The 56,816-nt window shown below is 68.8% G+C and carries 55 protein-coding genes (2 of these 55 running past the window's edge); 21 read left to right on the forward strand and 34 right to left on the reverse strand.

Annotation, left to right across the window (positions count from 1 at the left end; genetic code table 11):
* A protein-coding gene (locus E6J58_07660; protein TMB39283.1) for an HD domain-containing protein crosses the window boundary here: on the forward strand, positions 1 to 329 show its end. Its footprint begins 427 nt before the window's first position; 329 of the gene's 756 nt are visible here — the last part of the coding sequence; its start codon lies off the left edge, out of view; the stop codon is at positions 327 to 329.
* Positions 329 to 1,057 carry an HAD family hydrolase gene (locus E6J58_07665; GenBank protein ID TMB39284.1) on the forward strand — a complete coding sequence of 243 codons (729 nt, stop codon included), beginning with the start codon at positions 329 to 331 and terminating at the stop codon, positions 1,055 to 1,057. Before E6J58_07660 ends, E6J58_07665 begins: the two co-directional genes overlap by 1 nt.
* Before the next feature lie 29 nt (positions 1,058 to 1,086).
* Here the strand turns inward: E6J58_07665 and E6J58_07670 are convergent, their stop codons facing one another.
* From E6J58_07670 to holB, 6 genes are all read right to left on the reverse strand, one after another.
* Entirely contained in the window at positions 1,087 to 1,359 is a 273-nt protein-coding gene (locus E6J58_07670; protein TMB39285.1) for a mercuric transport protein periplasmic component, read from the reverse strand.
* A 43-nt stretch (positions 1,360 to 1,402) separates the two neighbouring features.
* The gene (locus E6J58_07675; protein TMB39286.1) at positions 1,403 to 2,188 is read right to left on the reverse strand and encodes a TatD family deoxyribonuclease; all 786 of its coding nucleotides are present in this window, start codon (positions 2,186 to 2,188) and stop codon (positions 1,403 to 1,405) included.
* Positions 2,178 to 3,215 (reverse strand): hypothetical protein, encoded by a 1,038-nt coding sequence (locus E6J58_07680; GenBank protein ID TMB39287.1) that lies wholly within the window; start codon positions 3,213 to 3,215, stop codon positions 2,178 to 2,180. Before E6J58_07680 ends, E6J58_07675 begins: the two co-directional genes overlap by 11 nt.
* The gene (metG, locus tag E6J58_07685) at positions 3,215 to 5,215 is read right to left on the reverse strand and encodes a methionine--tRNA ligase (protein ID TMB39288.1); all 2,001 of its coding nucleotides are present in this window, start codon (positions 5,213 to 5,215) and stop codon (positions 3,215 to 3,217) included. The genes E6J58_07680 and metG overlap by 1 nt, the downstream gene beginning before the upstream one ends.
* Positions 5,216 to 5,286: 71 nt before the next feature.
* Positions 5,287 to 6,618 carry a hypothetical protein gene (locus tag E6J58_07690; GenBank protein TMB39289.1) on the reverse strand — a complete coding sequence of 444 codons (1,332 nt, stop codon included), beginning with the start codon at positions 6,616 to 6,618 and terminating at the stop codon, positions 5,287 to 5,289.
* A complete protein-coding gene (gene holB, locus E6J58_07695; GenBank protein ID TMB39290.1) occupies positions 6,611 to 7,630 on the reverse strand; it encodes a DNA polymerase III subunit delta' in 1,020 nt (339 codons plus the stop codon). The genes E6J58_07690 and holB overlap by 8 nt, the downstream gene beginning before the upstream one ends.
* On the opposite strand from holB, the gene E6J58_07700 reads away from it, so the two are divergent.
* Complete coding sequence (locus tag E6J58_07700; GenBank protein ID TMB39291.1) at positions 7,614 to 8,327, forward strand: hypothetical protein; 714 nt, start codon at positions 7,614 to 7,616, stop codon at positions 8,325 to 8,327. The two genes, holB and E6J58_07700, sit on opposite strands and share 17 nt — an antisense overlap.
* A 49-nt stretch (positions 8,328 to 8,376) precedes the next feature.
* Complete coding sequence (locus E6J58_07705; GenBank protein ID TMB39292.1) at positions 8,377 to 9,075, forward strand: succinate dehydrogenase; 699 nt, start codon at positions 8,377 to 8,379, stop codon at positions 9,073 to 9,075.
* On the opposite strand, the gene E6J58_07710 is transcribed toward E6J58_07705, so the two are convergent.
* From E6J58_07710 to E6J58_07740, 7 genes are read right to left on the reverse strand one after another with little or no spacing between them, the layout of a single operon-like run.
* Positions 9,030 to 9,503 carry a DUF2127 domain-containing protein gene (locus E6J58_07710; protein TMB39293.1) on the reverse strand — a complete coding sequence of 158 codons (474 nt, stop codon included), beginning with the start codon at positions 9,501 to 9,503 and terminating at the stop codon, positions 9,030 to 9,032. The two genes, E6J58_07705 and E6J58_07710, sit on opposite strands and share 46 nt — an antisense overlap.
* Positions 9,500 to 9,937 carry a response regulator gene (locus E6J58_07715; GenBank protein TMB39294.1) on the reverse strand — a complete coding sequence of 146 codons (438 nt, stop codon included), beginning with the start codon at positions 9,935 to 9,937 and terminating at the stop codon, positions 9,500 to 9,502. The genes E6J58_07710 and E6J58_07715 overlap by 4 nt, the downstream gene beginning before the upstream one ends.
* A complete protein-coding gene (locus tag E6J58_07720) occupies positions 9,876 to 10,604 on the reverse strand; it encodes a uroporphyrinogen-III synthase (protein ID TMB39295.1) in 729 nt (242 codons plus the stop codon). Before E6J58_07720 ends, E6J58_07715 begins: the two co-directional genes overlap by 62 nt.
* Positions 10,601 to 11,605 (reverse strand): hydroxymethylbilane synthase, encoded by a 1,005-nt coding sequence (hemC, locus tag E6J58_07725; protein TMB39296.1) that lies wholly within the window; start codon positions 11,603 to 11,605, stop codon positions 10,601 to 10,603. The genes E6J58_07720 and hemC overlap by 4 nt, the downstream gene beginning before the upstream one ends.
* Positions 11,602 to 12,924, reverse strand: a complete 1,323-nt coding sequence (locus E6J58_07730; protein ID TMB39297.1) for a glutamyl-tRNA reductase — start codon at positions 12,922 to 12,924, stop codon at positions 11,602 to 11,604. The genes hemC and E6J58_07730 overlap by 4 nt, the downstream gene beginning before the upstream one ends.
* Positions 12,921 to 13,751 (reverse strand): cytochrome C biogenesis protein, encoded by an 831-nt coding sequence (locus tag E6J58_07735; GenBank protein ID TMB39298.1) that lies wholly within the window; start codon positions 13,749 to 13,751, stop codon positions 12,921 to 12,923. The genes E6J58_07730 and E6J58_07735 overlap by 4 nt, the downstream gene beginning before the upstream one ends.
* A gap of 9 nt (positions 13,752 to 13,760) precedes the next feature.
* Entirely contained in the window at positions 13,761 to 14,213 is a 453-nt protein-coding gene (locus E6J58_07740) for a hypothetical protein (GenBank protein ID TMB39299.1), read from the reverse strand.
* 152 nt (positions 14,214 to 14,365) lie between these two features.
* On the opposite strand from E6J58_07740, the gene trxA reads away from it, so the two are divergent.
* A complete protein-coding gene (gene trxA, locus E6J58_07745; GenBank protein ID TMB39300.1) occupies positions 14,366 to 14,695 on the forward strand; it encodes a thioredoxin in 330 nt (109 codons plus the stop codon).
* A complete protein-coding gene (locus E6J58_07750; protein TMB39301.1) occupies positions 14,695 to 15,012 on the forward strand; it encodes a hypothetical protein in 318 nt (105 codons plus the stop codon). The genes trxA and E6J58_07750 overlap by 1 nt, the downstream gene beginning before the upstream one ends.
* A 130-nt stretch (positions 15,013 to 15,142) precedes the next feature.
* On the opposite strand, the gene rodA is transcribed toward E6J58_07750, so the two are convergent.
* Genes rodA through mreC form a run of 4 tightly spaced genes read right to left on the reverse strand, consistent with a single transcriptional unit; the run spans position 15,143 to position 19,569 of the window.
* On the reverse strand, positions 15,143 to 16,252 hold the full coding sequence (gene rodA / locus E6J58_07755; GenBank protein TMB39302.1) for a rod shape-determining protein RodA: 1,110 nt from the start codon (positions 16,250 to 16,252) through the stop codon (positions 15,143 to 15,145).
* A gap of 1 nt (position 16,253) precedes the next feature.
* Positions 16,254 to 18,188, reverse strand: coding sequence for a penicillin-binding protein 2 (mrdA, locus tag E6J58_07760; protein TMB39303.1), 1,935 nt, complete (start codon positions 18,186 to 18,188; stop codon positions 16,254 to 16,256).
* Positions 18,185 to 18,697, reverse strand: a complete 513-nt coding sequence (gene mreD / locus E6J58_07765; GenBank protein ID TMB39304.1) for a rod shape-determining protein MreD — start codon at positions 18,695 to 18,697, stop codon at positions 18,185 to 18,187. The genes mrdA and mreD overlap by 4 nt, the downstream gene beginning before the upstream one ends.
* A complete protein-coding gene (mreC, locus tag E6J58_07770; GenBank protein ID TMB39305.1) occupies positions 18,694 to 19,569 on the reverse strand; it encodes a rod shape-determining protein MreC in 876 nt (291 codons plus the stop codon). The genes mreD and mreC overlap by 4 nt, the downstream gene beginning before the upstream one ends.
* A gap of 154 nt (positions 19,570 to 19,723) precedes the next feature.
* On the opposite strand from mreC, the gene E6J58_07775 reads away from it, so the two are divergent.
* Positions 19,724 to 21,331, forward strand: a complete 1,608-nt coding sequence (locus E6J58_07775; protein TMB39306.1) for a hypothetical protein — start codon at positions 19,724 to 19,726, stop codon at positions 21,329 to 21,331.
* 116 nt (positions 21,332 to 21,447) lie between these two features.
* Positions 21,448 to 21,864, forward strand: a complete 417-nt coding sequence (locus E6J58_07780) for a hypothetical protein (GenBank protein TMB39307.1) — start codon at positions 21,448 to 21,450, stop codon at positions 21,862 to 21,864.
* A gap of 6 nt (positions 21,865 to 21,870) precedes the next feature.
* Here the strand turns inward: E6J58_07780 and E6J58_07785 are convergent, their stop codons facing one another.
* From E6J58_07785 to maf, 8 genes are all read right to left on the reverse strand, one after another.
* The gene (locus tag E6J58_07785; protein TMB39308.1) at positions 21,871 to 22,248 is read right to left on the reverse strand and encodes an SMI1/KNR4 family protein; all 378 of its coding nucleotides are present in this window, start codon (positions 22,246 to 22,248) and stop codon (positions 21,871 to 21,873) included.
* Between the two features lie 7 nt (positions 22,249 to 22,255).
* Entirely contained in the window at positions 22,256 to 23,083 is an 828-nt protein-coding gene (gene proC, locus E6J58_07790) for a pyrroline-5-carboxylate reductase (GenBank protein TMB39309.1), read from the reverse strand.
* 70 nt (positions 23,084 to 23,153) lie between these two features.
* Positions 23,154 to 24,647 carry an FAD-dependent oxidoreductase gene (locus E6J58_07795; protein TMB39381.1) on the reverse strand — a complete coding sequence of 498 codons (1,494 nt, stop codon included), beginning with the start codon at positions 24,645 to 24,647 and terminating at the stop codon, positions 23,154 to 23,156.
* Positions 24,644 to 25,822, reverse strand: a complete 1,179-nt coding sequence (locus E6J58_07800; GenBank protein TMB39310.1) for a pyridine nucleotide-disulfide oxidoreductase — start codon at positions 25,820 to 25,822, stop codon at positions 24,644 to 24,646. The genes E6J58_07795 and E6J58_07800 overlap by 4 nt, the downstream gene beginning before the upstream one ends.
* Positions 25,823 to 26,782, reverse strand: a complete 960-nt coding sequence (locus E6J58_07805) for an aldehyde dehydrogenase (protein ID TMB39311.1) — start codon at positions 26,780 to 26,782, stop codon at positions 25,823 to 25,825. It abuts the gene before it with no gap.
* A complete protein-coding gene (locus E6J58_07810) occupies positions 26,422 to 27,504 on the reverse strand; it encodes an aldehyde dehydrogenase family protein (protein TMB39312.1) in 1,083 nt (360 codons plus the stop codon). Before E6J58_07810 ends, E6J58_07805 begins: the two co-directional genes overlap by 361 nt.
* An 8-nt stretch (positions 27,505 to 27,512) precedes the next feature.
* Positions 27,513 to 28,193: a YggS family pyridoxal phosphate-dependent enzyme gene (locus E6J58_07815; GenBank protein ID TMB39313.1), complete on the reverse strand. Its 681-nt coding sequence runs from the start codon at positions 28,191 to 28,193 to the stop codon at positions 27,513 to 27,515.
* Positions 28,184 to 28,738, reverse strand: coding sequence for a septum formation protein Maf (maf, locus tag E6J58_07820; protein ID TMB39314.1), 555 nt, complete (start codon positions 28,736 to 28,738; stop codon positions 28,184 to 28,186). The genes E6J58_07815 and maf overlap by 10 nt, the downstream gene beginning before the upstream one ends.
* Before the next feature lie 56 nt (positions 28,739 to 28,794).
* Between maf and E6J58_07825 the strand changes: the two genes are divergently transcribed.
* The 3 genes from E6J58_07825 to E6J58_07835 all read left to right on the forward strand — a co-directional run bounded on the left by E6J58_07825 (position 28,795) and on the right by E6J58_07835 (position 31,293).
* A complete protein-coding gene (locus E6J58_07825; protein ID TMB39315.1) occupies positions 28,795 to 29,898 on the forward strand; it encodes a sensor domain-containing diguanylate cyclase in 1,104 nt (367 codons plus the stop codon).
* The gene (locus tag E6J58_07830; protein ID TMB39316.1) at positions 29,895 to 30,416 is read left to right on the forward strand and encodes a DivIVA domain-containing protein; all 522 of its coding nucleotides are present in this window, start codon (positions 29,895 to 29,897) and stop codon (positions 30,414 to 30,416) included. Before E6J58_07825 ends, E6J58_07830 begins: the two co-directional genes overlap by 4 nt.
* Before the next feature lie 259 nt (positions 30,417 to 30,675).
* Entirely contained in the window at positions 30,676 to 31,293 is a 618-nt protein-coding gene (locus E6J58_07835) for a hypothetical protein (GenBank protein ID TMB39317.1), read from the forward strand.
* An 18-nt stretch (positions 31,294 to 31,311) separates the two neighbouring features.
* On the opposite strand, the gene E6J58_07840 is transcribed toward E6J58_07835, so the two are convergent.
* Positions 31,312 to 32,694, reverse strand: a complete 1,383-nt coding sequence (locus tag E6J58_07840) for a hypothetical protein (protein TMB39318.1) — start codon at positions 32,692 to 32,694, stop codon at positions 31,312 to 31,314.
* 87 nt (positions 32,695 to 32,781) lie between these two features.
* On the reverse strand, positions 32,782 to 33,507 hold the full coding sequence (locus E6J58_07845) for a hypothetical protein (GenBank protein ID TMB39319.1): 726 nt from the start codon (positions 33,505 to 33,507) through the stop codon (positions 32,782 to 32,784).
* Positions 33,508 to 33,692: 185 nt separating this feature from the next.
* Here E6J58_07845 and glyQ point away from each other — a divergent pair, with 185 nt between their 5' ends.
* Genes glyQ through polA form a run of 10 tightly spaced genes read left to right on the forward strand, consistent with a single transcriptional unit; the run spans position 33,693 to position 48,913 of the window.
* Entirely contained in the window at positions 33,693 to 34,688 is a 996-nt protein-coding gene (gene glyQ, locus E6J58_07850; protein ID TMB39320.1) for a glycine--tRNA ligase subunit alpha, read from the forward strand.
* A 1-nt stretch (position 34,689) separates the two neighbouring features.
* Positions 34,690 to 36,777, forward strand: a complete 2,088-nt coding sequence (locus tag E6J58_07855; GenBank protein TMB39321.1) for a glycine--tRNA ligase subunit beta — start codon at positions 34,690 to 34,692, stop codon at positions 36,775 to 36,777.
* A 35-nt stretch (positions 36,778 to 36,812) separates the two neighbouring features.
* Complete coding sequence (locus E6J58_07860) at positions 36,813 to 38,243, forward strand: hypothetical protein (protein TMB39322.1); 1,431 nt, start codon at positions 36,813 to 36,815, stop codon at positions 38,241 to 38,243.
* Positions 38,240 to 40,543, forward strand: coding sequence for a hypothetical protein (locus E6J58_07865; GenBank protein TMB39323.1), 2,304 nt, complete (start codon positions 38,240 to 38,242; stop codon positions 40,541 to 40,543). The genes E6J58_07860 and E6J58_07865 overlap by 4 nt, the downstream gene beginning before the upstream one ends.
* A gap of 40 nt (positions 40,544 to 40,583) precedes the next feature.
* Complete coding sequence (locus tag E6J58_07870; protein TMB39324.1) at positions 40,584 to 41,300, forward strand: FHA domain-containing protein; 717 nt, start codon at positions 40,584 to 40,586, stop codon at positions 41,298 to 41,300.
* Positions 41,260 to 41,823 carry a prepilin peptidase gene (locus E6J58_07875; GenBank protein TMB39325.1) on the forward strand — a complete coding sequence of 188 codons (564 nt, stop codon included), beginning with the start codon at positions 41,260 to 41,262 and terminating at the stop codon, positions 41,821 to 41,823. The genes E6J58_07870 and E6J58_07875 overlap by 41 nt, the downstream gene beginning before the upstream one ends.
* A 43-nt stretch (positions 41,824 to 41,866) precedes the next feature.
* Positions 41,867 to 43,312, forward strand: coding sequence for a secretin (locus E6J58_07880; GenBank protein ID TMB39326.1), 1,446 nt, complete (start codon positions 41,867 to 41,869; stop codon positions 43,310 to 43,312).
* Positions 43,312 to 44,409 (forward strand): hypothetical protein, encoded by a 1,098-nt coding sequence (locus tag E6J58_07885; GenBank protein TMB39327.1) that lies wholly within the window; start codon positions 43,312 to 43,314, stop codon positions 44,407 to 44,409. Before E6J58_07880 ends, E6J58_07885 begins: the two co-directional genes overlap by 1 nt.
* Positions 44,410 to 44,442: 33 nt before the next feature.
* Positions 44,443 to 46,188, forward strand: coding sequence for an FHA domain-containing protein (locus tag E6J58_07890; GenBank protein TMB39328.1), 1,746 nt, complete (start codon positions 44,443 to 44,445; stop codon positions 46,186 to 46,188).
* 40 nt (positions 46,189 to 46,228) lie between these two features.
* Positions 46,229 to 48,913, forward strand: a complete 2,685-nt coding sequence (polA, locus tag E6J58_07895) for a DNA polymerase I (protein TMB39329.1) — start codon at positions 46,229 to 46,231, stop codon at positions 48,911 to 48,913.
* Between the two features lie 71 nt (positions 48,914 to 48,984).
* Here polA and E6J58_07900 read toward each other — a convergent pair whose 3' ends face one another.
* The 7 genes from E6J58_07900 to aspS form a co-directional block, all read right to left on the reverse strand.
* The gene (locus E6J58_07900; GenBank protein ID TMB39330.1) at positions 48,985 to 49,842 is read right to left on the reverse strand and encodes a hypothetical protein; all 858 of its coding nucleotides are present in this window, start codon (positions 49,840 to 49,842) and stop codon (positions 48,985 to 48,987) included.
* A gap of 61 nt (positions 49,843 to 49,903) precedes the next feature.
* Positions 49,904 to 50,842 carry a YegS/Rv2252/BmrU family lipid kinase gene (locus E6J58_07905; GenBank protein ID TMB39331.1) on the reverse strand — a complete coding sequence of 313 codons (939 nt, stop codon included), beginning with the start codon at positions 50,840 to 50,842 and terminating at the stop codon, positions 49,904 to 49,906.
* Complete coding sequence (locus E6J58_07910) at positions 50,839 to 51,960, reverse strand: (Fe-S)-binding protein (GenBank protein ID TMB39332.1); 1,122 nt, start codon at positions 51,958 to 51,960, stop codon at positions 50,839 to 50,841. Before E6J58_07910 ends, E6J58_07905 begins: the two co-directional genes overlap by 4 nt.
* On the reverse strand, positions 51,894 to 52,997 hold the full coding sequence (locus tag E6J58_07915; GenBank protein TMB39333.1) for an FAD-binding oxidoreductase: 1,104 nt from the start codon (positions 52,995 to 52,997) through the stop codon (positions 51,894 to 51,896). The genes E6J58_07910 and E6J58_07915 overlap by 67 nt, the downstream gene beginning before the upstream one ends.
* Positions 52,994 to 54,556 (reverse strand): FAD-binding oxidoreductase, encoded by a 1,563-nt coding sequence (locus E6J58_07920; protein ID TMB39334.1) that lies wholly within the window; start codon positions 54,554 to 54,556, stop codon positions 52,994 to 52,996. Before E6J58_07920 ends, E6J58_07915 begins: the two co-directional genes overlap by 4 nt.
* Positions 54,557 to 54,607: 51 nt before the next feature.
* Positions 54,608 to 55,135 carry a hypothetical protein gene (locus E6J58_07925; protein TMB39335.1) on the reverse strand — a complete coding sequence of 176 codons (528 nt, stop codon included), beginning with the start codon at positions 55,133 to 55,135 and terminating at the stop codon, positions 54,608 to 54,610.
* Positions 55,132 to 56,816 carry the 3' portion of an aspartate--tRNA ligase gene (aspS, locus tag E6J58_07930; protein ID TMB39336.1) on the reverse strand. The gene runs 310 nt beyond the window's last position, so only the last 1,685 of its 1,995 coding nucleotides appear in the window; its start codon lies off the right edge, out of view; its stop codon occupies positions 55,132 to 55,134. Before aspS ends, E6J58_07925 begins: the two co-directional genes overlap by 4 nt.

Raw genomic sequence — 56,816 nt, forward strand, 5'->3', positions numbered from 1 at the left:
TCACCTGCCAGCTCGTTCGCGAGAAGGCAGCGCGCATTCCGGGATTTCCGCGCGAGCTGGAATGGCGGGTCACTCACCTGATCGCAGCCCACCACGGCCGGCACGAGTACGGCAGCCCGAAGGAACCGGCCACGCTGGAGGCGATGGTTGTCCACGCCGTCGACGAGCTGGACACGCGGACGAGCTCGTTCGCGCAGCTCTTTGCCGCCGCCGAGGGCCCCTGGACGGACCGGAAGAACCTCTACGGGAGGCAACTTCTGGTACCTGCCGCTCCGGTCGAGGACGACCGCCGGCTCGAAGGCGCGGGCCTCTACCGAGAGGTGGAGTGATGCAGCCGTTCCAGCGCACCGCCGCGGTCTTCGACATCGACGACTCGCTGCTGGACGGCAACGCGGGAACCATCTTCACCTGGTTCCTCTATTCGAACCGGGAGATGGTGCCGTCGGTCCGCTCGCAGGTGCCGCGCGCGCTCTACGAGTACGCCCGCAAGCGGCTGAGCGAGGCCGACATGGTGGCTCTCGGATCGCGCTGCCAGCAGGGAATCCGCGCGGACCGCCTGCGCGACCTCGCCCGCCGGTGCTTCGACCGGCACGTGAAGAAGCGCGTGACCCAGCAGGGTCTGCGCACGGTGCGCCGTCACCTGTTGATGGGCCACCTGATCCTCGTCGCCTCCGGCTCGCCGCAGTTCATCATCGACGAGCTGGGCCGCTTCCTTCACGCGCACGAGGCAGTGGGAACGCGCGCCGTGATCCGGGGAGGCCTCTCTACAGACGAGCTGGTTCCGCCCATCGTCTTCCGCGAAGGAAAGCGCGAGCGCGTGAAGGAAGTCCTCGCGCGCCACGGCATCGACGTGGGCCGCTGCTACCTGTACTCCGACTCGGTGGCCGACACTCCGCTCTTGGAGGAGGTCGGCCACCCGGTGGTGGTCAATCCCAAGCCGGCCTTCAGGGCCGAAGCGCTCCGCCGCGGCTGGGAAGTGGTGGAATGGAAGGGCCGCTGGAAGACCGAATCGCCCGAAGACGCCCTCAGCGAGGAATGGCTCTCCTGGGAAGGCTAAGAGCAAAAGCGTTGATCTGAAGAGCGATCCTACTTTTCAGCGGAAAACCCGGACTCGGCGATGGCCTTGTCCAGATCGGCGCGTTTCACTTTGGCGTCGTCGTAGGTGACCTTCACCTCGCGCTTGTTCTTGTCCGCCGCGACGCCGCTGACTCCCTTGACGTCCTTGAGCGCCGCCTCGGTGCGCGCCGCGCAGCCGCCGCAGTGCCATCCGGACACCTTGATGGTGTCCGTCTTCTCGGCCGCGAACGCGCCGAACGACAGCAAGGAGGCGAGCAGCGAACCGGCGATGAGCTTCCTCATTGGCTCCCTTTCTGGATGTTTGACGCGCCAGGACGGGATGGATTCAAGTCAATCCACCGGGCAGGCGCAAGGCATTGCGCGCGTTGGTGGTCGTGGCGCGCCCAAGCTCGTCCGGCGGCAGGCCGCGCAGGCTGGCGAGCGCTGTCGCCGTCAGCGCCACGTAGGCTGGCTCGTTGCGCTTTCCCCGGTGGGGGACGGGTGCGAGAAAGGGGCAGTCCGTCTCCACCAGGATCCGATCCAGCGGGGCCCTGGCAGCGGCGTCGCGGATCGGTTCCGCGTTCTTGAACGTGAGCACGCCGGAGAAGCTCAGGTACAGGCCGAGCGCGAGGTAACGCTGCGCCGCACGCCAGCCGCTGGTGAAGCAGTGGATGACGCCGCCGTCTGGCCCCAACTCTGCCCGCAGGATCTCCGCCGTCTCCACGTCGGCCTCGCGGGTGTGCACGACCAGCGGCTTTCCGAGCTCCCTTGCCAGCCGGATCTGCCGGACGAATACCGACCGTTGCACGTCGCGCGGGGAGCGATCGTAGTGGAAATCGAGACCGCATTCCCCGACGGCGGTCACGTCGCTACCGCTACACAGCCGGCGCAATTCGTCGAAGTCCGTGTCCGTCGCGCTGGCTGCGTCGTGTGGGTGGATTCCCGCGGTGGCGGAGAAGAACGAGCGGTCGGTCTTCGCCAGGCCGATCGCGTCCTGCGCACCCGCCATCCCGGCGCCTTCGCGCCACTGCCCGACAGCCACCACGTGGACGAGCCCTGCCGCCCTGGCGCGGCCGATCACCTCGTCGCGGTCCGCGTACCCGTCGAGGTGCGCGTGCGCGTCAATCAGCACTGGCCTGCACCTCGACCAGCAGCTCTTCGCAGAGCTGCTTCAGCTCGGGCGGGCCGTCCGCGGCGAGCTTGCCGAGAAGATCGAGCGCAGCTGGCGTCGCCAGCTCCGCGAGACCCTCCGCGGCATCCATCCGCAGGTCCTCGGGCACATCGGGATCGCCGGCGATCGCCTGCAGACGCTCTTCGGCCCCCGTGGCCTTGAGCCTCCCGAGCGCACGGATCGCCGCACCCCTTGCCGGATCGCCATCGGTCTCCGCCAGCTCGGTGAGCACGGGGATCGCATCGTGCACGGCGAGGCGCCCCGCCCACTCCGCCGCGAGGGGCCGGTCGTCGCCGTCCGATTCGAGGCGCGAGATCAGGTGGGCACCGCCGCGCGGATCCCCGAGACGGGCCAGCGCGGCCGCGGCGAGCGTGCGATCGAAGTCCCCGAGAGATTCTTCCTCGAACATCGCGGCGATCGCCGGGACCGCCGCGGCGTCGCCCAGCGACATCATCGCGGACAGCGCCTCCTGGCGTCGGTGATCGTCGCGGAGCGCGGCTTGAAGCTCGGAAAGCCCTGCCGGGTCCTGCACGTCCGACAGAGCGCAGGCGGCTGCGAAGCGCATCGACTCCTCGGCAGACTGCACCACGGCGCGGACCCGGGCGCGCGCGGCATCGCCCGGGATGCGGATGGCCGACCAGACAGCGGCGATGCGCACCTGGGGCACGCGGTCGGTGAGCAGCGCGAGGACGCCCTGCTCGCACTTCGCCAGGTTCTCGGCTTTGCGCAGAAGGCGGACCCCGGAGAGCGCGACCACGCGCACGAGCGGTTCCGGATCTTCCAGGAGGTGGGGAAGCCGCGCCGCCAGGATTGTTGCTGCGTCGGCGTCGCCGGAGCGCCAGCGCTCGATCAGCGCACGGGCGGCGTCCACGCGCAACGCCCCGTCGGCCGAATCGAGCGCCTCGCCCGCATCCATCTCCGGCTCCGGTGGCGGGGCCGCTGCGGGCTGCGCGTCCTTCCTGCCGAACAGCGAAGAGAGCAGTCCCATCACTTCACGGGGGAGCCCGGCTTCACGTCGCCGGGCAGCTCGATGGCCGTATGCTCGCGATCACCTCCGCTCGCATAGAGGACCATGCCGTGGGAGACGAGTCCCTTGCCGAAATCACGTGGGGGCAGGTTGGCGACGACGCAGACCACCTTTCCTGCCAGCTCTTCGGGAGCGTAGGACTGCGCGACGCCGCTGACGATCGTGCGGGGCGTGGCTTCGCCGAGATCGATCGTGAGCTTGATCAGCTTGTCCTTCTTCGGCACGCGCTCCGCGGCGAGGATTTTGCCGGCGCGCAGATCCATCGTCGCAAACTGCTCGATGGTCAGCTCGGGCACAACCACCGCCTTCGCCGGAGGCGGAACCACCGCCGAAGGCGGAACGAATCGCGAGGAAAGCTCACTGACCTCGGCGTCTTCGACTTTTCGAACGAGCGGCCGGGGCTCTCTGATCGCGGCGTTCTCCAGCGGCTTGAAGTCGCCCCAAGTCAACTCCGCCCCGCTCTGCTCCTCCACTCCCCGCGCAAACCGCGGCACGATGGGCGCCAGCCATCGCGCGCAGAATCGCGCCACGTTCACCGCCAGCGTGAGCTCCTCGAGCGCCGCCTCGCGGTCCGTCTTCAGCTTCTCCCACGGCTTCTGCGCCTGCAGACGCTGGTTGGCCGACGACGAGAACTCCAGCACCTTCTGGACGACGGTGCGCGTGTCGCACCGCTTGTAGAGCTCGCTGATCTCCCGCTCCACGGTGCGCGCCTGCTGGAAGACATCGGACGACGCCGCGCGCGTGAGCTTTCCCCCGTTCTTCCAGACGAGCGACAGCGCCCGGTTGGCGAGGTTCCCCACGTTGGCGAGGAGCTCCCCGTTCACCCTGTTCTTCAGCTCGTTGAACGAGAGGTCGATGTCGCTCGGCGTCGGCCCGAGGTTCGCGGCATAGAAATACCGCAGCCACTCCGGATCGAGCCCGGCGTCCAGGTACTCCCGCACGTTGAGGAAGGTGCCGCGCGACTTGCTCATCTTCGCGCCTTCCACCGTGAGCATCCCGTGCACGTGGACCCGCGCGGGCTCCTTCCAGCGTGCAGCGTGCAGCATCGCCGGCCAGAAGAGCGTGTGGTGGTACACGATGTCCTTGCCGATGAAGTGCACGAGGTCGCAGTCGGCGTCCGCGCCCCAGAACTCCTCCACCCTGCGGCCGTGGTCCTGACACCACTTGTCGGTGCTCGAGAGGTACCCGATTGGCGCATCCAGCCAGACGTAGAAGTACTTCGTCTCCTCGCCGGGAATCCGGAACCCGAAGTACGGCGCGTCGCGGGAGATGTCCCAGTCGCGGAGCGGCTCCGCCAGCCATTTGTCGACGAAGTTGCGGATCTCCGGCTGCAAGCGCCCTTCGCTGCGCGTCCAGCCGCGCAGCCATTCCTGGTACTTGGAGAGCTTGACGAAGTAGTGCGGCGAGGTGCGCCGTTCGAGGTTGGTGTTCCCGCAGATGGCGCAGCGGGGATTCTTCAGCTCGGTGGGCTCGTACGTGCTGCCGCAGTTCTCGCAGGAATCGCCGTACTGGTCCTTGGTCCCGCAGACCGGGCACTCGCCTCGGATGTACCGGTCGGGGAGGAACCGCTTGTCGACCGAGCAGTACACCTGCTCGACGTCGCGCTTCTCGATGGCGCCATCGGCGCGCAGCGCCTCGTAGATGCGGCGGGTGTGCTGCTCGTTCTCCGGTGAGTGCGTCGTATAGAAGAGATCGAACCCGATCTCGAACGCCTTGTAGTCCTCGGCGTGCTCGCGCTGGATCCGGGCGATCCACTCCTCGGGCGCGACACCCGCCTTGCGCGCGCTGATCTCGATCGGAGTCCCGTGCGTGTCGTCGGCGCAGATGAAGATGCATTCGGTCCCCATGGCGTTCATCGCCCGGACGAAGACGTCGGTCTGGACGGACTCGACCATGTGGCCGAGATGGAGGCTGCCGTTGGCGTACGGCAGCGCGTGGGTGACGAGCATGCGGGAAGCCATCAGGGTTGTTTCATACCGGCGCTTGTTGAACGCCACAAGCATCGCCGCCAAGCCGCCTACGGCGGCCGCCGCTACCTGGCGCACACCTCGAGGAGGAGTCGCTCCATCGACAACCGCGGATCCGCCCCGTTCTTCAGCTCGAAGTCGACCTCCGCGCAGCGGATCAGCGCGCGCCTCCAGAATGCCCGGGGTCTCCGGCGCGCCCGCTTGTACCCCAGCCAGGCCACGAACGGATGCGGGACCTTCTGCTTCTTCGCCGACAGCTCGCTCTCCAGCGCCGGAAACAGCTTCGCCTGGAACTCGTTGTATCCGAGCTCCCGGGGTCCGGCGTCGGCATATCGTGAGCTGTCCGCCAGCGCCTTGCGCACCGCGCTGGCAACGCCGCCGAGGAACGGCAGCGCGACCGCGGAAGCGTTCGCCCTCCTGCGCAAGTCGTCGCCGAAGAGCTGCAGCGCCTTGGCGGCGTCGCCCTCGCCCACCGCTTCCGCGAGCGCGAAGAATTCCTCCTCCCGCACCGGCGCCACGACCGCCTCGACGTCCTCCCGGACGATCTGCGCGCGATCGCCCACGTAGAGCGCGAGCTTCCGCAGCTCGGAGGCGATCAGCCGCAGGTCGTCACCCAGCCGGTCCTTCAGCTCCAGCTCGGCGTCGCGCGCCAGCCTCTTCTTCAGAGGACCCAGCTCGTCGGCGACGATGGGCGAAATGTCCAGCGTGTCGATCGAGCGCCCGCGCCGTTCCGCGCGGCGCCGGACGTGCGCCCCCTTCTCCTGCGCGAGACGGACGAGCGCGTGTTTCGGGGGAAGCGACTCCGCCACCAGGATCAGGTGCGTCTTCGGTGGCAGGCCCCGTTCCACGGCGCGGACGAGGGCCTCGAGGTCGTCCGGCGGCGCCACGATGTTCTGGGCGAGCGCCCAGGAGGACAGCTCCTGCAGCCAGCTCTTGTCCCCTTCCTCGGGCGACGCCCCGAGGTCCTTCCGCCATTTCGCGGCGGACGCTCCGGTCTTCGATCCGAATGCCACGTCCGCGGCGGCCCAACCCGCGGGCCGCACCAGGTGCAGCAACCTGCGCGCCGCGTCGCGCTGCCGCTTGCCTTGCCAGAGGTCGCGCACCCGCGAGAGCTCGCGCGGGGCGTCGACTTCCTCGGCGAAGGCGTCGGCGCCCTCCACCACCACCGCTTTCGGTGCCGCGAACATCGCCACGGTGACGAGGTGCGAGGCGATCTCGCGCGCTCCCGCCGCCGCATCGACCACCACGAGGTTCAGCGCGCGATCCTTCTCCGGCACGATCGCATCCGCCAGCTCGCGGGCGCTGGTGCGCGCCAGGTACTCGTCACCCTCGATCAGCGTGACGGCACGGGCCTTTCCGGAGGTTGCCTCCTCGATCAGCTCCGCCATGTCAGCCACGGCGAAGCTCCCGGGTACCCAGCAGGAGGCGCTCGAGCTGCAGCCTGCCGTTGCCGTTCTGACGCAACGCCTCGATCACGTCGGCGCAGAGCGTCGCCTGTCCGAGCAGCGCACGCGGCGCCACACGGGTGGAGATTTCCTTCGCCCTGCCCGCCAGCTCGCGCAGCTCCGGAGCTGCTCCCGCGCTGCAGACGAGCAGATCGCGCGTCCAGGCGTGGACCGCCTCGGCCACGGCCAATGCGGCATCGCGATCGCCGTACGCCTCGGCGAGATCGAGCGCCTCGCGCTCGTCCCCGGCCCCGAGGGCGTCTTCCACCTGCCCGAGCACCTCCCGCCATTCGCCTTCCGCCTCGAGCGCGCGCGAGAAGCTTCCGCCGGCGCGCGCGGCCCGGTCCCGGGCGGCGGCCTCCGGCACTCCTTCGCGGAGCAGGCGGGTCACCAGCGCCTCCGCCGGCACCGGGCCGAGCTGCACGCGAGCGCACCGCGACCGGATGGTGGGAAGCAACGCATCGGGGTTCGCGCTGAGCAGCAGGAACGTGGTTGCCGGCGTCGGCTCCTCCAGCGTCTTCAAGAGCGTATTCTGCGCCCGCTCGTTCATGGCATCGGCGGGCGTCACGATGGCGATCTTCCGGCGTCCGCGCAGCGCCGCGAACGAGAGGCGCCTGGCCAGGGCCCGCACGTCGTCCACGCGGATCTCCTTGGAGGGAGCGCCTTCCAGGTCCGCGCGCCCGACCAGGCTTCGCGCGAGCAGCTCCGTCTGCGGCATGAGGAAGGCGACATCGGGGAAGTTGCCGCGCTCGATTCCGCGGCAATTCAGACACTTGCCGCACGGACGAACGGCCGGATCGACCTCCTCGCAGTTCGCCGCCTGGGCGAACGTGCGCGCCAGCAGCTCCTTGCCTACGCCTTCCGGCCCGGCGAGGAGGTATGCGTGGTGCACCTGCCCGCGCTCCAGCGCGCCCCGGAGCAGCCGGACTGCACGCTCCTGTCCGAAAATGTCCTCCCAGCGCATGAATGCGCGTTCCTACACACCGTCGAACCCTAATGCAACGGCATGGCGAGTCCGTGCTAGAGGTGCCGTCATGCGCAAGGCTGGAGCTGCCTTCCTGCTCGTCGTCGCCGCCGCCTGCGGCAACAACGAGAACGTGTTCTACGGCTCCATCGGCCCGAGCACCATCACGCCATTCATCGCCTTCGATAACGCGAACAGCGTCATCTCCGGGCGCGCGACGCTGACGGATGCCGACGGCGGTACCACAGGCAGTGCCGAGCTCGTGATCATCAGCGACCGGCCGCGCCTGTGCGATCGCCTGGTCCAGTATCCCGATTACTTCCGCAACCCGCCGGAAGCGTACGTCGCGCTGATCCTCTTCCTCCCCCCCGACAACCGCGTCGGGACGTTCCTTGCCGGCCGCCCCGGCGACGAGGGAACTGGAAGCGAGATCATCGGCGCCGACCCCACAAAGAAACAGGCATCGATCGACCTCACGGGCAGGCCGGTCGCGCCTTTTCAGGGCCTGAACGCCTACCCCTGTTGCGGATACATCTCGCTTCGCGATTGGTCGGAGGCGTCGGGCGGTGAGTCGACCGGCAGCTTCAACCTCTATTACGGGGCACCTCCGCAGTTGAATTCGACCACCGCCTTTCCCTTCTACGGCCAGTTCAAGGCGACGGTGTGCACGACGCTGAACGGCACGCTGCTGCCTTGACACCGTCGCACTCCCGCCCTACTCAGGGCGCCCCGAGTGGAGAACGACGATGGCGCTCCCCCTCACGACGGATCAGCCTGACCGCAGCGTAGCTCCCGAGGATCGGACCATCGCGCGAGAATTCATCCTCGCGCGCCTTGGGTCGCTGTTCGCCTTTGCCCCGGTGGGCGTCTGGACCGTCGCCCACCTCTGGCACCAGCTCGCCGCCTACCGATCGCCGCAGGCCTGGGAGACGGCGGTGACGGGCCACGTCAACAGCGCCAGCACCGTGCTCGTGTTCGTGCTCGTGCTCGGGCCGCTGCTCTGGCACACCATCTGGGGCATCGTCCGCATGCTGCGCAGCCGTCCCAAGCCGCTGCAGAGTGGATTCTCCAACCTGCGGTACGTGATCCAGCGCCTGTCGGCGGTGGGGCTGCTGCTCTTCCTCGGAGCCCACCTCTACCTGGCGTGGTTCGAGCCGCGCTTCCTGCACGGGCGGCCGGAGCCGTTCGCGCAGATCTCGCGGGAGATGCGCTTCCACACGCCGACGCTGATCGTCTACATCCTCGGCATCGTGGGGATCGCGTACCATCTCGCGAACGGCCTCTGGAGCTTCATGACCATGGGCTGGGGGATTGCTGTCAGCAAGAGCGGGATCCGCTGGATGGAGCGCGTCTCCATCCTCCTTTTCGTCGTGCTGCTCGCCGTGGGGTGGGCCGCCATCTACGGCTTGTACCGGGGTGGCGAGGCGTACGGTCCGCCGGCCTGACGCAGCAGGTAAAGAACCACCGCGATGTTCACGGCGAGGATGACCACGCGGCCCCATGCAGGGCGCCGGAACAATTCCCAGAGCTCCCACGGCAGCAGCATGGCCGTCGCGATCACCACCAGCCACGGCGCCCACCAACGGCCCGCTTGCAGCGCCAGCCCTTCCACGGCCGAGAGGGCCGAGTCGCCCAGCATGGCGATCGCGAGCAGCTTCACGTGGCCGCTCGTGGCCGCCTCAACGAGCAACGTCGCGGCCCGCAACGACCAGGCGCCGGCGAAATGCTCGAGGACGAACTCCGCGAGCGTCGCGGCTCCCGCTTCGGTGCCGCGAACGAGGAGCCAGATGGCCGCAATCCCGACCAGTGCCTGCAGCACGGCCTTGGTCAGCTTGTAGACGATGATCGTTTCCAGGCCCGCAGGCCGATTCATGCGCCAGGCACCAGCGATCGCACGAGCTCCAGCAGGCGGCTGATGTCGAACGGCTTCTCCATCGAGCGGACCCCGAGGCGCTCCGCCTGCTGGCGTCCCTCGTTGGATCCGGTCGTGAGCACGACGGGCACCTGTCCGAGACCCGCGCTGCGCAGCTGCTCGACGACCCAGGCTCCGTCCGCGTCCGGCATGAAGTAGTCCACCAGGATCAGCGCCGGTGGCGCGGCGCGGGCCGCATCGATGGCGCGGCGCGCATCCGGCGAGGTGCGCACGGCAAACCCGTTCAGCTCCAGCAGGTCCTGGAGCACCATCCGGGTGTCTTCGTCGTCGTCGACGACGAGGATTTCCCTGCGCTCAGCCACGCGGGCGAGCCTAGACCGTGCGCGCTCGCACGGCGAGTGCGACCGCATCGCACAGTTCCGGTAACGAACCATCGGCGACCGCGTCGACGCGAATGCCCGCCTTCCGCGCCTCGTCCGCACAGAGCCGGCCCATGCACGCCACCGCCGCCGGCCTGGCGCTCTCCGCGCCAGCCAGGGCGGCGAACCCGCGTGCCGCGCTGCCGCTGGCGAATGCGATGGCATCGATCCGGCCGTCGCGCAGCTCGCGCAGCGCCGCAGGATCCGCCCGGTGCGGCGTCACCGTCCGGTAGAGGGTGCAGGTTTCCACCTGCGCTCCGGCGGCGCGGAGGCCGGCGACGAGGGCCGGATTGCCGCCTTCGGGCCGCGCCACGAGCACGCGCTTTCCCGCGACGCGGCCGCCGAGCTCCCGCAGCAGAGCGTCGGCGCCGGCCCCGCCCTTCGGCACGATCACTTCGCCGGGCAACTCCCGCGCCGTCGAGGCGCCGACGGCGGCGAGCGGCAATCCGGGGTTGCCGCAGAGCGCGAGCAAACGCCGCGCGGCGTGAGGCGACGCGATCACGAGCAGGTCGGCGACCTTCTCGCGGACGACGGTGACGATTCGGCCGACGTCCGGCCCGTCCTCGAAGGCGATGCAAGGCATCCGGACCGGGATCGCCCCCCGCTCCCGCAAGAGCGTCTCCAGCTCGGCGGCATCCTCCACCGCGCGCGTGACCAGCACGCGGGCCCCGGCGAGCGTCAAGCGCGCTTCGGCGCGGGCAGCCCCGAGGCCTGCGACCGCGCCGCCTCCAACAGCGGCGCTCCGCCCTTGTCGAGCAGCGCCTCGGCGACGCTCTTGCCCAGCGCCTCGGGGCCCGTCGCCGATCCGCGCATCTCCGCGCGCACCACGATGACACCTCCCTTGCCATCGGGACCGCCGAGCGCCGCACGAAGCCAGATGCGATCGCCTTCCAGCAGGCCGTACGCGGCGACGGGAACCGTGCAGCCTCCCGCCAGCCGGGCAAGGACCGCGCGCTCGGCGCGGACGCAGCGCGCGGTCGGGGCGTCGTCGAGCGGCGCCGTCGCCTCGAGACCCGGCGAGCCTCGCAGCGTCTCGATGGCGAGGGCTCCCTGCCCCGCCGCCGGCAGCGAAAGCTCTGGCGGGAGGATCTCGGTCACCTCCCCGTCGAGGCCAAGACGGCGCAGGCCCGCGAGCGCGAGAACGACGGCGTCGAGAGGCCCCTGCGGATCTCCCTCGGCCGGCCGCACTTCGACGCCGCCGCGGACCACCGTCGCTCCGGTCGCGCGGGCGAGGCGCGTCTGCACGTTCCCGCGGACGGGCACGACGATCAGATCGGGTCGCTCGGCCAGGAGCTGGACGGCGCGGCGCAGCGAGCTCGTGCCCACGCGCGCTCCGCGAGGAAGGTTCGCGAACCGCTTCGCGAACGGCGCGACCAAGGCGTCGCGCGGATCCTCCCGGGCGCAAAAAGCGCTGAGCACGAACGCGTCGGAAATCGCGAACGGCACGTCTTTCGCGCTGTGTACGGCCAGGTCGGCGCGCCGATCCGCGAGCGCCTGCTCCAGGTCCTTGACGAAGAGGCCTTTACCGCCGGCTTCGGCAAGCGATCGGTCGAGAATCCGGTCACCTTCGGTGGATATGGGCAAGAGCTCGCAGGCGTGCCCGCGCTCCCGCAGCCATCCCCCGACGCGCTCGGCCTGCCACAGCGCGAGCGCGCTCTTGCGCGTCGCGATACGGAGATTCACCGCCGCCTCAACAGCGGCAGCACGGCCCCGTCGTCGCCGCGTTGCTTGTCCACGGTCGTCGCTTTCGTCGCCGACGCGGGCTGCGGCTCTCCGTCGAGCCCGAACAATTCGGCGGCGGCGTCGCCCAGGGGGCCCTGCCCTGCTTCGGCCCGGAGGCGGCTCGTGGGCGCGTGGAGGAGCTTGTTGACGATGGCGCTCGCCATGGCCCGCACCGTCTTTTGCTGCTTCTCGTCGAGCCCGTTCAGCGCCGCGAGCGTCTTCTCGGCCTCGGCGCGCGCGAGCGACTCGGCGTGCGCCCGCAGCCGCGCGAGCACCGGCACCGCGGCCCGCTCGCGCGACATCGTCAGGAAGGCCTTCAGCTCCTCCTCGACGATCTCCTCCGCCTTTCCCACGTGCGCCGCGCGCAGATCGCGGTTCTGCGCGGCGACGCGCTCGAGATCGTCGAGATCGTAGACGTAGACGTTCTCCAGCTCGTTCGCGCTCGGCTCGACATTGCGGGGCAGCGTCAGGTCGACGAGGAAGATCGGCCTGTAGCGCCGCGCCTTGAGCGCCTTCGCCATCATGTCGCGGGTCACCACTGCCTGGGACGCGCTGGTGGAGCAGATGGCGACGTCGGCGCGCTCCAGCAGGGCCGGCAACTCCGCCAGCGAAACGTGGACTCCGCCTGCCTCGCGGGCCAGCTCCTCCGCGTGCTGCGGGCTGCGGTTGGCCATCAGCAGCTCGCGGGCGCCGGCGGAGCGGAGCTCTCGGGCGGCCAGCTGCGCCATCTCGCCCGCGCCGAGGAGCAGGATGGAACGCCCCTCGAGATTGCCGAGAAGCTTGTGGGCGAGCTGGACGGCGACGCTGGAGACGGACACGGCGCCGCGCGCGATCTCCGTTTCCGTGCGGACGCGCTTCGCGGCCGTCGTGGCGCGGGCCAGCGCCTGGGAGAGTTCCGGACCGAGCGCCCCTGCCCGCTGCGCCTGGAGGGCGGCATCCTTCACCTGGCCGAGGATCTGCGCCTCGCCCACCACCATCGAATCGAGGCTCGCGGTGACGCGGAAGAGATGGCGAAGCGCCTCCTCTTCGAACCGGCAGACGGCGTGCGGCGCCGCGACGGGGCCGAACGTCTCCAGCAAGTCCTGGGCCGCGGCGCGCGTCTCGGCGATGGCGAAGATCTCGAGCCGGTTGCAGGTGGAGACGAGCAGCGCCTCGCGCACGCCGGGAAGCGCCTTCAGGTCGCGCAGGTGGCCTTCGATCTGTTCGGGTCGCACGGCGACCTGCTCGCGCACCGCGATGGGCGCCTGCTTGTGCGAGAGGCCGACGCAGATCAGCGTCATGTTGCGCTCCCGCTCAGCGCCGGCGCCGCGCTGAGCAAACCGGCATAGGTCCCGATCAGAAGGACGAATCCCGCCACCACCAGCATCGCTACGCGGCGGCCGCGCCAGCCGGCGACCAGCCTCGCCTGGATCATCGAGGCGAAAAGCGCCCAGGCGAGGACCGCGAAGCCCTGCTTGGGCGCGATGGGGAAGGTCAACCCGGTGGCCTCGCGGGAGACCAGCGAGCCGGTGGCGATGGCCAGCGAGAGGAAAACGAATCCCCAGACGGCGAGGCGATACCCGGCGCGGTCGAGGAGGTCGAGCGAGGGCAGGCGCGCGAAGAGCCGGCCGGGCCGCTTGCTCTTCATCTGCCTCTCGCTCGCCAGGTAGAGGATGGCGAGGCCGAAGGCCAGCGCCAGCACCGCGGTTCCCAGCGCAGCGGCGCCGACGTGGATGAAGAGAAGGATGCTGTGCGAGACCTCCGGCGCGATCGCCCGGGCGTTCGACTCGACGAGGTGGGCGGGGACCATCACGGCCACCGTGAAGGGAGCGACGAACGCGCCGGCGACGGGCAGCTCGTAGCGGAAGTCGAGCACCAGATATCCCGCCACCGTCACTGCCGCGAGCAGGCTGAAGAGCTGTCCGCCCTTCCAGGCAGGGACACCCAGACCTGCTCCGGCGACGCCGAGCGAAACCCCGAACGCCGCGAAATGAACCACGACGCCGATGGCGAGCAGCGCGCGTCCGGCGCGGGCGAGACGCGTCTGCGGGCGGACGAGCCAGGTGAGAAAGGCAGCGGCGGCGGCCGCGTAGGCCACGAGCGCGATGTGGACGAGGATGGTGGCCATCGCGGCTGCCTACAGGTTTTCGAGCAAGAACTGCTCCAGCATGTCCTGCTCCTCGTCGCCTTTCTTTTCGCCCTGCGTCCCCTGCGGATTCGACGCTGGATTTGCTCCTGCCGCTTTCGTCGCCGGAGCGGACCCGGGTTGCTGCGACGCGGCCGCGGCACGGCGCAGCGCGTTCGCGTCGGCGAGAAACCCCTGCTGCACCTGATAGGCACTCTCGCCGAGGATCACCGACTCCATGTAGTGTTCGGCGCCCATCTGCTTGAGCGCGTCGGTGGTCTTCACCTTCGCCAGCAGGCCCGCGTTGTCGTCGCCGGCCTCCATCTTGATGAAGCGGACTGCCGGGGTCAGCGCGAAGCTCTTGTGCTCGCCGAGGATGGTGAGCACGTTGCCGTCCACTTCGATGCGTCCCTGCTCCGACCACCTGTCGAGCACGGACTGGGGAACGAAGAGGTAGTCGGCCATGGGGCGCTGCGCATCCTCGCCGCGCGTCGAACATCCTATCGCGGGCGCGGCTCTTCCGGTTGATACCAGCGACCCCGGGTCACGCGCAATGTGATTGACGGGCAGGCGGGCGGGCGGCAGATTCATCAGACCTTGCGAGAGGAGCTCATCGAATGGCGAGCGCGGACGTAGCAACCTTCACCGACGATAACTTCCAGAGCGAGGTGCTGGGCTCCACGGAGCCCGTACTGGTGGATTTCTGGGCGGCCTGGTGTGGACCGTGCCGCAACCTCGCGCCGCTCGTCGATCAACTGGCGGCCGAGTACAAGGGCAAGCTGAAGGTCGGCAAGCTGGACGTCGACGCGCACCAGAACGTCCCCCAGAAGTACAACGTGCTGAGCATCCCGACCCTCTTGCTCTTCAAGAACGGCCAGGTAGCGGACCAGGTCGTGGGGTCGGTGCCGAAGGCGACCCTGGACGCGATGGTCAAGCGGGCGATCTGATGGCGAAGGCGAGCGACACGGAGGAGGAGTACTTCGCGCGTGAGAACGCGGAGCGGCTGCGCAAGCTCGCCGCCGAGCAGAAGAAGTCACTAGCCGACTCCGAGCGCGAGAAGCTCCGCAAGCTCCACCACATGCGCTGTCCCAAGTGCGGCATGGAGCTCCAGGAGATCTCCGTGCGCGGCGTGCAGGTCGATCGCTGCTTCGCCTGCAACGGCACCTTTCTCGACGCGGGCGAGCTCGAGAAGCTGGCCGGAGGCCAGGGCGAGAACACGGTGATGTCGGCGGTGCTGCGGGTGTTCGGCGGGGGTAAGAAGTAGAAGCCCGTCACAGGCCGTGCATGGCCTGCCGCACGACCGCGATTCCGCGGGTCCCAGTCGACGCCCAATCGATTCATGATCCTTCCGACACAGCCCTCCGGCCGGAAGGGAAAGCGCCTCGTTCAGGCTGTCAAAACATGAACCGACGGAGCGAGACGTTGAGGAGGATCCCGATCCCCAGCATGTCCGCCACCACGCTGCTGCCGCCGTAGCTGAAGAGAGGCAGCGGCACGCCGACCACGGGCAGAAGCCCTGTGACCATGCCCATGTTGATGAAGGCGTGCCAGAAGAAGAGCGCGGCGACGCCGAGGGAAAGAAAGCTGCCGAACTTGTCGCGGGCGTTCGCCGCCACGTCGAGAGCGGCCAGCACGAGGAACGCGTAGAGCGCGATCAGCACCACCCCGCCAAGGAAGCCATGCTCCTCTGCCCAGACGGAGAAGATGAAATCGGTGTGCTGCTCGGGAAGGAACGCGAGCTGGTTCTGCGTTCCTTCGCCCCACCCCTTCCCGCTCCACTGCCCGCTACCCACCGCGATCACGCTCTGGATCGCGTGGTACCCGGCGCCTTTTGCGTATGCCTCCGGGTTGAGGAACGTCAGCAGACGCTGCTTCTGGTAGTCCTTGAGGAACCGGCTCCAGGCGAACACCGCCGCAGCGGCCCCTCCGGCGAGCATGATCACCACGTCGCGCCACTTCACCTTGGCGAACATCACCATGGTCATGGCGATGGCGAAGGTGACGAGCGCGGTGCCGAGGTCCGGCTGCTTCATCACCAGCGCGACGGGGATGAGGATCACCGCGAACGGCCGCAGCAGATCGAGGATGCCGTAATGTCCCTTGCGCAATCCCGTCTCGTCGCGGGCAAACCAGCGGGCGAGCAGGATGATCACCGCCAGCTTGACGAACTCGCTGGGCTGCACCTGCATGGAGCCGATCTGCAGCCAGCGACGGGCGCCGAGCACCTTCTTTCCGAAGAAGGCGACTCCGGCGAGGAGGCCGAGGGCGGCGACGTAGCCGGGCCAGGCCACCGTCTGCAGCCAGCGGTAGTCGATGAGCAGCAGGAGCGCGACGAAGACGCCGCCCACCAGCATCCAGCGGAACTGCACGAGCGCCATGATCACCGGCGCGTTCTTGGTCGCCGAGGCGAGATTCCAGACGCCCAGGGAGCAGATGATCAGCGTGCACAGCAGCAGGGGCCAGTGCAGGTTGTCCAGCTTCTTTTCGGTTACGCCGAGCGACATGTCACTGCACCACCGAGCTGGTTGCGAGCGGCGGGGCCGGCAGCACCGGGGCCGGAGCGGCGTCCTCGCGCTTCATCTTGAAGTACGCGGAGACGATCTTCGCCGCCGCCGGCGCCGCCGCCTCCGCTCCCCAACCGCCGTGCTCGTTGAGCACGACCACCACGATCTCCGGGTCGTTGGCGGGCGCGAAGGCCACGAACCAGGCATGGTCGCGCGAGAAGTACGCCTGCGTCGTGGGATCGAGCTTCTGCTTCTGCCCGAGCTTCATCACCTGCGCCGTTCCCGTCTTCCCGGCCATCTCCACGTCCTGCAGCCGGGAGCGCCAGCCGGTCCCGCCCGGCTCGTTCACCACCGCGAAGAGGGCGCCGCGAACCGCCTCCAGCGACGTTTCTCGAAGGCCCAGCTTGCGGACCACCTGCGGCTCGAAATCGCGGATCACCTTCCCGTCCGGTGCTTCGATCCGGCGGACGATCTGGGGAAGCAGGATGTCCCCGCCGTTGGCAACGGCGGCGTACGCCACCACCTGCTGCAGCGGGGTGACGTTGATCTCTCCCTGGCCGATGGCGGCGTTGATCGCGTGGGCGCGGGCGCTGCCGCTCTCCGGCGTGATGGTCTTCGAGTCGGGGATGATGCCGGGGATCTCGCGTCCCAGATCGAGGCCGGTCGGCTGCCCGTAGCCGAATCGTCTCGCCATGTCCGCGACGGCGTCGAGGCCGGCGCGATCTCCCACCGAGTAGTAGTAGACGTCGCACGACTGGGCCAGCGCGTGCCTGAGATCGAGCGAGCCGTGGCCCTGCGGCTTGTCGCAGCGCCAGCGGTGGTTGCCCATGGTGTAGCTGCCGCCGCAGAAGACGCTGCTTTCCGGGTTGATCACGCCGTTCTCCAGACCGACGAACGAGATGATGGTCTTGAACGTCGACCCCGGGTGGTAGTTCTCGTTCATCACCCGGTTCAGCATCGGCTTGAGCGGATCTTCGGAGATGGCCTTCAGCTCCGCCCGGCTGATGCGGCCGGACATCTTGTTCGAGTCGAACGAGGGACGCGACACCATGGCGAGGATGAAGCCGGTCTTCGCTTCCATCGCTACGACGGCGCCTGCGCGTCCGGGAAATGCGGTGTCGGCGGCGCGCTGGAGCTTCTCGTCCACCGAGAGCACCAGGTTGTTGCCCGGGGTGGCCGGCACCAGGCGCTCGTTCTCAGGGATGAGCGCCTCCTGCGTGTCCTTGTCGAGCTCGCGGCCCTTCGCGTCGACGGCGATGTTCTGCTTGCCGTCGGCGCCGCGCAGGTCGCGCTCCCAGCGCCGCTCCAGCCCCCGCCTCCCGATGGTCTGACCGCGCCGGTATTCGGGATGGTCGTCGAGCTCGTCGGGCGTGACTTCGCTCATGTAGCCGAGCACGTGCCCCATGCTCAGGGGGGCGTGGTAGGAGCGGTGCGGCGTGGGGATGAGGTTGACGCAGCTCATCTCGGTCTTGTGCGCCTCCAGCACGTCGACCTGATCGCGCGGGATGTCCAGCATCACCAGATAAGGCTTGAAACGCTCCAGCTTGTCCTTGCTGAACCAGCTCTTCTGGTAGTCGGCCTTGATCCGCTCGACGTCGTCCTGCCCGAGCCGGAGGTAGGCCTGGAGCTTCTCGATCACTTCGTCGCGCTCCTTGCCCTTGCAGAACGCCGGCGTGAGGAAGACGTCGAACGAGGGACGGTTGTCGACGAGCGTGCGCCCCTTGCGGTCCTTGATCACGCCGCGGTCCGCCGGAACGAACAGCGACTTGCGGAAGTTGGCGATGGACTGCGCCCCGTAGACGTCGCCGCGCAGGATCTGCAGCTGGTAGAGGCGCACGACCAGCACCAGCATGGAGCAGACGACGATCAGCGCGCCCAGCGCAGCGCGCGGGCGGATCTCGCGGATGTCGTCGGCGTCGCGCCGGACGAGCATCATCGGAGGCCCCCCGGCGCTTCCTCGCCATGCTGGAACCCGGCGTCCACGCGGCGGAGCACCGCGAAGACCAGCGGCGCGGCGAGAGCGGTGCCGAACGCCGACCAGAACATGGGCCCGAGCTCGAAGTGCATCCCCGCGCCGGTGAAGAAGCCGAAGATCAGCGTCGCGAGCAGCGAATGGCCGAGGCTGGCGCCGAACGCCACGGCGGCGGACTGGATGCCGCCCTCGGTGCGCAGGGCAGCGCCGGCGGTCCGCACCACCACGAAGGTGAGGACGGCGAGGAAGGTGTAGAGAAATGCAGGCGTCGCCGAGGTCAGATCGGAGAGATAACCGACGGCGGCCGAAAGCGCCGCGCCCTCCATCACGTCATCGCGCAAGGCGAGATAGAGCACGACGATCAGGAGCAGATCCGGCCGCGCCGTCTTGAGGTGCAACAGGTGCGGGATCACCGACTCGAGGATGGTCAGCACCAATGCGACGAGGAGGACCAGCGCGGCGCGCAGCTTCACTGCCCGCTCCCCGCTGCTCCCGGTGCCGCAGCCACGCCCTGCGGCATCACTTCGCTCCCGAGCACCACCGACACCTCGTCCAACCGGGAGAAATCGACAGCCGGGATGACCTCGGCCTCGAGGAAGAGGCCGTGCGGCTTCTTCTGCACGTTCACCACCCGCCCGACCCGGTAGCCATGGGGAAAGAATCCGGGACCGCCGGCGGTGACCAGCACGTCGCCTTCCTGGAGGTCGTCGGTGCGGAGCGCGTAGGTGAGCTTGCAGCGGGAGATGTCTCCGGTGCCCTTGACGGTGCTCCGGCTGCGCGTCCGCTGCGATACCGCGGGGACCGCGCTGAGGGGGCTGACGATGAGCTGGACGTCGGCGTAGCTGCCGGTGAGCTGGGAGACGATGCCGACTGCACCGTCCGGCGCGATCACCGGCGCACCCTTCACCACCCCGTCGTCCGATCCGCGGGCGATGCGCAGGGTGTGGGAGTGCGGCGAGGCGCCCACGGCGACCACGCGCGCGATCATGAGGCGGGTGGGCACTTGCTTGTCGACGAAGTCGAGCAGGTGCCGCAGGCGCTCGTTCTCGAACCTCAGCTCGGCCGCCTGCTGCTCGAGCTGGCGGGCTTTCAGGCTCTCGCGCCGGAGCACGAGATTTTCATCGCGCACCCCGCGCAGCGCCACGTAGCCGTTCCAGGCGTCGATCGCTCCGAAGGCGGCGAGCGTGATGAGCTTCTCCGCCGGCGCGATCGCGAAGATGATGGCACGATCCAGCGCATTCAGGTCGCGCCCCTTCTTGGCTTTGACGAAGAAGATCGCGAAGGGGATCGCCAGCAGGGCGATCACGAAGATCGGCTCGCGAAAGCGCTTGAAAATGGAGTGCACGCAGGCTCACAACCCGGGGGAGAGGCCGGTCTCTTCCCGGGTTTTTCCCCTTGCATCTGTCGCCCGGCTTCTCTAGGGTGTCAAGCTTTCCAAGCAGCCGTGCGCACGGCGATTTTCAGAGGCGCGCGGGGACCGACAGACGGGTGGCAGTCCGATGCTCGACGTGATGCGGTCGAACGCGAAGTCTTCACTGATCGCCCTGATTTTCGGCGCGATCATCCTCACCTTCGTCTTCTCGTTCGGGCGTGGCTCGTCGGGGTTCCGCACGCGGACGCCGGAGACGTGGGCCGCCAGAGTCAACGGCGAGCTGGTGACGGCGAGCGACTTCGCGCAAGCCTACGCGAACCGCTTCCGCCAGATGTCGGCGATGCGCGGGGGCAAGTACACGACCGACAATGCGAAGCAGGACAATCTCAAGTCGGAGACCCTCAAGGGCCTCGTCGATCAAGAGCTCATCGCGCAGCAGGCCGACGATCTCGGCATCCGGGTCAGCGACGCCGAGGTGGCCGATGCCATCGCCAGGAGCCCGCAGTTCCAGCAGGATGGCAAGTTCGACTTCGACTACTACAAGCGGCTGGTCGAGAACGGCTACGGAATGAGCGTCACGCGCTTCGAGGAGGCGTACCGCCGCGACCTGCTCCGCGGCAAGGTCGTCCAGGCGGCCGTCGCGGGCGCCAACGTCTCGGACGACGAGGTGAAGGCCGCCTGGGCCGCGCAGCACGAGAGCGTCGCCATCGCCTGGGTCCGGTTCAACCCCTTCATGTTCCGCGACCAGGCCACGGCGAGCGACGCCGAGGTCGCGGAGTACGCGAAATCGCACGCTGACGAGATCGCGAAGAAGTACGAGGACGAGAAGGCGACCCGGTGGACGCAGCCCGCCGCGATGAGGGTGCGCGCCATCACCGTCTCCCTGCCCCCGAACGCGACCGGCGATCAGGAGAAGGCGGCGCGCGAGAAGATCGATCAGGCGCTCGCGGAGGTGAAGGGCGGCAAGGACTTCGCCGAAGTCGCGAAGGCGCGGAGTGAGGATCAGGCGACCAAGGCGAACGGCGGCGACCTCGGGTTCGTGGCTCGCGGGCAGTCGCCCTACGGCAAGACGCTGGAGGATCAGGCCGTCCGGCTCAAGCCCGGGCAGCTGAGCGAGATCTTCAAGGATCGATCCGGATTCCACCTGCTCAAGGCGGAAGAGGAGCGGCCCGCCCGCCTGCAGCCGCTCGACGAAGTGCGCAAGCACATCGCCGCGGACCTGGTGAAGTCGCAGAAGGCGAAGGAGCTGGCGAAGCGGAAGGCGGAGGACGCCCTCGCGCAGCTTCGCGCCGGCAAGGACCTCAAGGAACTGTATCCGGTGAAGAAGACCGAGCCCGGGCAGTTCGACTTCAGCGCCTTCACCGCTCCGCAGACGACGGAGACGGAGACGTTCCACCCGATGGGCGGCTACGTCCCCGGCGTCGGGCAGGCTCCGAAGCTCTCCGCCGCCGTATTCGCGCAGAGCCAGGCTGGCGCGATTCCGCAGGCGCCGGTGGAGGAAGGCGAGAGCTGGTACGTATTCCGGGTGAAATCGCGCGAGCGGGCGGATCCGTCGAAGCTCGACGCGGAAGAGATGAAGTCGATGCGCGACCGGCTCGTCGGGCAGAAGCAGGGCGAGCTGTACGCGAAGTGGGTCGACTCGTTGCGGCGCAAGGCGAGGATCGTCGAGAACGAGCACGTGCTCTCGTACGACGTCGGCCCGGCGCACGAGGCGTTCCAGCCGGACGACTTCTAGCCATGGAGCTCGGCGACGTGGTCGTCAAGGACACGGAGGCGCGGGACGTGCGCCTCGGAGACCTCTGGCGGGACAAGCCGGCGGCGCTGGTATTCGTCCGCCATTACGGTTGAGCGTTGTGCCGGGAGCAGGCGGCCGAGTTGCGGCCGCGCGCGGATGAGTTCGCGAAGGCGGGCGGAAAGCTCGCCGTGATTGGGAACGGCTGGCCGGCCATGGCGAAGTCTTGGGCAGAGCACGTCGGGTTCCCACCCTCGGTCGCGGTCCTGACGGATCCGACGCGCAAGGCGTACGACCTCGCCGGCATGAAACGGTCCGTGGCGCTGACGCTCTTCAATCCTTTCGCGCTCGTGCGCTGGGGACGGGCGCAGCTGCACGGCTTCCGGCAGGGCAAGACGGCGGGGGATGCCTGGCAACAGGGCGGCGCGCTGGTGGTGCAGCCGGGAGGAAAGGTGACCTTCCGCTACGTCAGCCTCGGTCCGGGCGATCATCCGGGCCCGACCACACTGCTCGCCGCGTTGAAGCGCGCCGCCTGAGCTCCGTCAGCGCCCTTCGGCAAGCGCCTGTATCAGCTCCTGCAGCGAATCCGCGAGGGCCTCGAATTCGTGGACGCCGGCGGCGATCAGCGGGATGCGGCCGTACCGATGATGCCGCAGCCGCGCGAGGTAGCCATATGCCTCGGCCCCTCCGTCGGTCCCGAAGAGGAGAAGCCCGGGCGTCGCGAGCGAAACCTCCTGCGACTGCGCCTCCCGCGCGATCTCCTCCGCGCTCCAGAGGATCAGCGGCCGGTTTCCCACCTTGCCCCGGCCTCCATCGTGCTGCTCGAGGAACGCGCGCAGGTCCGGCGGAAGGCCGGGGATCGCGTCCAGCGTCTCCTTCGGGGCGCCCTCGGGCGCGAGCTTCATGCCGGGCAGGTCCATGCGTGGCTCATAGCTTGCGGAGGAATTCCTCGCCCAGCTCCCGGGAACGCCGTGTCGCGGCCTCGACTGCATTCATCAGGACGTTGCGCAGGCCACCCGCCTCCAGCGTATGCAATCCGGCAATGGCGGTCCCGCCGGGGCTGGTGACGCCGTCCTTGAGCATGCCGGGATGCTGTCCGCTCTCGATCAGCAGCTTGGCGCTCCCGAGCACCGTCTGCGCGGCGAGTTGCAGGGAAGCGCGGCGGGAGAGGCCGACTTTGACGCCCGCGTCGGCCAGGGCCTCGATGATCAGGAACAGGTAGGCGGGGCCGCTGCCGGAGAGACCGGTGACGGCGTCGAGCTGCGACTCCTCGAGCAGGACGGTGAGGCCCACGCTGTCGAAGATGGTGCGCGCGGTGGCGAGATCGGCGTCGGTCGCGTGCTCCCCGAGGGCGAGCGCGGTCGCGGCGGCGCCCACTGTCGCGGGCGTGTTGGGCATGGCGCGCACGATGCGCATCGGCGGATGCAACCGCCGTTCGATGGCCTGGATGGGCACGCCAGCGGCCACGCTGATGATCAGCTTGTCGCGCGAGACGTCGGGGGAGATCCCGCGCAGGACCTGATCGAGGATCTGCGGCTTGACGCAGAGCACGACGACGTCGCTCTCGCGCGCGATTTCGGAATTGGTGCCGCTGCGCACTCCGTAGGCTGTCACCAGCTCCTGCACGCGCTCGGGCCGGCGCGCGCTGACGAGGATCTGCCCGGGCTTTGCCGCCTTCGTGTTCAGCAGGCCCTTGAACAGCGCCTCGCCCATGTTGCCGGCGCCGATGAACCCGAGCTTCTTGTCCGTGACCATGCTCGAAGTAAAACCCAGGTTCACGCAACTGCATAGCCGCAAATCCCGCCTCCGGCCGGGAGCGGCCAGGCTAGCCGATGATGAACGTCTCCTGGATCAGCCGCCCCTCGGCGAACCTTCGGACGTTATAGCGCTCGAAGATCTCGTCGGGGGCTCCGCCCATCCACTCCGCCATCCGCCGCGCCACCGCGGGCGCCATCATGAAGCCGTGGCCGACGAAGCCGCTCATCTGCAGCAGGCCGGCGACGCCGGGAGTCTCGCCGAGGACCGGTGAATGGTCCGGCGTGACGTCGTAGCAGCCCGCCCATTGGCGCAGCAGCTTCACCGCGCCGAGCTGCGGGATCAGGTCGGAGAGCGCGCGCCCGTAGCGCGCGAGGAAGCGGAGCGACGAAGTCTGGTTGAGGCCCGGGTCTTCTTCGGGATCGCCCATGCCGCCGACGATCTCGCCGCGCATCGACTGGGAGAAATAGAGGCCGGTCCCGAGCATCGTGACCAACGGTCCGAGGAACGGCTTCAGCGGCTCGCTGGAGACGATCTCGTGGCGGTACGGAACGTTGGGGAGTTGTACGCCCGCCAGGCGCGCGACGGTCGGGCTCCAGGCGCCGGCGGCGACCACCACGCGATCGGCGGCGACGCGGCCGCGATCGGTGTGCACCGCGCGCACGCGGCCCTCGGTCACCTCGATGCCGGTGACGCGCGTGAACGTCTCGACCCGCGCGCCCCGCCTGCGGGCGCCGTCAGCGTATCCCCAGAGGAACGGCCAGGGGAAGACGACGCCGTCGTCCGGGTTCCAGGACGCCGCGACGAATTTCGAGGCATCGAGCTGGGGGACGATCTCGGACGCCTCGCCAGGGGTGATCACGCGGGTGGAAAGGCCGTGCCGCTTCTGGAGATCGGCGCCGTACTCGATGCGGCGCAACGTCTCGTCGTCGTGCGCCAGGAACAGGTAGCCGCCGCGGCGGAGCCAGACGTTGATCCCGAGCTCTTGCGCGAAGCGGGCCATGAAGGCGATGGATTCCTTGGCCAGCTCGATCAGCGTGGGCGTCGTCCACTGCGCGCGCACGCCGCCGCCGTTGCGGCCCGACGCGCCCTCGCAGAGGTAGCCGCGCTCGAGGACCAGGACGCGCCCCGCCCGCAAGCCAGCGAGGTTCCAGGCCAGCGCCAGGCCCATGATGCCGCCCCCGATGATGACGACGTCCACCCGCTCCGGCAGCGCGGCGTGAGGCTGCAGCGGATGCGCGCCCTTGCCCCAGGTGGGACGGAGGCCGCCCGCCGGGTGCCGGGCGCCGGTGACTTCAGGGGGCAAGCCTGCATACGCGGCGATGGTGGTCGGCGCGAGCGGCGGGCGCGCGCGAAACGGCACCTGCGCTGCGGGCGGCACCGCGTTGCGTCCCGCGCAGATGCGCATGGCGCCCACCTCGCAGCTCTTTCCCTGGCAGGGTCCGGTGCCCAACCCGGTGTAGCGCTTGAGGCTCTCGATGTCGGCGTATCCGTGTGCGATGGCGCCCTCGACGTCGTGGACGCTGACGTCCTCGCAGGCGCAGAGGATGGCTTTCTCGCTCAGCGGCACGCTGCGCTCCCCGCGGTCCCGCCGGACCGCGCGGCGTCCTTGCGAGCGACCGTGCCAGCCGCGAAGAGCCAGGGAACGCTGGTGCGGCCGTCGGCATCGGTTTCCACCGGAAACCCCGCGCCATCGAAATGGGCCTGCGCGCCGACGGAGCTGGCCAGCTCGTGCAGCGGCGCCGGCGGAATCGCGATGGCGACGGCGTCGCAGCGGATCCGCTCGCCGCTGGCCGTGTCCACCGCTTTGACCGGATTGCCCAATGCGCGTCGGGGAACGCCCGGAACGATCGCGATCTCGTATCCGCGACGCGAGAGGGCCGCAGCGCAGCGCTGCGCTTCCGCGCCTTCGCCGACCACGGCGAGCTTGACGCCGACGCGCGCGGAAAGCGCGAGCAACCCTCGGGCGGCGTAGACGCCCGGCCGGTCGACGCCCGGAAACGGCAGCGGCTGCGAGACGCCGCCCGTCGCGACGATGACCCGGTCGGCGATGACGGCGGAAAGCCGATCGCGGTGCCGGACGGCGAGCAGCCCGTTCCCAGGCAGGCTGGTGTCGTTGGCGTAGAGGCCGACGCATTCCGCCTGCAGGAGGACTTCGGCGCGACCGGCATCGGCGTTGATGGTGTCTCCGAAGAGCAACGGGGCTCCGCCGACCCGCCGCTCGCGCTCGATCAGCAGCGTTCCGGCAGCGGCCATGCGGGCGGCGGAAAGCCCTGCGGGCCCGCCGCCCACGATCGCGAGCTTCACGGTCCGCAGCTCGCCGCGCACCGCGCTCCGCGCTTCGCCGGGAAGCTCTCCCAGGCCGGCCAGCCGCCGCGCGACTTCGAGCGCGACCCGTCCGAGAAGGCGGGATCGCACCAGCAGATGGTGGTGGTCGAGGCCCTCGGGAAAGAGGAAGTCGGCGGCGCGAAACAGGTCGTTCTCCACGCCGAGGGGGCCGTTCTGCCGCACGCAGCGCATTCCTTCCGCCGCCTGCACGCGGCAGGCGGGCAGACTGGGGACGCCGTCGATCCGCATCAAGCACTGCCCGCACGAACCCGCGAAGCAGAAGGGACCACGAGGCCGGTGGTACTTGATCGAGCGCGTGAACGTGGTCACGCCCGCGCGCAGGAGCGCCGCGGCGACGCTGTCCTCGAGTTGGGCTTCGATGGCGTCGCCGTCGAGGAAGATCCGCGGCATCTAGAACACGAAATGGCGACCCTTCTGCCGCCGGGAGTAGATCGAGATCGTCGCCTGCACCTCTCCCACGCCCATGTTGCCGCTCTCGCCGACCGTCGAGGCGCCGAACTCTTCCCACTCGAGAGCGGAGTCGGTGCCGTCGTTTTCCTTGAGCATGCCGGCAAGCGTGCGGCGCGCCCGCGTGAGCTTCCGGTCGTCCCGCGTCCAGATGCTGGTGGCCAGATCGTGCGGGTTATCGAAGAGCGAGAACCTCACGAAATCCTCGAAGCTCTTCAGCGGCATGGCCACCAGGATGGGCATGAACAATTCGGTGGTCGCGATCCGGTATTCGCGCACGCCCTTTCCGTCCCAGTCGTGGCGGAGCGTGGTCTGCGGCGTCACCCCGTCGATCAGCGCCGGCTTCACCGCTTCGGCGTTCGCGCCGTAGTCGCCGCCGGCACGGCCGCCCTCGCGGACGATGCGCAGGCCCGCCTTGCGCGCCTCGGCGACGACGTCGAGCGCCGTCTGGGCCTTGTGCACCATCAGCGGCCCGAGCGTCTTGTCCGTCGCGTCGGGGCTGCGCGGATCCGCTACCTGCCAGCGGTCCATCTCCGCCGCGATCATCGGCACCAGCCGGTCGAGGGTTGCCCGCGAGGCGGAAACGCCGTGCAGGCCCGTGCACTTGTGCGAAGAGAGCCCGAGCTTGCGTCGCTGTATCGGTCGTCCACCCACGACCAGTTGCAGCCGCCTCCTTCGAAGCGCGTGCGGGCCAGACCGCGGCCCGCGGAGATGGTCCGGGCGGTGTCCGAGGAACCGGTGACGGCGACCACGGCGACGCGAGGGTCGGTGGCGAGCGGCGCGATGCCCTTGCCGAAGCCTTCCACCTTCTGGACGAAGCGCGGGTCGGCCCCTGCGGCGAGGAAGCAGCGGACCATCGACGTGTTCGTGGCGGCGGCGAACGGGTGTCCCTTGAGGATCCATGGGCAACCGGTCAGGTACGCGCCGGCGAGATGGATCATCGGGATGCCCCAGATGAAGTTCATCGGGGTGATGATCGCCGCGAGCCCGGCGGGCATGAACGCGTCTCGCCAGAAGCGCTGGCCCGCCATCATGTCCGGCACGAGCTCGCCCTTGATCGCCGCTTCGAAGCTACCCTCCAGGTGGTCGCAAGCGCGCTTCGCCTCGAAGAAGTCCTTCTCCGCTTCCAGCTTCGTCTTCGGGATCTGCTGGCGGATCTCGTGGAGGAATTCCTCGGTGTAGTGGGCGAGGATGCGCGAGACGTTCTGCACCACGTATTTGCGGTACGCGAGGCCCTCGTCGGCCCAGGCGAGGGACTTCCAGACCTGGTCACCGGCCGACACCGCGGCCTCGACGTCCTGCTTGCCGGAGGCGGGCACGTCGAAGAGCTGCACGCGCTTGTCGGCAGAACAGGTCATGGTCGCGTGCTCGCCGGAAGCGGGCCCTCGCCATTCGCCGGCGATCAAGTTGCGAATCGTCAGCTTCCGGCGTGGCGGCAGCTCGCCGTAGCAGAAGATGTAGGGGCGCAACGCCTCGATGTCGGCATCGCTCATCATGCGCGCGAAGAGGGAGTAATTCGCGCGCCGATCCGCGTAGCGCGCGGCCAGCGGGTCGGGTCCGACCTGGCCGCGTTCGTTGAACGAGCGGATGGCGGATTTGAGGCTCTCGTCGACGAAGGTGGCCATGGCGCGGCCTACATATCGACGGGCCCGCGGGGAGGCAAGGGTCGTTCTCCAAAGATGGCGGTTCCCACGCGGACGAGCGTGGCGCCCTCCTCGATGGCGGCCTCGTAGTCGGCGCTCATGCCCATGGACAGCTCGCGGAGGCCCAAGGTGTTGCCGAGCTGGCGCAGTTGGCGGAAATACTCGCGCGGATCGCCTTCCGCGGGCGGAATGCACATCAATCCTTCGCAAGCGAGCGCCGGCAACGCACGCACCTGCTCGAGCAGCGCGGGGACGTTCTCCGGCAGGACGCCGGCCTTCTGTGCCTCGCGCCCGACGTTCACTTCCAGCAGCACGCGCTGGACGAGGCCCGCGGCTTTCGCCCGCTTCGACAGCTCCTGCGCGAGCGCGAGGCGGTCGCAGGTATGGATCAGCGCGGCGCGACCCACGACCAGCTTCGACTTGTTGGTCTGAAGCCCGCCGACGAAGTGCCACTCGACTCCGGACCCGAGCGCTTCCGCCTTCCCCTTCATCTCCTGCGCGTAGTTCTCGCCGAAGATGGTCTGCCCGGCCGCGACTGCCTCGCGCAGCATCTCTACCGGCTTCGTCTTGCTCACCGCGATCAGCCGCACCGAGGCCGGATCGCGGCCCGACCTGGAACAGGCAGCCGCGATGCGCCCGCGCACGCGCGAGAGACCCGCCGCTACGTCCACGGCAGCTCCACGCCCGCCTCCGCGAGCATCTGCAGCGTTTCCGCCAGCGGCAGGCCCACCACGTTGGTGAAGCTGCCTTCGATGCGTTCCACGAACGCGCCGGCGAGTCCCTGGACGGCGTAGGCCCCGGCCTTGTCGTCGCCGTCGCCGGAAGCGGCCAGCCAGCGGACCTGCGCGTCCGTGAGCGGGGCAAACTTCACCGTGGTTTCCACTGCGCGCACGCGCGGAGGGACGCAGACGGCGCTGATCACGCGGTGCTCGATCCCCGAAAGCATGCGTAGCATCCGTTCCGCATCGGACCGATCGCGCGGCTTGCCCAGCACATCCTCGCCCACCACCACGATGGTATCCGCCGCCAGCACCACTTGTCCGGGACGCGCGCAGCTTTCCGCCTTTTCCCGCGCCATCCGCAGCGCGTACGCCACGGCAGCCTCGCCGGGCCCGCGCGTCTCGTCGATGTGCGCAGGGGCGAGCGAAAAACCCACCCCGATCCGCTCCAGGAACTCGCGCCTGCGGGGCGACGCGGAGCACAACACGAGCTTCATCGCGCGCGCTCTACAGGATTTGGCGCGTTGCGACAACCGGGCGTACACTCTGTGAAATGAGGGGGAAGGATCTCCTCCGGGAGCTGCAGCGCACCGTCGACGAGCTCGCCGTCCTCAACGAGATCGGGAAAGCCCTGACCTCGTCGCTGGACATCGGCGAGGTCATGCACGTCATCCTGGCCAAGGTCAGCGAGCTCCTCAAGCCCAGCAACTGGTCGCTGCTGCTCAAGGATCACGCGACGGGAGAGCTCTACTTCCACGCGGCGGTCGGCGAGGGATCGGACCGGCTGCTGGGGTTGCGCCTCAAGCCGGGCGAAGGGATCGCCGGCTGGGTGTCGCAGCACAACCAGCCGCTGCTGGTGCCAAACGTCCACGCCGACCCGAGGTTCGCCAGCCGATTCGACAAGGCCTCGCGATTTCATACCAAGTCGATCCTCTGCGTCCCTCTCACCTTCAAGGACCGCACCCTCGGCGTCATCGAGCTGGTGAACGGTCCGCGCGACGGGGCCTTTCACGAGGAAGACCTGAGGATCCTGGGCACGGTGGCGGAATTCAGCGCCATCGCCATCGAGAACGCGCGCAACTTCCACAAGGTGCAGGAGCTGACGGTCCTCGACGATCACACCGGCCTGTTCAACTCGCGCCACATGAAGCGGCAGCTCGAGCAGGAAGTGGTGCGCGCCACCCGGTTCGGGCACCCGGTCTCGGTGATCTTCTTCGACCTGGACTACTTCAAGCGGGTGAACGACAGCCACGGCCACCAGGCCGGCTCGCAGGTGCTGCACGAGATTGGCAGGCTGCTCTTGAAGACGCTGCGCTCGACCGACGTTCCAGTGCGCTACGGCGGCGACGAGTTCATGATCGTGATGCCGGAGACAAGCAAGGACCAGGCGGTAGCGGCGGCGCGCCGCATCGGCGGGCAGATCGCCCGCCAGCCCTTTCTCGCGGACAAGCCGTACGGTCCGATCAAGCTGACGGCCAGCCTCGGCGTCGCCGCCTTCCCCGACGACGCGCGAGATCCGGAGAACCTGATCCGTCGCGCGGACGAGGCGATGTACCACGTCAAGGCGTCGGAGCGCGGCGGGGTGTTCGCGGCGGTCTCGCCGAAGCCGCCGGAGCGGACCGGAACCTTGACGGCAGGGGTATCCTCCGAACCATGAAGCTCACCCCGCTCGACCTGCACCAGAAGACCTTCCGCAAGGTCGCTCTGGGTGGCCTCGACGAGCGCGAGGTGCGCACCTGGCTGGATCTCGTCGCCACCCAACTGGAGGAGCTGGTCCGCAAGCTGAACAGGCAGGACGAGGAGCTGCGCCGGCGCGAAGCGCGGATCAACGAGTTCAAGGACCGCGAGCAACTCTTGCAGCAGACGCTGACCACTACCCAGAAGGTCGCAGAGGAGATGAAGGCGAACGCCCGCAAGGAGGTGGACATCATCATCTCCGAGGCCGAGCTGCAGGCGGAGAAGATCATCGCCAACGCGCAGGCGCGCAGGATGCAGCTGGTGGGAGAGATCGAGGAGCTGAAGCGCGCGCGGGCGTCGTTCGTGCAGCAGCTGCAGGGGATATTGGATCAGCACAAGGCGATGCTCGATCACCTGCGGCCGGAGCCGAAGAAGGAAGAGCCGCCGGCAGCAGACAATGTGTCGTTCCTGGCGCCGCCGGTGAGCAAGAAGAAGTAGACGGCGAGGCCGCAGCGCACGCATCGGCTACCGGCTGCGCCCGCGCGATCTGAAGTCTGCCCAATTCGACGGTGCGGTCGTGCGTCTCAGCGATGTTCGCCGCGATTCGAAGTCTGCCCGTTTCGATCAAGCGGGCGCCGCGTAGCATCCGCGAGCCCGCAGAGCTCGCGTCCGGTCCCGCGAAGAATTGGGCAGACATCGATCCCCCCAGTGCCCGTCCCGCCGATGCGTTGTCAGACCCCACCTCTACGCTGCCAGCATGGCAACTCAGCTCTCCTTCCCTCCCCGCGGACGCGGCGGCGCGCGGCCTGGCGCGGGTCGGCCCTGCGGGAATCGCGTCACTCACCATGGCCGTGCTCCAGTCGATGCACGACACCCACTGCACGTCGTCCTCCGCATCCTTCCGGGGATCTGGAGCCTGCGAAGCAAGACGCTCTTCCGGCAGATCCGGTACGCATTCATCAAAGTGGCCGAGCGCGAGGGGTTCCGCCTCATCCACTTCAGCGTGCAGGGCAACCACATCCATCTCATCGTCGAGGCCGACAGCACCGAGCAGCTCTCGCGGGGGATGCAGTCGATGAACACGCGCATCGCGAAGCGCATCAACGCCCGAATGTCCCGCCGCGGCCGGGTTTTCGACGACCGGTTCTTCGCCCGGTCGCTGCGCAATCCGACGCAGGTGGCGAACGCGATCATGTACGTGCTCGACAACGCCTACCGCCATGAGGTGCGCCGCGGTTTCGCGGCATTTGCGAGCCAGGAGCTCGATGCGTTTACGTCGTCGGGGCTCGCCGATTCCGATCCGCCCCTTGTCTCGCCGCCCAGGACGTGGCTCCTGCGCATCGGGTGGACGCGCGCGCGGCGACCGGCGGCATAACCCGCCTCCGAGAGCGAATTATTGAACTATGCGAGCGAGCCCGGGCCACCAGCGGATCAGGCATCCGAACTGCAGAAGGAGAGTGCCATCGGGCGAGATTGTGTCCGTGAAGCCACAGAGGTTCGAGCCCTCGAGCGCGAGGGTGAAACACGTCGCGCCCGAGGGGGCGAGAAGCAGAATCGTGCGCGCGCAGGTATCCGGATCATGTCGTAGAGCCGCATAGGCCGTACCTCCCGCGAGCAATTGCAGCGAGCCGTCATAGGACTGCAGCCACGCCGGCGCCTGGGTCGTTCCTGCCTGACCACTCGGATAGAATGCGTACCAGCCTGACGGGGAAATCGTACCGCCGATCCCCTGAGGCGCCGGCGCGTGGAACATGGCAAATCCGCCATCACGAAGAGGCCGTATTGCGCCCCACTCGGCGAAATAGACCCTGCTATTCGAGGACGTATACGTCGGCGCGATCGGTTGGAAGGGCTCGGTCAGGGCTCCAGTCGCGTCCATCCAACGAGCGCTGAACGTCCACATCGAGGGCGGCTGAGGCGATCCGAGAGAAGGTGGGAAGACGAAGGACAGCATCAGGGCTTTACCCTGCTGGTCGACGGCGACGCGCCACAAGTTCTCCGTGCCCAGCGGCCAGGTCATCGCGGTGTGCCAATCGCCCAGGGCCTGGAGAGAGTCATCGACCCAGCGGAGCTGAAGGGAGTATTCCTGTTGAGTCGGTCGACCAACGAGCTCCCTCGCTTCTACATATCCGCCGAGTGGATTCGGAACCAGCGCCCAAATGTGGGCGGCATGCAAGGATTCTAGGAGAATTGCCGGGGTAGGGATGGCGTCCTGGTCGAGCAGCTCCGCGAATTCACACCACGGCTTGTAGATTTGAGGGAGCAGCACGAACCCGCTCGCGCGCGGAGCAACGGCGACCTGAAGCTCATTGGTATTGCCGTCTGCGAAAAATCTGGCACCCGTGCCATCGCCGCGAACAAACGAGTTGCCTGTGACCGGACCGGAAAGAGAGAACACCGCCAGATTGCCTTTGCCATCGACAATCGCTGGGTCGCACCCCGGTGGAAACGTCTTCGTGCCTACTGTCGTGGCCGCCGGACCAGTCCATGACAGCTGCGCCGACAGCGCGCCGGGCTGGATTGCCGTGCATTCCGCATCACTCGACACCGCGACCCAGCCCGCATTTTGAGGCGGAGCGACGGACGCCGCCACCCCAGGCCCCGAGATCAAACCGCCATCGGTGAGCAGCGCTGGGTTGCACTGCGCCGCATCGTCGACACTCGATGATGCATCTCCTGCGTCTCCCGCGGCTGCGTCGGGCTCCTGAGCGATCACTCCGGCATCCGCGACCACCTCAGCACCGCGACCGCAGCCGCTCATGACGAGCAGCAACAAAACGAACAATCGTGCGCGACCGTGCAAAAGCATGGCCCCGCAACCTGCGCATGTTGCAGGCGCTTCGCAGAAGTGACCGCGATCCGGTTACTTCGCCGCGACCGTAGGCCGCTTCCCGTCCACCCGCACCCGCGGCACCGGCGGCTCCAGCAGGACACCGCCCCGGCAGCACGTCTCAGGGTGCCGCACTTCCCGCGCGCTCCTCCACCTTGCCTCCGTCCCCTGGAAGAGCTTCGCCATCGCGGACCTGCACGCAGGCTGCGTCCGATCGAACTCCAGCCCCGCCTCGCCGCCCTCTACCCACACCGCCCGGGCGCGCCCGACCTCGGGGATCTCCCCCGGCTCCGCCGAAGCGAGCCGGACGTCGATGCGCTCGCCCGCGGCCATCGAGGCCGGGACTCCGCCGCCGATGCGCGCGCCGGCGAGGCTCACGTCGACGAGGTTCACCATGTACTCGCTGCCGCCCTCCAGGCGCAGGCGGATGAATCGGTCGGCACCGAGCCGGCGGCCGCGCCGGGAGAGCAGGCCGCGCTCCTTGACCTGCCGCGCGAAGCGGGCGTTGGGCATCGCCAGCCAGAGGCCGGCGGCCTCGGCGCGGGTGAGGACGGTGGTGCGGACAACCCGCGTCTCTTCGCTGGTGTCGAAGACCATCTCGATCAGCGCGGTACTGCCCGGCACCAGGTCGAGCGCCGGGTCAGGGAAGAACAGGAGGGTCGCGTTGTCCTCGACGTGCAGGTGCGCGCGCAGCTGCACGAGCGACGGAAAGCGCAAGCGCAACAGCGCCGCCTTGGCCTGGCGAAGGTCTGCGGTCATCGGCCCCCCGGTCCGAATGCACGAGCTTCGACCGCAATGCTAGCGCAGTTTCTGGCCTGTGCAGCCTCAAGCAGTAGCCGCAAAGCCGCACCTTTCGGTGCGGCAGCGGCTATCCCGAAACCTGCGACATTCCCGCAGAACTGCGCTTGCGCAATCGCCGCGCTGCGTCTACGTTCCGGCGCCCGATGCCCAATGCTCCCAAGGACTTCCAGGGGCTCCTCCTCGCGCTGCAGACGTACTGGGCCGAGCGCGGCTGCGCGCTGATGCAGGGATACGACCTGGAAGTGGGCGCGGGCACGATGAATCCCGCTACCTTCCTGCGCGTGCTCGGCCCGGAGCCCTGGAACGTCGCCTACGTCGAGCCTTCCCGGCGCCCCGCCGACGGACGGTTCGGCGAGAACCCGAATCGTCTCTACCAGCACCACCAGTACCAGGTGATCCTCAAGCCGAGCCCCAAGGACGTGCAGGAGCAGTACCTCGGGTCGCTGCGGGCCATCGGCATCACCTCCACCGACCACGACCTGCGCTTCGTCGAGGACGACTGGGAGTCTCCGACGTTGGGCGCCTGGGGCCTCGGCTGGGAAGTGTGGTGCGACGGGATGGAGGTGACGCAGTTCACCTATTTCCAGCAGGCCGGCGGGTTCGAGTGCCGGCCCGTCTCCGCCGAGCTGACCTACGGCCTCGAGCGCATCGCGATGTACCTCCAGGGCGTCGACGACATCTATGACCTGGTGTTCTGCACCTATCCCGACGGAACGCGCCTCACGTACAGGGACGTGTTCTGGCAGAACGAGCGGGAGCAGAGCGAGTACAGCTTCCACGCCAGCGATCCCGACCGCCTCTTCCGCCTCTTCGACGAGTACGAGAAGGAGTGCCGCCGCCTCGTCGAGAAGAAGCTCCCGCTGCCGGCGTACGACTACTGCCTGAAGTGCTCGCACGCCTTCAACCTGCTCGACGCGCGGGGCGCCATCAGCGTCACGGAGAGGCAGGGCTTCATCCTCCGCGTCCGCCGGCTCGCCCACGACTGCGCGCGGCTCTATCTGTCGACGCGGGCGCAGATGAAATTCCCGGCGCTCAAGGACCGGGCCCTCGCCGAGAAGGAGCTGGCCCGCTACGCCGACCTCCTCGCCGACGAGCCGGTGCAGAAGACCGCGGAGCCGCGCCGGGCGGAGCGCCGGTGAGATGGACCTGGTCTTCGAAATCGGCACCGAAGAGCTTCCAGCCAGCTTCCAGAAACCGGCCCTGGAATGGATGGCCGCGGAGATCAACAAGGCGCTCGACGACGCGCGCCTGAACGGCGAGGGAGAGGGCCAGCGCGCGAACATCACCACCTTTGCCACCCCGCGCAGGCTCGCGATGATCGTCACCGCCATCGCGGAGAAAGCGCCCGACGTGCGCAAGAAGCTGTCCGGCCCGCCCGCGAAACAGGCGCTGCAGGACGGCAAATGGACGAAGGCCGCCGAGGGTTTCGCGCGCAAAGCCGGCGTCGCGGTCGAGGCCCTGAAGATCGAGGGCGACCGCGTCATCATCGAGCAGCAGATCCGTGGACAGGCCGCCGCCGAGGCGCTGCCCCGCATCCTCGAGCAGATCGTGCGCGGAATCCCGTTTCGCAAGTCGATGCGCTGGGACTCGCTCGACGCGGACGCGTTCGCGCGGCCCGTGCACTGGATCGCCGCCGCGCTCGACGGCAAGCCGCTGACGGTGAAGTTCGCGGACGTCGAAAGCGCGCCGAAGACCCGCGGGCACCGTTTCGCCGCGCCGCAGGAGTTCCCCCTGCCCTCGGCCCGCGATTACGTGTCCGCGCTGCGGCAGGCGCACGTCCTCGCCGACTGGGCCGAGCGGAGCCAACGCATCGCCGGAGAGGTGGCTCGCGCCGCGCGCGAGGCGGGCGGCGTTCCGCGCCCCGATCCCGAACTGCTGGAGACCGTCACCGGCCTCGTCGAGGAGCCCTTCGCCGTCGCCGGGTATTTCGAGAAGGAATTCCTGCAGCTCCCCCCGGAGGTCCTCGTCTCGGAGATGCGCGGGCACCAGAAGTATTTCGCGGTGCAGAACGAGAAAGGCGACCTTCTGCCCTCGTTCGTCGCCGTGTCGAACACCAAGGTCCGCGACCCCAACGTCAGCCGCAGAGGTTACGAGCGCGTGCTGCGCGCGCGCCTCTCCGACGGAAAATTCTTCTTCGATGAAGACCGCAAGGTGCCGCTCCGCTCCCGCGTCGAGAAGCTGGGGCGGCGCACCTTCCTGCAGGGACTCGGCACCGAGCTGGAGCGCATCGGACGTCTGCGCGAGCTCTCGCTCTGGCTCCACGGCGCGACCGGACGCGGCGATCCCCGCCAGCTCGCGGAGGCTTCCGAGCTCTGCAAGGCAGATCTCACCACCGGAATGGTGGGGGAGTTCCCGGAGCTGCAGGGCTCGATGGGCCGCGTCTATGCGCTGCAGCAGGGCATCGAGCCCGCCGTCGCCGATGCCATCTTCGAGCACTACCTGCCGCGCGGCGCTGAGGATCGTCTGCCTTCCGGCGACATCGGGGCGCTCCTCGGGATCGCCGACCGGCTCGATCTGCTGGTCGGCCTCTTCGGCCTGGGAAAGGAACCGACCGGAACGGCGGACCCCTATGGCCTCCGGCGCGCCGCGCTGGGGATCCTCCGCATCACGCTGGCGCGCGGGTACCGCTACGACATGGCGGAGGCGCTGCTCGCCGCCCAGAAGCTGCACAAGAAGGAGGACGCCTCCGTTCGCGACCGCATCTGGCAGTTCCTCCTCGGGCGACTCGAAGTGATCCTGCGCGAGCGGGCACAGGCCGATTCGATCCAGGCCGCCCTGCACACCGGGGCGACGGACCTGGTCTCGCTGGAGAAGCGAGTCTCTGCGCTGCAGACGGTGCGGGAGAAGAGCCGGGCCCAGTTCGAGGCGACCGCGGCGGCATTCAAGCGGATCGGGAACATCCTCGCCCAGGCGCAGGAGAAGGGCATCGCCTTCGTCGGCTTCCACGCGGCTCTCTGCAAGACCGGCTCCGAGCAGGCCCTCTTCGCCGCGCTCGAGCAGAGCCGCGCCCGCGTCTCCGGCGCCCTGGCGGAAAAGGAGGATTATCTCGCCGCATATGCGGCGCTGGCGGAGCTCCGACCGGTGGTCGACCGCTTCTTCGACGACGTGATGGTGATGGACAGCGACACCGCCCAGCGCGACAACCGACTCGCGTTGCTGCGCTCCCTGCACGAGCTGTTCGCTCCGCTCGCGGATTTCTCCCGGCTGCAGGTGGAGAAAACGGCTTGACCTGGCAAGCGAGCGGCCCTAGGAAGGCCGCTCGCATGAAGAAGAGCGCGATCGTCGCCGCGGCGCTGCTGCTCCGCTGCCACACGCTCCCGCCGGAGCTGCTGCCGCCTCCCTTCGGGCCGGATGGCCCGAAGCCGCCGCGCCTCTTTTTTCCCACCGGCCTCGCGGTAGCCAGCAACGGCCTTCTCGTCGCGAACGGCAACTTCAACCGCGCGTTCGAGGCAGGCACCGTCGTCCAGATCTCGGGCGGCTACATCGACTCGCTCCTGAAGAGCACCATCGACTGCGACGTCGATCCCGCCACCCTCGATCAGGCGACCAAGGATGCCTGCTATCCGCAGATCCTCCCCGCCGAATTCATCGGGTCGGCGATGATCGGCAACTACGCCGGACCGCTCGCGCTGAGCTCCGACCATACGGCCGTCTTCACCGCCTCGCGCGATACCGCCACCATCAACGCCGTGCAAGTCAGGGCGACCGCCCGCCCGGATGGAACCCTCGGCTGCCTCCCCAACGCCGGCAACGACGCAACCCGGGACTGCCGCAAGGGCATCATCGATCTCACGGCGGCGGGCCTCGACGGCCCGTACACGGTCATTCCGGGCGACACGATCCCGCCCGGGACCGGATCCCCCCTCGACGTCCTCTTCGTCTCGTCGATCGTGCCTCACATCGAGACCATTATCTCCGGCACCCCCATCACCACTACGTCGGTCGCAGCCCTGAGCATGCAGGACCCTTCGCAGCTCCTCTTCCAGATGCGGGCGGGGTCGCAGTTCGTCGCGGGCGGATTCGGCGTCGGACCCATGGTCTTCGACCGATCCCGTCGGCGTCTGTACCTCGGCGGTTGCTTCCAGCGGTCGTCGGCCTTCGGTTCCGGCGAGCCCGGCACCGGTCTGTGCTCCGGAATCAGCAACAACTATCTCCGGATCATCGACGTCGACGCGGGCTCCGCGGCGGATCCGGATCTGATCGACCTTCGGCCGGACGTGCAGAGCATCAACACGACGCAGCTGCTGCTCGACACGCCCGGAGGTCCGGCCACGCCCTCATCGCCGATCACGACGCTCTGGGCCACCATGCGTGCCCCGGACACGTTGGTCGTGATCGATCTTCCGGCGCAGCCGTCCGTGGCGCCCCGGATCCGCGAGGTCATCCCGCTGCCCGCCTCTCCTGCCGACATGCTGCGGATCGATCGGGGAACGTCTCCGCCGCTGCTCGCGGTCGTTGCGGAGAAGATCGGCGCCGTCTCCATCGTGGATACCGGCAGATCGCAGGTCGTCGCACAGGTGGGACGCCTCGGCGACTCGCCGTTCAACATCGCGAGCGTCGATTGTCCTTCGAAGCCCGGCTCCGCCTGCCTGGCAGTGAGCGTATTCCATGAGTGTCGCGTCGCCCTGATCGAAGTTCCCAAGGACGACCCTTCGCGATCCGCTCTGCGCGCGCTCGCCGGGAGCTGCCCGTGATGACGCGTGCGTCGCCGCTGATCGCCGCCGTGGCCGTTGTCGCGTGCACCTCGAATCCGTTCAACGTCGCAACCGGCGAATTCACGGCACCCTCGGGCCTGGCCGCAACCGCAGCCGGCGACCGCGACCTGCTCTTCGTCGCCAATACCGGGCGCGACGGCCTGCGCGCCCTGCAGCTCTGCAATGCGCCGCTGTTCCTGGACGGCGGAGTGGATCCGGCGGACACGTGCCCGAAAAGCGCGCACGCCCAGTTCATCCCTGCGCCCATCCGCCTGTTCCCGGCGTTGATCGAGACCGGCGACCGGCCGTTGCGCGTCGCCGGCGTCCGGCTGAACCGCAGCAGCGACGCAAGCGCCGCCGGCGTCGCCCTCGTGGCCGGCGCCGGTTCCTCGCTGGCGGTCGTCGATGGGCGCAGCCTCGTCGATACGCAGACGACAGGGACTGCGCCCAAGGCTGTCCTCCAGTTCGACCTCGGTCAGGGGGCGGACGGCGGAACTCCGGCGGACGGCGGCACCCCCGTCGCCACGGCCGCCGAGACGGTGGACGTCGTCGCCGCCAATCCCCTCGATACCCGGTTCGACTTGGAAACCGGGGCTGCCACCGTCACCGCGTTCGCCGCGACCCGCTCCGAGCTGGTGGTGTTCGACGTGACTCTCGGCGCGGACGGATTCGCTCAGTTTTCCAGCGTCCGCAGATGCACGCTCGATCCCGTGGTGCCCACCCGGCTCGCCGTCGTGCCCGGCAGCGCTGCGCAGGTCTACGTCGCGGACGGCGCTGGAGACGGCGTCGTCGCCATCCAGACGAGCAGCGTCCTGGCAAGCGGAGGCGCTTGCGTCATGGACCGCATCAGCGCGGGCGGCCGGAGCGTCCGCTCCATCGCCTTGAGCCCGCCTTGGTACGACCAGGACGACAGCGGCCAACCCCGGACGCGCGCGGCGGGCGAGCTGCTGCTCATGGTCCTCCAGCCTGCGATGGTACAACCCGGACAGAGGGCCGATCCCGGCGGGGTCCTCGTCGCAGGGACGGGGCTGGGACTGGTGCCGAAGGGGATCGTTCCCATTCCGCCGTTCGACCCGGCCAAGGAAGTCGCGGAACCGATGCGGCCGCTCTCGCTGCCCAACCCCGGCGGACTGTTCAACGAAGGCGCTTTCCTCCGCGCCGTGAAGCCGAAAGCGGCGCCGGAGGCGCCGGACCTGACCGCCTGCCCCACGGCCCCGTGCACACCGCTCTCCATCGGCCAGCCTCCCGGCGCGGCGCCGGTGTTGTTCCCGTTGCTCGCAGCGGTGAGCTGTAGTGACGGCGTCACGTATTTCATCGACGTTGCCAACCGGCGCTTCGTGAACCAGAACAAGTACGCCCAGCCGGGTGACCTCGGAATCCTGCCGATCGTCAGCGTGCCGGTGTTCGCGGGGGTCGGCTCGGCGGCCTCCACGCCGCCTTCTCTCACCCTCGACGCGACCAAAATCGAACCCGGCGTCACGCGCGGCTCGTCCTGGCGGGTGGTCTGGCACGCCGCGATTCCCGGCCTTGAACGCCGCGGCGGCACCATCAAGCCGGTGGACAGCGATACGCTCCGGTTCACCGTAACGCTGCCCAATCTCAATCTTTTTCGCGACGACCCTGCGATCGCGCTCGCTGTCGGCGACGTCGTCTCGCTGGCCGGGTACTCGATCGGGACCGATAACTCTGCCGCCTGTCAGACGGTGGTGAGCTCGGAGTCGACGCCCCGCCGGTTCGAGCTGAACATCAAGGACGTGCAGCCCGATCACCTCGACCTTCAAGTATTGCCGGACAACGGGGCGACGCTCGGCTTCCATCCGCAAGGATGCAGCGCATTCGGGGCCGTGGCCGAGGTCCGGACGGCCCGCACGCAGCCCTGGCTGGTGTTCGACGGCAACACCGTCAAAGGCCGCGTGAGAGACGACGGAACGTTCGACGCGCATCAGCCGCGTTTCGACTACCCGCTCTCTGCGTACGGACGGACGGCTACGGACGTTCCCCCAGCTCCGATCGCTTCACGCGATCTGGCGTTCTCGCTCCTGATCTCCGGGCCTATTCCGGATACCCCGCAAGAGGCCGGCTCGCAGTTCATCTGGAGCTTCACCAGCGGGCTCTCACCGGTGGCTTACGGAGACCAGGTCCACACGACGCCGGGGTTTGCAACAGCGGTGTACGGATACAGCTCCCGCCGGACACAAAACCTGGCCTTCACCTCGGTGACCGGAATGGACGAAGTGCTCCAGGCGGATCCCTTCTTTCTCAACTCCACCACGACGGTCGGGCTGGTCGCTTACCGGTAGGGCTGTTCCCGACTCGCCCGGTCCGCTACACTGGCGAGCGATGAACGATCAGGGCGCGAAGACGGCGCGCACGCTGCTCATCGCCGACCATCTCTGGGAGGCGTTCAGCAGCATGGCGATGGAGATGGGCAGCGAGCGCGACTCGCTCATCAATCAGGCGCTGTACACGTTCGCCCGGCTCAACGGGTTCCTCGTCGCCTCGGATCTGGCGAACCTCGGCGTCGTCCCCCGAACGGCGCTGACCGACTCCGGCCGGCTCCGCATCGCTCCGCCGGCGGAGGACACGCACGAGATGGCGGCAGGCGGCATGTCCCTGAGGGTCGGGGCCAGCGGCGAGGCGCCGTCGTTCGAGGAAGAAACCGCGGACGCGGCGCCAACGAGCCTGGATCTGCCGAACGTCGGCGGCGGCCTGCGGACCCGCGCGGCGATCGTCAGCGCGCATCCACGGGATCCGTCGCACGCTGCTCCAGCCGGCCGCACGCTGGTGCTCCTGGCCGGCGACGGGCACGAGCTGGAGCGCGTCCGCAAGGATCGCTTCCTCATCGGACGCGGCAAGCATTGCGACCTCGTGATCAACTCCGGCAAGGTGAGCCGCGAGCACGCGGCCATCGTCCGCGAGGGAAATTCCTGGTTCATCGAGGACCTCGGCTCGTCGAACGGAACCTGGTTCGACAAGCGCCGGCTGACGCGGCGCGAGATCCAGGAAGGCGACGAGTATTACGTCTGCGCGGAGAAGCTCCGCTGCACATTCAATTAGCCGGACGCCGCAGGCGCACCGGCTAGTGGACGGTCTCCTCAGCGAATTCACCGCAGCGCCGGTGCAAGCGAAGATCGCCGTGGCCGACCTCGCCCTCGCGCTCACAATCAGCGCCGTCACGGATCTACGCGAACGCCGCATCCCGAACGCCGTCACCTATCCCGCGCTCGCCGTTGCCGCCGCCTGCGCCATCTCGCTCGGCGGCCTCCCGCTCCTGCTGGAATCCGCCGTGGGCGCCCTCGTCTGCGCCACCCCCCTCACGCTCGCCATGTGGCGCGGCTGGATGGGCGCCGGCGACGTCAAGCTGATGGCCGTCGCCGGCCTCGTCTCCGGCACCGCCGCCGGCTGGAGCTTCTCCCTGATCGTCCTCCTCGACGTCGCCGTCGCCGGCGGCGCACAAGCACTCCTCTGGCTTCTCGCGGCGAAGGCCCGCCGGCGCGATCGCCCCAAGGCCGTCCCCTACGGACTCGCCATCGCCGTCGGGACGACTTGGGCATTCCTGACCGGAGCCCCGCTCTTTTGACCGATGGCGTCTCTGCCCGCCGGATGTCACGCTGCGTCCGGTCATGGGAAGTCTGCCGCTTCTCGCCGTGCTCCTCGCCACCGCCGCGGCACCCCCGGAGGGCGCTGTCATCGCCCTCGGCGTCGGGCAGCAAAAGGTGATCCAGCTCGGCAACGTCGCGCGCGTGGCCATCGGCGAGCCGGAGATCGCCGACGTGAAGCAGGTGGGCGGCGGAAGCGAGCTCTTGATCACGGGCATGGGCGAGGGCCGCACCTCGCTGCTCGTCTGGCGCGCGAACGGCACCCGCCTCAGCTACGCCGTCGTGGTGCGCAGGCAGGACCCGAAGGAGCTGGTGAGCGAGATCCGGGCGCTCCTCGGAGACCGCGAAGGCGTCCAGGTGCGGATCGTCGGCGAGCGCGTGGTGCTGGAAGGCGAGACGCTCACCGGCGACGACTACGACCGCGTGCAGCAGGTGGTACAGCTCTATCCGTCGGTGAAATCGTTCGTGCGGCCGAGCGGAAACGCGAAGCGGCTCGCCGCCGAGGCGTTGAACCGCGTCCTGCAGAGAAACGGGCTGGCCGCGGTCTTCGCGACCGTACTGGGGAACGCGCTGGCGCTGGAAGGGTCGGTGGACTCGAAGGAAGATCTGCGCAGGCTCGAGTTGCTCACCCGCGCCGCCGCGGAGAAGGTGGAGAACCTCGTCACCATCAGCGCGAAGAGGATGATCCTTGTCGAGGTGGATTTCGTGGAGGCGAGCTCCGGCTCGAGCAAAGCGGTCGGCATCAAACCGCCTTCGGCGTTCGTCTCCACCGGAGACGGCGCATCGGCAACCGTCAGCATCGTCCGGCCCATCCCGGGGCTCGATTCCGGACAGACGCAGAAGTCCGCCAGCCTGACCGTGAACGCGGGCGCGGCAACCGATTTTTCCGCGGCGGCGCGCTTCGACCAGGGCGCCGTCCGCGTCCTCAGCCGGCCGAGGCTGGTCTGCGCCAGCGGCGAGAAGGCGGAGTTTCTCGCCGGAGGCGAGATCCCGGTGGTGATGGTCACGCAGAACCAGTCCGCGGTCGAGTTCAAGAAGTTCGGCATCCTGCTGCACATCACGCCGACGGCGGACCGCGCCGGCCACATCACCGTGGAGATCCACGCCGAAGTGAGCGACGTCGACCGCAGCATCTCGGCGCGCGCGAACGGATTCGACCTGCCCGGGCTGCGGGTCCGCGAGGTGAAGACGAACGTGACCGTGAACGACGGCGAGACCATCATCCTCAGTGGGCTGTACAATTCGGCCGAGGACAAGGAAGTGTCGAAGGTCCCGCTGCTCGGGCACCTTCCCATCCTCGGGGAGCTGTTCAAGAGCCGCAGCTTCATCGAGCGCAGGACGGAGCTGGCCATCTACGTGACGCCACGGCTGCTCGCGCCAGCGAGCGAAAAGGCGAAAGAGATGATCGACGGCGCCCGCAAGCTCTACAAGGACGCTGAGGACTCGGTGTCCTTCTCGATGTTCGACTGATGAGCGCCGCCTGGATCCGAAGGATGGTCCTGCCTCCCGCGGCGGCTTTTCTCCTGCAGCGCGCGCTGCTCGCCGCCGTCGCCTGGGCGCACGGCTTCGATCCGTTTGCGGCGGAAACCTGGTCCCGCTGGGATTCGACGTACTATCTGCAGATCGCGTCGAGCGGTTATCTGCCGCTCGAACACTGCCGCCCCGAAACGCACTACCCGGCCGACGCCTGGTGCGGCAACGCAGCCTGGTTTCCTGGCTACTCCTGGCTCGTCGCGGCCGTCGCGCATCCGCTCGGTCTTTCACCGGCCACTGCTGCTGTCTGGATCAGCGCCTTGGCGCAGCTCGCTTGCCTCATTCTCGTCTGGGTGCTGCTCGACGATGCCCGCCGGTGGCCTCCATTGGCCTTCGCTGCCTTCTTTCCCGGCAACGTCTACATGGCGGCAGTGTTTCCGGTCTCGCTGTGCGCGCTCGCCCTGCTCTGCTGCATCCGGCTGAGCTGGTCCGGGATGTTCAAGCGAGCGGCGCTTGCGGCAGCGGCGGCAGCCGCGTGCTACCCCACCGGGGTCCTGCTTGCGCCAGTGGTCGGGCTCTGGGCGCTTCTGCATCGCCGCTGGCACGCGACATGGGTCGTGGCGGGGGCTCTCGGCGGACTTGCGGCCGTGGTCCTGGTCATGCGGGTCCAGACCGGCGCCTGGGACGCTTTCGCCCTGGTGCAGGCCAAGTACGCATACAGCGGCAATCTTCTCGACTCCCTGGGCGCGCGGCTCAAACCGCTGGTGAATCCAAGGTATCGGGACGAGAAGGGCTTCGTCACCGGGCTGCAAACGCTTCTTTCAGCCGTCATGGTTCTCTTGCTCGCCTCCCAGGAACTGCGCCGGCGCTGGCCGGAACGGAGCTCTCTCGTTGCCCTCTGCATGGGGACATTCTGGATGACACCGCTGATGCTGGGCGGGCGGCTCTCGCTGTATCGTTCCGACGCCCTTCTTCTTCCCGCGGTGCTCCTGTTTCCGGCGTTGCCGCGCAAGGTCCAGCTCGCCTTCGTCGGCGCCGCGTTCGCCCTCTCTTTCCCGATGGCCGCGATGTTCTTTCGCGCCGTGCTGGTATGATTGCAAACTCGTCGATTCGAGGGGGCCGCCAACATGTCATTCAGCGTGATCCTGACCGAGAAAGGCGGCTCCACGCAGCGGCTCGACTTCGACGCCGAAGAGATCACCATCGGGCGCGTCGACGAGAACGACATCTGCCTGCCCAAGGGAAACATCTCCAAGAAGCACACGCGGATCGTGGTCAAGGACGGAAGGATCATCGTTCTCGATCTGAAGTCCACCAACGGCACGTACGTGAACGGCAAGAAGCTCGCCGGCCCACAAGTGATCTCGCCCGACGACAAGGTCTACATCGGCGATTTCATCCTCAACGTCGAGCCGCCCGACCTGGAACCGGCGCCGACCAATGGCGAGCCGCAGGACGGCGACGCGATGGCCGAGATGCCGACGATGACGCCGGCCCGGCCGCACTACGTCGCCAGCGAGGCGACGCACCGGGACGGCCAGCCGCAACCGCCCCCGAAGGCAGCTCCGCCGCCACCGGTGCAGGGAATTTCGCCCGTCGGCGATGACGGCCGCACGCTGCAGCTCGCTCACGACCGCCTGATCGAAGCGCTCGACCTGCGCCGTCTGGACCTCGACGCGCTGGGATCGGACGAGCTGTGGGAGAAGAGCGAGGCTGCCCTCCGGCAGATCGTCGCGCGCATGGACCAGACGGGCGAGCTCGATCCGCACGTCGACCGCGAGCAGCTCGTCCAGGACGTCCTCAACGAGGCGCTGGGACTGGGCCTCCTCGAGCCGTACCTCGCCGACGACACGGTGAGCGAGATCATGGTGAACGGCCCGAATCAGGTGTACGTCGAGCGCGAGGGATGCCTGGAGCGGGTGGAGAAGGCATTCAGCTCTGCCCAGGCGGTTCTGGCCGTGATCGAGCGCATCGTCGCTCCGCTCGGCCGGCACGTCGACGAGTCGTCGCCCCTGGTGGATGCGCGGCTTCGCGACGGGAGCCGGGTCAACGCGATCATTCCCCCTCTCGCGCTGAAGGGACCCTGCCTCACCATCCGCAAGTTCAAGCGCGAGCTCCTGACGATGGAGCACCTGATCGGGTACGGAACGCTGACGCCGCAGATCGCGCAGTTCCTCGACACCTGCGTGAAAGTGCGGCGCAACCTGGTGATCTCCGGCGGCACCGGGTCGGGGAAGACTACTCTATTGAATATCTTGTCCGGGTGCATCCCCGAGCAGGAACGGATCGTCACCATAGAGGACGCCGCCGAGCTGCAGCTCGCGCAGGAGCACTGGATCCAGCTCGAGTCGCGGCCGCCGAACATCGAAGGCAAGGGGCAGATCACCATCCGGGACCTGGTGCGCAATGCGCTGCGGATGCGGCCCGACCGCATCGTCGTCGGCGAGTGCCGGGGCGGGGAAGCGCTGGACATGCTCCAGGCCATGAATACGGGACACGACGGCTCGCTCACCACGCTGCACGCGAATTCCACCCGCGACGCGCTGGCCAGGATGGAGACCATGGTGCTGATGAGCGGCATGGACCTGCCGGTGCGCGCCATCCGCGAGCAGATCGCGAGCGCGGTCCATCTCGTCATCCAGCAGACGCGCTTCGCCGACGGCTCGCGCAGGGTGACCGCCATCAGCGAGGTGTCCGGCATGGAGATGGACGTCATCACCATGCAGGACATCTTCCAGTTCCAGCAGGAAGGGTTCGACGACCAGGGCGCGGTCGTCGGGCGGTTCGTGCCGACCGGATTCGTTCCCCGTTTCTACGACGACCTGCAGCGCCGCGGGATTCCCGTCGACATGGACGTCTTCGGGGAACGCTGAGGACGCATCTCATTCGCTAAGCCGCCTTCGGCGGCCGCGACTGTCGATCCGACACGGTTCGCACACCATCTTCCGCGCCTACCATGCCCTGCCCCACCTCTCCACCCGGCAGGGAGTGCCGACGAATGCCGTCTACGGCTTCACCACCATGCTCCTGCGTGCCATTCGCGAGGGCAGCCCCACTCACCTCGCGGTCGCATTCGACGAGGAGGCGAAGGCGAAGCGGAGCGAGATCTACTCCGCATACAAGGCGACCCGCGGCGCTCCTCCCGAGGACCTCAGTCCCCAATTCCCGCTGGTGCGCCGCGTCCTCGAGGCGCTGCGCGTCCCGGCCATCGGCTTCCCCGGCTACGAAGCGGATGACGTGATCGCCACCCTCGCCCGCCGGGCGCGCGCCCAGGGCTGGGAAGTGGTGATCGTCTCTGGCGACAAGGACCTGATGCAGCTCGTGGTCAACGGAATCCGCTGCTATGACTCCATGTACGAGAAGTGGTACGGCCCCGAAGAGGTGGAAGCGAAATGGGGCGTCCCCCCACAGCAGGTCGCCGACCTGCTCGCGCTCACGGGCGACAAGATCGACAACATTCCGGGCGTACCCGGGGTCGGCGAAAAGACCGCCGCCGGCCTGCTCAAAGAGTACGGCACCCTCGAGAACGTCCTCGCCAACGCCGGCGCGGTGAAGAAGCCGAAGCTGCGGGAAAACCTGCTCGCCAGCCTCGACTCCGTCCGGCGAGGGCGCCAGCTCATCTCGCTCTACGAGGAGCTGCCGCTTCCAGTGCAGCTCGAGGACCTGGAGCGCAAGGCGGTCGACGAGCCGCGCGCGCGAAAGCTCTTCACCGAGCTGGAGTTCGTGCGACTGGTGAACGACCTCCCCCGGCCGGCGCCGACTCCACCCTCGGGTGCGCGCTCGATGGCGGGAACGCTCGAGGACGTCCAGCGCCTGGTCGACAAGGCCCGCGCGGCGAGGCGCTTCGCCATCCTCACCCTCACCAGCGATGACGAGCCGCTGCGCGACGAGATCCTCGGGCTCGCCGTGTCTCTGCCCGACGAGTCGGTCTACGTTCCGCTCGGCCACCGTCCGGCCGGCGGCGCATCGGGCGCGCTCTTCGCACCGGCGGAGCTGAACGCGGCCAGGGCCATGGCGCTGCTCAAGCCGCTGCTCGAGGACGCGACCATCACCAAGGACGGCCACGATCTCAAGCGCGACCTGGACGCCTGGCGGCGCGTCGGTGTGAACGTGACCGGGCTGGGCCTCGACTCGCGGCTCGCCTCCTACCTGATCGATCCCACCGGTCGCGATCACTCGCTGGTGCAGACCGCGCGGGAGCGGATCAGCTGCGAGCTGCCCCTGCTGAAAGAGCTTTGCGAGCGCAGTGGAAAGGGGAAGAAGGCCACGCCGCTGGCCGAGATCTCCGTCGACGAGACTTCCGCGGCCGCCTGCGCGCTGGTGGAGGGCGCCCGCAGGCTGTGCGAGGCGCTCGGGGAAGATCTGCGGGCGGACCCGGAGCTGCTCGGCCTGTATTCCGAAATCGAGAAACCGTTGATCGAAGTGCTGGCGAACCTGGAGCTGACGGGCATCCGGGTCGACGTTCCGCGCCTGCAACGCCTCTCGGACGAGATCGGCCGGCAGATCGATGCGCTGCTGCAGGAGATCTTCCAGCTCGCCGGCGGCGAGTTCCTGCCCGCGTCGACGCAGCAGCTCGCCGAGGTGCTCTACAAGCGCCTGAACCTTCCCGTCCTCAAGCGCGGGAAGACAGGGCCCTCCACCGACCAGGAAGTATTGGAGGAGCTGGCGCAGCAGCACCCGCTGCCGGCGAAAGTCCTCGAGCACCGCCAGCTCACCAAGCTGAAGAGCACGTATCTCGACGCGCTGCCCGCGGTGATCGGCAAGGACGGCCGCCTGCACACCACCTTCGATCAGGCGGTAGCGGCCACGGGCCGGCTCTCCAGCGTCAACCCGAACCTGCAGAACATTCCCATCCGCACGCCCATCGGAGCGAAGATTCGCGAAGCCTTCGTCCCGGAACCAGGCTGGAAGCTGCTGAGCGCCGATTACTCGCAGATCGAGTTGCGCGTGCTGGCGCACATCTCCGGCGACCCCGTGCTGCGGGCGAGCTTCGAGTCTGGCGAGGACCTGCACGCGCGTATCGCCGGGGAGACGTTCGGGGTGCCGCCGGCGGAAGTTACGCGGCAGCAGCGCGACATCGCGAAGATGATCAACTACGGCATTGCCTACGGGCTCTCCGCGTTCGGCCTCGCGCACCGCCTCGGGCTGGAGCAGAGCGAGGCGGCGGACATCATCGAGAGGTACTTCGCGCGGTACGCAAAGGTGAAGCAGTGGCTCGACGACACCATCGCCCAGGCGCGCAGGAGCGGGATGGTGAAGACGATGTTCGGTCGCCGCCGGTACTTGCCGGACATCAACAGCAAGAATCCGGCGGCGCGCAGCGCGGCGGAACGAACCGCGGTGAACACGCCGATTCAGGGGACGGCGGCGGATCTGGTCAAGCGCGCGATGCTCTCTGTGGACGCCGCGCTACGCGGCGGCAAGTACAGGACGCGCATGCTGCTGCAGGTCCACGACGAGCTCGTGCTGGAAGCGCCGCCCGACGAAGTGGCGGAGGTCGGACCGCTCGTCAAGGCGAGGATGAGCGGTGCAGCCGATCTCGCCGTGTCGCTCGTCGTCGAGCTCGGCCAGGGCGACACCTGGGCGAGCGCACACTAGGCGGTCCCGACTCATCGGAAAGGGTATGCGACCACGCTTTGGCCTGTACGTGTTCTGGGATGCTTTCTGCTTCACTGCACGCTGATGGCGGCCGTGCCATGCCCCGTCCCGTACATCTCGGTCCCGGAAATGGCCTTCGCGACGCAGGCGGAAATGCTCTCGTCGCGCAGTGAATCCATGATCACCTGCGGTTCCCGGACGCGGCCATTCTGCACCGAGAAGCTGACGAGGAGCTTTCCGGCGCGATGCGCGCCCGTCGCGCACCGATCCAGAGCGCGCTGCGTGGAGGACAAGCGGGAACGGCCCTCGTTGTCCTGAGGGGTATCGTCGGAGTCGAGTGTCACCTTCTCGACCCGCACCTGGCGCGGTCCATTGCCGCCGACCGGCTCCCCGTCCTCGTTGGCTGCAGCCACGATTCCCTGTGCGCCGGTCAATTCCCACGAGCGCGCGCGGCCAGCGATGCGCCACGACTCCGCGGCAGCGCTTCCTGCGCAGCGATCGCCCGCCGGCTTGAAGACCACCACGAGCTTCAACGCCTTTGCCTTCTTTTGCTGGTTCCACGTCGCGACCTGCTCGGCCCGCGCATTGAAGGACACGTCGTCGATGCCCTCGAGGTCGAGGACGAGCATGTCATCGATCGCGCGCAGCGGGCGGTCGCCGTCGAGCTCGATCTGCTGATCCTGCGCGCGGTACAGACCGAACGCGAATCCCTTCGAGGGGACTTCCACGCGGTACCAATGCTCCGCCGCCTCGTCGCGCCGGGCCTTCGCCGCCTTCCGGGCCGCGGCCAGTTGTGCCGGGTCCAGATTCGACTCCGAGGGCTGCGCGCGCAGCGCCTCGCACAGCTCCTTGAGCTGCGACTTCTGCGTGAGCTGCACGACGTCCTGGCCGGGGGCTGCGGCGAGCAGCAGGATCGCGAGGAGCGGCATGGATCGAGGATAGTACAGTCTCGGAAATAGCCGCAAAGCCGCACCTCCGGTGCGGCAGCGGCTACCTAACCAGATGGACGGCACCGGGCAGCAGCGTGAACGTCGCCGGGAGTTGGCCGAGACGCTCGCCGTCCACTTCGATCCCGACCGGTTCTTTGTCGCGGGGCTCGACGCGCACGGTCCGAGCGGTCCGCGTCCGCGTTCCTTTCAGCCGGACGTGGGAGCCGTCGTACATGGACGCACCCTTGAGCACGAAATCGGAGAGACCGTAGCCGCTCCAGATGGTGACGTGGAACTGCCCGTCGTCGAGGCGCGCTTCCGGCGCCACCATCATGCCGCCGCCGAAGTACTTGCCGTTGGCGACGACGAGCGTCGTCACTGTCATGTTCTCGGCGAGCCCGCCGTCGAAGGACACGCGGATCCGCACGTCGTCCCAGCCGGCGAGCGCGCGAATCGAAGCAAGCTTGAACGTCATCTTTCCGCCCAGCCTCTTGCTGGAGCGATTCGCGATGTCGACCACCTCGGCGCCCACGCCCACCTCTCCGACGTTGATGAAGTAGCGGCTCGCCGGCGTGCCATGCTTCCCGGTGTAATCGACCCGGCCGACGTCGATCGCGCCCCGCTCACTCCTGAGGCGCGCGGCGCAGCGCGACAGATCGCGATCGAGCCCGATCGATCGCCGGAAGTCGCCTCCGGTGCCGCGGGGAAGCATCGCCACCGCGGCGTCCGGGCGGATTGGCTTCGCCGCTTCTCCAGGTCGCGCCGGATGGAAGAATCCGTTCACCACCTCGTTGAGGGTGCCGTCGCCGCCGACGGCGATGATGAGGTCGTGCCCCGCCCGGAGCGCCTCCCGCGTCAGATCGGAGGCGTGCATCGCGTGCTCGGTAAACGCGTGCTCGACGTCGCCGACAGCGGCGCGCACCGCGTGGGCGATGCTGTCGAAATGTCGCGCCGTCGCGCCGTTCGCGGAGCGCGGGTTCACGACCAGGAAAGGTTTCAACGCGTCCCCTGCGCGAGCCAGCGCGCAAGGACGGAGACTACCTCAGTCGCGCCGAGGGCGGCGGCGCAGGCGGGGCTGGAGGTGACCGCGGGGCCGCCCAGCTCCGCGCGGCGATCGTCGGCGACCTTCCGCGCGATGTCCGGGAGAGTCCGGGGCAGCAGCCCCGAAGCCCCGCAGCAGCTCGTGTCCACGCCGCATCGCGGCGGCTCGCGGAATGCCGAAATCGCGGCCGCGAGAAGAGCGCGCGGCGCAATGGTCTCGCGCAGTCCCCGGGCAAGCGCGCAGGGATCGTGGAACACGAGCGTCTCGGGCAGAGGAGGCGGGCGCTCGGATTCCGGCATCGCCACCAGCAGCCGGGCCAGGTAGGTGGTGATGTGCTCGACGCGAGAACCGTGAGGGAGCGTCCAATGGTCGCGCACGCCGGCCGCGCATCCGGGATCGAGCAACACCAGATGCACGGGGCGGCGTCCCCGCACGATCAAACCGCGCACCCGTTCGCCGTGCGCCGCGTGCAGCTCCGGGTGACCGCCCTCGAGCAGCTTGCGTCCGCAGCAGAGCGCGTCCTCGGGAGCGAGCTTGAGCGGAACCCCCAGCTTGTCGGCGACATAGAGTGCATCGCGCACCTCCTGGCCGCCGCGCGACAGCGCTTCGCAGCCGGCGAGGAGCGTCGCTTCGCCGCGCGTGACGGGCAGGCTCCTCCGCACCGCGCCCAGATCTCCCGTTTCGCCGTGTCCGCGGGCGGCGAAGCGCAGCGCCAGCTCCGACCAGGGGGACGGCGCCACGCCGGCGCGAACGGCGCCGGCCCGGGCGGCGAACAGCATCGCCGGAACGTCGTTGTCGTGTGCGCAGTGTTGCGCGCAGCGATCGCAACCGGTACAGCCGGCGAACGCCAGCGCCGCCGAAGCGTCGGGATCGCGGCCGCTCAGGGCCGCGAGCGAGACCTTCGCCCAGGGCGTCAGCGCTTCGCGCCCCTCTGCCTCGCTCACCGGACAGGCGAACCGGCACAGCTTCGGACAGAACTCGCAGAGCTCGTGTGCCCGCTGCAGCGCCGTCACGCTTCGACTCCGAGCGCCTCGAGCAGACGCTGCCATGGCGCCGCCGCGCCCGCCGATTCCCATCCCGGCCCTGCATCGCGCAGCCGCCGCGGCGCAATCACCCGCGTTCCGGCGGCGCGGGCGAGCGCGGCGGACTCGTCCGCCGGACGCGCCTCGGGCAGCGCGAGCATCGCGAACGCGCCGCCCGCGTGCAGCCCGAAGAGGTGCACGTCGCCGTGCGGCGACCAGGCGCGCAAGCTCGGCCAGCGCGCGTCCACCTCGACGGGATGTCCGTCCGCCGAGTCGCGCACCCAGTTGCCCGGGACGTCGGGCAGGAAGGAGCAGGAGGCGCGGAGGAGATGCGCGGCGCGGTCGCGATCGATGCCGGCGCTCTCGAGCCCTTCCCACACCATCGCAAGCTGGGCGCCGTCCGCGCCCGCAAGGATGCGGGCACGCGCGGGCGCGAGCCGGTTCTGGCACACCAAGGCAAGCGCGGAGACCGCGGATGCGAGGTCCGGACAGCTCCACGCGCTGGCGAGCGCCGGCGTGGCCGGGAACAGGCGGATGGACGCCGCGGCGATGATCGCAAGCCGCCCTGCGCCGCCGAGGGCGAGGTGATCGAGATCCGGGCCGACGGCCTTCGCCGGAGCGGCACGTCCCTCGGCGATGCGGCCGTCGGCGAGGACAGCGGCCACCGTCAGCGCCGCCGTCTCGCGGCGCGCGCCGGGAACGCCGCGCAATCCGCGCGTCGGTCCCGCAAGCCAGGCGCCCACCGAACCGGCGCGAACGGAGGGCAGAAGCGGGCCCAGCGTACATCCCGCGCGGCGCACGGCGGATTCGAGCGCTGCAATCCCGCAGCCCGCTTCGACGCGAGCGATCCCGGAAGCAGCGTCGATGGAGGCGATACGATCGAGCGAGCCGAGGTCGAGCAGGACCCCGGAAGCGGGGGCGTTCACCGGGGCGTCGCCGCTGCCGCGCACGCGCAGGAGCACCTTGTGCGCGCGCACCACCGCCACCGCCCGTCCGAGCGAGGCAATACTCGGCGGAGTGACGCGGAGACCGCCTTCTCCGTCCTCGACGAGCGTCGCGCCGGTGGCGGAGAGGTCGTCGCGCAACGTCACAGGAGCAGCTTTCCGGGATTGAGGATGCCGTGCGGGTCGAAGGCCTTCTTCAGAGCGCGAAGCTGCCGGACGCCCTCGCCGAGCTCGCGCCGAAGGAAGAGCTGCCGTTCCGCGCCGACGCCGGAATGGTGTGAGATCGTTCCTCCTTCGTCGGTGACGGCGGAGAGCGCGGCCGTGACGACCGTGTCCCTGCGCTTCTGCGCCTCCTCGAGATCCGCTTCGGCGTCCTCCGGCGACCCGCGCGCGATCGCCGCGGCGGCCGCGCCGCCGAGTCCGAGCAAGGCGATCTCGATCGCGCACCCCTGCGGCGTCGCGTGGGCGAATCGCGCGCGCACGAAGGCGAGATCCTCCACCGCCCTCCGGACGGCGACGCAGAGCGCCTCCGCGCGATCCCACGTGGTCGCGAAGTCCAGCGTCTCGACGAAGGCGCCGGCTGCGAACAGCGGCGCCTTCATCCAGCGCACGCGATCCGCGGAAGCAAGACTGCGCTCTCCGGCCACGACCCCCTGATCCTCGCCGCGGGCGGCGTCGCAGATCCCCAGCGCTACGTCGCCTTCGCGCGCCCCGTCGTCCTCGGACGTCCCCTCGAAACCGAGCACCAGGAGCGCCGCCGAGGGCAACGCGTCCGCAAGACGGTTCAGCAGCAGCGGCGCGCGGAGCGAGAGACGCAGCGCTTCTGCCTGCGCTCCGTCGACCAGCCACTTGAGCGGCTGTGGAACGCGCAGCGGGCCGGCGCCGGCGAGCAGCGTGTCCAGCGGGTCGTGCAGGTGCGCGATCGCCGGACGCAGTCCCGCCCGCAGCACGTCGCGCATGCCGCGCAGCCCGTCGGCCAGAGAGGGAAACCGGATGCCGCGGACCCACCGCTGTGGCGGGCGCGGCCAGATGCGCAGCCGCGCCGAGGTGAAGATCGCGAGCGTGCCTTCGCTGCCGAGCAGCAGCGGCGAAAGGTCCGGCCCGCCGCTCGGACCGTCGAGGGTGCGGAGGATCTCGCCCGCGCCGTCGACCGCCTCGAAGGACAGAACCATGTCCGCGATGCAGCCGTAGCGCGCGGAGAGCATTCCCGCGCTACGCGTGGCGAGCCAGCCACCGACGGTTGCGCTGGGCAGTGAAACGGGACAGTGGCCGAGCGTCGCTCCCTGCTGCGCCAGCGTCTCCTCGAGGCGCTTGCCGATCACGCCGGCGCCGACCTCCGCGACGCGGTTGGCCAGGTCGACGTGCAGCGGCCGCGTCAGGCGCTTCGTGTCGAGGACGATTCCGCCGCGCACGGCGACGGCGCCGCCCGAGGTGCCGGTGCCGCCGCCGGCCGGCACCACCGGAACCTGCCGCTGCGCCGCGAAGCGCACGATGGCTGCGACCTGCTCGACATCCTCCGGCCATGCGACGACGTCCGGCGGGTGCGGAACGGCGCGCGCCTTCGTCCAGAGCAGCGCGGCAGCGGAGCAGTCGCGCGAGGCGGCCCAGAGATCGGCTGCATCGCACGACGCCGTGACCCCCAGCGCGGAGATCTCGCGCCGCAACGCCTTGCCTCGAGCGGTCGCGCTCGGCAGAGGGCCGGTCACCCGAGCTATCGTCGCTCATGACACCCCGCGTCGCAATGGAAATGTTTGCTCTCAGACTGTGCCGCGTGACGAGGGAATACGCCGTGGACCCGATCCCGCAATCCCCCAGGCGCTGATCACCGCAGCCCCGACCATGAAGGCCGCCGCTGCCCAGCGCGGAAACGGCAGCATCGCGCCGAGCGCCGCCCACGCTGCCGCCAGCGCCTGCGCGCGGGGCCACCGCGGATTCCACGGCGCCTGGAACAAGCCGGCGATTGCTCCGGCCGCCGGTGCCGCAACGATGGTGAGCGGTGGGTAGACCGCATGCGCCGCGCCCACGCCTACGCCGGCGAGCGCGGCGATCCCAATCCACCGCACGCTGACGTCCTTCAGCGCCAGCCACTGAAAGAAGCCCACGACCACACCGCCCACCGCGCCGGCGATCACGTCGCCCGTCTGCGAGAGGAACGGGAGCGTGAGGCGGAGGCCGTTCCAGACCCGTCCGGCGAGGTCCATGCCGAGGAGCGGCGCGCCCTGCGGCACCACGAAGGCGGCGACGACCATCGCGGCCGTCCAGACGAAGAGCCGCGCGGGATTCACGCCGGCGGCTTGTAGGTGACGGCGACGTGCAGCTCGCGCAGCTGCGCCGGATCGGCGTCACCGGGGGCATCGGTCATCAGATCCGTTCCCTTTTGCGTCTTCGGGAACGGGATCACGTCGCGCAGCGATTCCGCTCCGGTGAGCAGGAACGCAAGCCGGTCCATTCCCAGCGCGATGCCGCCGTGGGGAGGAGCGCCGAAGCGCAGGGCCTGGAGGAGGAAACCGAACTTCTGCTCCGCCTCCTCGGCCGAGATCCCCATGGCGGCGAACACCTTCGCCTGGACCGCGGGATCGTGCAGGCGGATGGAGCCGCCGCCGATCTCGAATCCGTTCAACACCAGGTCGTAGCGGTAGCAGAGGACCTTGCCGGGATCCCTCTCGAGATACTGAATGGATTCATCATGCGGGCGGGTGAAGGCGTGGTGCGCCGCGACCCAGTGCTTGAGCTCGTCGTTGTACTCGAACAGCGGCGGATCGACGACCCAGAGGAACTTCCAGGAGTCGGTCTGCTTCGGATCGCGGGTGCCGTACTCCGGGATGAGGCCGAGCCGCTTGCCGAGATGGAGGCGGAGGTTCGCGAGCACGGTGTGCACCATGCTCTCCTTCCCGAACTGGAAGAGCAGGACGTCGCCCGGCTCGGCGGCGGTCGCGGCGTTGATCGCCTCGCGTGCTTCCTTGGTGATGGATTTCGCGAGCGGACTCTGCGTCCACTCGCCGTTGTCGCCGACCTTCGCGCGCGCAAGCCCGCGCGCGCCCATCCCCTTGGCGATCTCCTCCAGCTTGTCGGTCTCCGTCCGCGAGAAGTTGGCGCTGGCCGGCACCTTGAGGGCCTTGACGATCTGGCCGGGCGTGATCGTCGAGAAAGATTGCCACATGGGAACGCCCGCGCCCTTCGACTCGGCGACGATGGCAGTCAGATCCACGTGCTGCATCCCGAAGCGCAGATCCGGCTTGTCGTTGCCGTACTCCCGCATCGACTGCTCGTAGCGCATGCGCGGAAACGGCTTGGGGATCTGCACCCCGAGCACCTCCCGCCACAGCGCGGTCACCAGCTCCTCGACGACGGCGAAGACGTCGTCCTGGGCGACGAAGGACATCTCCAGGTCGATCTGCGTGAACTCCGGCTGGCGATCGAGGCGCAGGTCCTCGTCGCGGAAGCACTTGACGATCTGGAAGTACCGCTCGAGGCCCGCCACCATGAACAGCTGCTTGAACAACTGCGGACTCTCCGCCAGCGCGTAGAACTTCCCGGGGTGCAGGCGCGCGGGCACGAGAAAGTTTCGCGCGCCGCCGGGCGTGTACTTCACGAGGTACGGGGTCTCGAGCTCGAGGAAGCCGAGGCGGTTCAGCGTCTGCCGGGTGACGGCGTTCATCTGGCTGCGCTTCATCAGCGTCTGCTGCAGCGGAGCGCGGCGGAGGTCGAGGTAGCGGTAGCGGAGCCGCTTGTCCTCCGCGGTGTCGAGCTTGTCCTCGATCAGGAACGGCGGCGTCTCGCTGCGGTTGAAGATCGTGAGCTGGGTGGCGTGCACCTCGATCCCGCCGGTGACCAGGCGCGGGTTCAGGTTGCTGCCGCGCGAGACCACCTTTCCGCGAACGCCGATGCAGAACTCGTAGCGCAGCTCCTGCGCCAGGTCGTGCACCTTCTGCCCCTCCTCCGCTTCGAAGACTACCTGCGTCAGCC

The organism is Deltaproteobacteria bacterium (assembly GCA_005879535.1).
Taxonomy (GTDB): Bacteria; Myxococcota; Myxococcia; order Myxococcales; family 40CM-4-68-19; genus 40CM-4-68-19.

Coding starts and splice junctions, on each gene's coding strand:
- rodA (TMB39302.1), bottom strand. CDS start 16,252: ATGTCGCTCGGCGTAACCGAAAAGAAGCTGGACAACCTGCACTGGCCC.
- E6J58_07730 (TMB39297.1), bottom strand. CDS start 12,924: ATGACGCTGATCTGCGTCGGCCTCTCGCACAAGCAGGCGCCCATCGCG.
- E6J58_07900 (TMB39330.1), bottom strand. CDS start 49,842: ATGCCGCTCCTCGCGATCCTGCTGCTCGCCGCAGCCCCCGGCCAGGAC.
- metG (TMB39288.1), bottom strand. CDS start 5,215: ATGGCTTCCCGCATGCTCGTCACCCACGCGCTGCCGTACGCCAACGGC.
- E6J58_07710 (TMB39293.1), bottom strand. CDS start 9,503: ATGAATCGGCCTGCGGGCCTGGAAACGATCATCGTCTACAAGCTGACC.
- glyQ (TMB39320.1), top strand. CDS start 33,693: ATGCCCAATGCTCCCAAGGACTTCCAGGGGCTCCTCCTCGCGCTGCAG.
- E6J58_07705 (TMB39292.1), top strand. CDS start 8,377: ATGGCGCTCCCCCTCACGACGGATCAGCCTGACCGCAGCGTAGCTCCC.
- E6J58_07910 (TMB39332.1), bottom strand. CDS start 51,960: ATGGGAATCGGCGGGCGCGGCGGCGCCATGGCAGCGTCTGCTCGAGGC.
- trxA (TMB39300.1), top strand. CDS start 14,366: ATGGCGAGCGCGGACGTAGCAACCTTCACCGACGATAACTTCCAGAGC.
- mrdA (TMB39303.1), bottom strand. CDS start 18,188: ATGATGCTCGTCCGGCGCGACGCCGACGACATCCGCGAGATCCGCCCG.
- E6J58_07880 (TMB39326.1), top strand. CDS start 41,867: ATGGGAAGTCTGCCGCTTCTCGCCGTGCTCCTCGCCACCGCCGCGGCA.
- E6J58_07810 (TMB39312.1), bottom strand. CDS start 27,504: ATGGCCACCTTCGTCGACGAGAGCCTCAAATCCGCCATCCGCTCGTTC.
- E6J58_07665 (TMB39284.1), top strand. CDS start 329: ATGCAGCCGTTCCAGCGCACCGCCGCGGTCTTCGACATCGACGACTCG.
- E6J58_07835 (TMB39317.1), top strand. CDS start 30,676: ATGGCAACTCAGCTCTCCTTCCCTCCCCGCGGACGCGGCGGCGCGCGG.
- E6J58_07800 (TMB39310.1), bottom strand. CDS start 25,822: ATGCCGCGGATCTTCCTCGACGGCGACGCCATCGAAGCCCAACTCGAG.
- E6J58_07785 (TMB39308.1), bottom strand. CDS start 22,248: ATGGACCTGCCCGGCATGAAGCTCGCGCCCGAGGGCGCCCCGAAGGAG.
- E6J58_07890 (TMB39328.1), top strand. CDS start 44,443: ATGTCATTCAGCGTGATCCTGACCGAGAAAGGCGGCTCCACGCAGCGG.
- E6J58_07825 (TMB39315.1), top strand. CDS start 28,795: ATGAGGGGGAAGGATCTCCTCCGGGAGCTGCAGCGCACCGTCGACGAG.
- proC (TMB39309.1), bottom strand. CDS start 23,083: ATGGTCACGGACAAGAAGCTCGGGTTCATCGGCGCCGGCAACATGGGC.
- E6J58_07670 (TMB39285.1), bottom strand. CDS start 1,359: ATGAGGAAGCTCATCGCCGGTTCGCTGCTCGCCTCCTTGCTGTCGTTC.
- E6J58_07680 (TMB39287.1), bottom strand. CDS start 3,215: ATGGGACTGCTCTCTTCGCTGTTCGGCAGGAAGGACGCGCAGCCCGCA.
- maf (TMB39314.1), bottom strand. CDS start 28,738: ATGAAGCTCGTGTTGTGCTCCGCGTCGCCCCGCAGGCGCGAGTTCCTG.
- E6J58_07805 (TMB39311.1), bottom strand. CDS start 26,782: ATGGATCCTCAAGGGACACCCGTTCGCCGCCGCCACGAACACGTCGAT.
- E6J58_07750 (TMB39301.1), top strand. CDS start 14,695: ATGGCGAAGGCGAGCGACACGGAGGAGGAGTACTTCGCGCGTGAGAAC.
- E6J58_07775 (TMB39306.1), top strand. CDS start 19,724: ATGCTCGACGTGATGCGGTCGAACGCGAAGTCTTCACTGATCGCCCTG.
- E6J58_07735 (TMB39298.1), bottom strand. CDS start 13,751: ATGGCCACCATCCTCGTCCACATCGCGCTCGTGGCCTACGCGGCCGCC.
- holB (TMB39290.1), bottom strand. CDS start 7,630: ATGCGCTGGGAGGACATTTTCGGACAGGAGCGTGCAGTCCGGCTGCTC.
- E6J58_07700 (TMB39291.1), top strand. CDS start 7,614: ATGTCCTCCCAGCGCATGAATGCGCGTTCCTACACACCGTCGAACCCT.
- E6J58_07740 (TMB39299.1), bottom strand. CDS start 14,213: ATGGCCGACTACCTCTTCGTTCCCCAGTCCGTGCTCGACAGGTGGTCG.
- E6J58_07715 (TMB39294.1), bottom strand. CDS start 9,937: ATGGTTCGTTACCGGAACTGTGCGATGCGGTCGCACTCGCCGTGCGAG.
- E6J58_07870 (TMB39324.1), top strand. CDS start 40,584: ATGAACGATCAGGGCGCGAAGACGGCGCGCACGCTGCTCATCGCCGAC.
- E6J58_07855 (TMB39321.1), top strand. CDS start 34,690: ATGGACCTGGTCTTCGAAATCGGCACCGAAGAGCTTCCAGCCAGCTTC.
- E6J58_07885 (TMB39327.1), top strand. CDS start 43,312: ATGAGCGCCGCCTGGATCCGAAGGATGGTCCTGCCTCCCGCGGCGGCT.
- E6J58_07860 (TMB39322.1), top strand. CDS start 36,813: ATGAAGAAGAGCGCGATCGTCGCCGCGGCGCTGCTGCTCCGCTGCCAC.
- E6J58_07845 (TMB39319.1), bottom strand. CDS start 33,507: ATGACCGCAGACCTTCGCCAGGCCAAGGCGGCGCTGTTGCGCTTGCGC.
- E6J58_07830 (TMB39316.1), top strand. CDS start 29,895: ATGAAGCTCACCCCGCTCGACCTGCACCAGAAGACCTTCCGCAAGGTC.